Origin of the sequence: Paenibacillus sp. ALJ109b (assembly GCF_010747435.1) — a bacterium.
GTDB classification, from domain to species: Bacteria; Bacillota; Bacilli; order Paenibacillales; family Paenibacillaceae; genus Paenibacillus; species Paenibacillus taichungensis.
In genome coordinates this window covers 1-57,671 of the sequence record NZ_JAAIFP010000008.1, presented here as the reverse complement: position 1 = coordinate 57,671, position 57,671 = coordinate 1, and the positions used below count along the sequence as shown (strand labels likewise).

Annotated in this window: 48 protein-coding genes and 1 pseudogene (1 of these 49 running past the window's edge); 17 read left to right on the top strand and 32 right to left on the bottom strand. The window is 48.8% G+C overall.

All coding sequences use genetic code 11. The features are described from left to right. Positions 1 to 177 carry the end of a MalY/PatB family protein gene (locus G3352_RS09990; RefSeq protein ID WP_163756122.1) on the top strand. It extends 1,020 nt beyond the left edge of the window, so 177 of the gene's 1,197 nt are visible here — the last part of the coding sequence; its start codon lies off the left edge, out of view; its stop codon occupies positions 175 to 177. Between the two features lie 235 nt (positions 178 to 412). Here the strand turns inward: G3352_RS09990 and G3352_RS09985 are convergent, their stop codons facing one another. The 10 genes from G3352_RS09985 to G3352_RS09940 form a co-directional block, all read right to left on the bottom strand. Next, positions 413 to 1,015, bottom strand: a complete 603-nt coding sequence (locus G3352_RS09985) for an ABC transporter ATP-binding protein (RefSeq protein WP_163756120.1) — start codon at positions 1,013 to 1,015, stop codon at positions 413 to 415. Further along, the gene (locus tag G3352_RS09980; protein ID WP_163756118.1) at positions 1,005 to 1,961 is read right to left on the bottom strand and encodes an ABC transporter ATP-binding protein; all 957 of its coding nucleotides are present in this window, start codon (positions 1,959 to 1,961) and stop codon (positions 1,005 to 1,007) included. The genes G3352_RS09985 and G3352_RS09980 overlap by 11 nt, the downstream gene beginning before the upstream one ends. A 2-nt stretch (positions 1,962 to 1,963) precedes the next feature. Beyond that, positions 1,964 to 2,761, bottom strand: coding sequence for an ABC transporter permease (locus G3352_RS09975; RefSeq protein WP_163756768.1), 798 nt, complete (start codon positions 2,759 to 2,761; stop codon positions 1,964 to 1,966). A 182-nt stretch (positions 2,762 to 2,943) separates the two neighbouring features. Then, the gene (locus G3352_RS09970; protein WP_163756116.1) at positions 2,944 to 3,939 is read right to left on the bottom strand and encodes an ABC transporter permease; all 996 of its coding nucleotides are present in this window, start codon (positions 3,937 to 3,939) and stop codon (positions 2,944 to 2,946) included. Between the two features lie 41 nt (positions 3,940 to 3,980). Beyond that, positions 3,981 to 5,627: an ABC transporter substrate-binding protein gene (locus G3352_RS09965; RefSeq protein ID WP_163756114.1), complete on the bottom strand. Its 1,647-nt coding sequence runs from the start codon at positions 5,625 to 5,627 to the stop codon at positions 3,981 to 3,983. Positions 5,628 to 5,980: 353 nt separating this feature from the next. Next, positions 5,981 to 6,448 (bottom strand): nickel-responsive transcriptional regulator NikR, encoded by a 468-nt coding sequence (gene nikR / locus G3352_RS09960; RefSeq protein ID WP_163756112.1) that lies wholly within the window; start codon positions 6,446 to 6,448, stop codon positions 5,981 to 5,983. A 108-nt stretch (positions 6,449 to 6,556) separates the two neighbouring features. Continuing rightward, complete coding sequence (locus G3352_RS09955; protein WP_205524804.1) at positions 6,557 to 7,459, bottom strand: hypothetical protein; 903 nt, start codon at positions 7,457 to 7,459, stop codon at positions 6,557 to 6,559. Positions 7,460 to 7,894: 435 nt separating this feature from the next. Then, complete coding sequence (locus G3352_RS09950) at positions 7,895 to 9,922, bottom strand: hypothetical protein (RefSeq protein WP_163756108.1); 2,028 nt, start codon at positions 9,920 to 9,922, stop codon at positions 7,895 to 7,897. Beyond that, positions 9,897 to 10,799 (bottom strand): ABC transporter ATP-binding protein, encoded by a 903-nt coding sequence (locus G3352_RS09945; protein WP_076290252.1) that lies wholly within the window; start codon positions 10,797 to 10,799, stop codon positions 9,897 to 9,899. The genes G3352_RS09950 and G3352_RS09945 overlap by 26 nt, the downstream gene beginning before the upstream one ends. Further along, complete coding sequence (locus G3352_RS09940; protein ID WP_053783970.1) at positions 10,792 to 11,181, bottom strand: GntR family transcriptional regulator; 390 nt, start codon at positions 11,179 to 11,181, stop codon at positions 10,792 to 10,794. The genes G3352_RS09945 and G3352_RS09940 overlap by 8 nt, the downstream gene beginning before the upstream one ends. Positions 11,182 to 11,658: 477 nt before the next feature. On the opposite strand from G3352_RS09940, the gene G3352_RS09935 reads away from it, so the two are divergent. Together G3352_RS09935 and G3352_RS09930 are read left to right on the top strand one after the other, a co-directional pair. Beyond that, the gene (locus G3352_RS09935) at positions 11,659 to 12,528 is read left to right on the top strand and encodes a futalosine hydrolase (RefSeq protein WP_481856277.1); all 870 of its coding nucleotides are present in this window, start codon (positions 11,659 to 11,661) and stop codon (positions 12,526 to 12,528) included. Continuing rightward, positions 12,525 to 13,367, top strand: a complete 843-nt coding sequence (locus tag G3352_RS09930; RefSeq protein ID WP_163756106.1) for a 1,4-dihydroxy-6-naphtoate synthase — start codon at positions 12,525 to 12,527, stop codon at positions 13,365 to 13,367. The genes G3352_RS09935 and G3352_RS09930 overlap by 4 nt, the downstream gene beginning before the upstream one ends. A 299-nt stretch (positions 13,368 to 13,666) precedes the next feature. Here G3352_RS09930 and pcp read toward each other — a convergent pair whose 3' ends face one another. Both pcp and G3352_RS09920 read right to left on the bottom strand, forming a co-directional pair. Continuing rightward, a complete protein-coding gene (pcp, locus tag G3352_RS09925; RefSeq protein WP_205524803.1) occupies positions 13,667 to 14,287 on the bottom strand; it encodes a pyroglutamyl-peptidase I in 621 nt (206 codons plus the stop codon). 21 nt (positions 14,288 to 14,308) lie between these two features. After that, positions 14,309 to 15,310, bottom strand: a complete 1,002-nt coding sequence (locus G3352_RS09920; RefSeq protein WP_163756104.1) for a Gfo/Idh/MocA family protein — start codon at positions 15,308 to 15,310, stop codon at positions 14,309 to 14,311. Positions 15,311 to 15,538: 228 nt separating this feature from the next. On the opposite strand from G3352_RS09920, the gene G3352_RS09915 reads away from it, so the two are divergent. The 6 genes from G3352_RS09915 to G3352_RS09890 all read left to right on the top strand — a co-directional run bounded on the left by G3352_RS09915 (position 15,539) and on the right by G3352_RS09890 (position 22,020). Beyond that, the gene (locus G3352_RS09915) at positions 15,539 to 16,279 is read left to right on the top strand and encodes an ABC transporter ATP-binding protein (RefSeq protein ID WP_079695103.1); all 741 of its coding nucleotides are present in this window, start codon (positions 15,539 to 15,541) and stop codon (positions 16,277 to 16,279) included. A gap of 9 nt (positions 16,280 to 16,288) precedes the next feature. Further along, the gene (locus G3352_RS09910) at positions 16,289 to 17,038 is read left to right on the top strand and encodes an ABC transporter permease (RefSeq protein ID WP_090952944.1); all 750 of its coding nucleotides are present in this window, start codon (positions 16,289 to 16,291) and stop codon (positions 17,036 to 17,038) included. Between the two features lie 33 nt (positions 17,039 to 17,071). Next, positions 17,072 to 18,790: a helix-turn-helix domain-containing protein gene (locus G3352_RS09905; RefSeq protein ID WP_163756102.1), complete on the top strand. Its 1,719-nt coding sequence runs from the start codon at positions 17,072 to 17,074 to the stop codon at positions 18,788 to 18,790. A gap of 202 nt (positions 18,791 to 18,992) precedes the next feature. Further along, a complete protein-coding gene (locus tag G3352_RS09900) occupies positions 18,993 to 19,964 on the top strand; it encodes a FecCD family ABC transporter permease (protein ID WP_205524825.1) in 972 nt (323 codons plus the stop codon). 2 nt (positions 19,965 to 19,966) lie between these two features. After that, a complete protein-coding gene (locus G3352_RS09895) occupies positions 19,967 to 20,983 on the top strand; it encodes a FecCD family ABC transporter permease (RefSeq protein WP_163756100.1) in 1,017 nt (338 codons plus the stop codon). A gap of 89 nt (positions 20,984 to 21,072) precedes the next feature. Continuing rightward, on the top strand, positions 21,073 to 22,020 hold the full coding sequence (locus tag G3352_RS09890; protein ID WP_063568242.1) for an iron-hydroxamate ABC transporter substrate-binding protein: 948 nt from the start codon (positions 21,073 to 21,075) through the stop codon (positions 22,018 to 22,020). Positions 22,021 to 22,178: 158 nt separating this feature from the next. On the opposite strand, the gene G3352_RS09885 is transcribed toward G3352_RS09890, so the two are convergent. The 4 genes and pseudogenes from G3352_RS09885 to G3352_RS09870 all read right to left on the bottom strand — a co-directional run bounded on the left by G3352_RS09885 (position 22,179) and on the right by G3352_RS09870 (position 25,012). Next, entirely contained in the window at positions 22,179 to 22,601 is a 423-nt protein-coding gene (locus tag G3352_RS09885) for a macro domain-containing protein (protein WP_163756098.1), read from the bottom strand. Positions 22,602 to 22,648: 47 nt separating this feature from the next. After that, positions 22,649 to 23,586, bottom strand: a pseudogene (locus G3352_RS09880) (TIGR02452 family protein). Next, positions 23,567 to 24,064, bottom strand: coding sequence for an NADAR family protein (locus G3352_RS09875; protein WP_163756096.1), 498 nt, complete (start codon positions 24,062 to 24,064; stop codon positions 23,567 to 23,569). Before G3352_RS09875 ends, G3352_RS09880 begins: the two are co-directional and overlap by 20 nt. An 18-nt stretch (positions 24,065 to 24,082) precedes the next feature. After that, the gene (locus G3352_RS09870) at positions 24,083 to 25,012 is read right to left on the bottom strand and encodes an NUDIX hydrolase (protein WP_163756094.1); all 930 of its coding nucleotides are present in this window, start codon (positions 25,010 to 25,012) and stop codon (positions 24,083 to 24,085) included. 173 nt (positions 25,013 to 25,185) lie between these two features. On the opposite strand from G3352_RS09870, the gene G3352_RS09865 reads away from it, so the two are divergent. The 4 genes from G3352_RS09865 (at position 25,186) to G3352_RS09850 (ending at position 30,591) form a co-directional block, all read left to right on the top strand. Then, a complete protein-coding gene (locus G3352_RS09865) occupies positions 25,186 to 26,334 on the top strand; it encodes a DUF418 domain-containing protein (protein WP_163756092.1) in 1,149 nt (382 codons plus the stop codon). Between the two features lie 211 nt (positions 26,335 to 26,545). Next, positions 26,546 to 26,980, top strand: a complete 435-nt coding sequence (locus G3352_RS09860) for a MarR family winged helix-turn-helix transcriptional regulator (RefSeq protein WP_163756090.1) — start codon at positions 26,546 to 26,548, stop codon at positions 26,978 to 26,980. Positions 26,981 to 27,050: 70 nt separating this feature from the next. After that, a complete protein-coding gene (locus tag G3352_RS09855) occupies positions 27,051 to 28,772 on the top strand; it encodes an ABC transporter ATP-binding protein (protein WP_163756088.1) in 1,722 nt (573 codons plus the stop codon). Next, on the top strand, positions 28,765 to 30,591 hold the full coding sequence (locus G3352_RS09850; RefSeq protein ID WP_163756086.1) for an ABC transporter ATP-binding protein: 1,827 nt from the start codon (positions 28,765 to 28,767) through the stop codon (positions 30,589 to 30,591). The genes G3352_RS09855 and G3352_RS09850 overlap by 8 nt, the downstream gene beginning before the upstream one ends. Before the next feature lie 101 nt (positions 30,592 to 30,692). On the opposite strand, the gene G3352_RS09845 is transcribed toward G3352_RS09850, so the two are convergent. Beyond that, positions 30,693 to 32,264 carry an ATP-binding protein gene (locus G3352_RS09845; RefSeq protein WP_240343010.1) on the bottom strand — a complete coding sequence of 524 codons (1,572 nt, stop codon included), beginning with the start codon at positions 32,262 to 32,264 and terminating at the stop codon, positions 30,693 to 30,695. 260 nt (positions 32,265 to 32,524) lie between these two features. Here G3352_RS09845 and G3352_RS09840 point away from each other — a divergent pair, with 260 nt between their 5' ends. Next, complete coding sequence (locus G3352_RS09840; RefSeq protein ID WP_163756084.1) at positions 32,525 to 32,860, top strand: hypothetical protein; 336 nt, start codon at positions 32,525 to 32,527, stop codon at positions 32,858 to 32,860. Between the two features lie 254 nt (positions 32,861 to 33,114). On the opposite strand, the gene mglC is transcribed toward G3352_RS09840, so the two are convergent. The 6 genes from mglC to G3352_RS09810 form a co-directional block, all read right to left on the bottom strand. Continuing rightward, positions 33,115 to 34,134 carry a galactose/methyl galactoside ABC transporter permease MglC gene (gene mglC, locus G3352_RS09835; RefSeq protein ID WP_163756082.1) on the bottom strand — a complete coding sequence of 340 codons (1,020 nt, stop codon included), beginning with the start codon at positions 34,132 to 34,134 and terminating at the stop codon, positions 33,115 to 33,117. A gap of 14 nt (positions 34,135 to 34,148) precedes the next feature. After that, complete coding sequence (locus G3352_RS09830) at positions 34,149 to 35,654, bottom strand: sugar ABC transporter ATP-binding protein (RefSeq protein WP_163756080.1); 1,506 nt, start codon at positions 35,652 to 35,654, stop codon at positions 34,149 to 34,151. Between the two features lie 74 nt (positions 35,655 to 35,728). Beyond that, positions 35,729 to 36,790 carry a galactose ABC transporter substrate-binding protein gene (locus tag G3352_RS09825; protein ID WP_163756078.1) on the bottom strand — a complete coding sequence of 354 codons (1,062 nt, stop codon included), beginning with the start codon at positions 36,788 to 36,790 and terminating at the stop codon, positions 35,729 to 35,731. Between the two features lie 121 nt (positions 36,791 to 36,911). After that, positions 36,912 to 38,090, bottom strand: a complete 1,179-nt coding sequence (locus G3352_RS09820) for a sugar ABC transporter substrate-binding protein (RefSeq protein ID WP_163756076.1) — start codon at positions 38,088 to 38,090, stop codon at positions 36,912 to 36,914. Continuing rightward, the gene (locus G3352_RS09815) at positions 38,080 to 39,894 is read right to left on the bottom strand and encodes a cache domain-containing sensor histidine kinase (RefSeq protein ID WP_163756074.1); all 1,815 of its coding nucleotides are present in this window, start codon (positions 39,892 to 39,894) and stop codon (positions 38,080 to 38,082) included. The genes G3352_RS09820 and G3352_RS09815 overlap by 11 nt, the downstream gene beginning before the upstream one ends. Beyond that, entirely contained in the window at positions 39,891 to 41,510 is a 1,620-nt protein-coding gene (locus tag G3352_RS09810; protein WP_163756072.1) for a response regulator, read from the bottom strand. Before G3352_RS09810 ends, G3352_RS09815 begins: the two co-directional genes overlap by 4 nt. A 216-nt stretch (positions 41,511 to 41,726) precedes the next feature. Here G3352_RS09810 and G3352_RS09805 point away from each other — a divergent pair, with 216 nt between their 5' ends. Next, positions 41,727 to 42,248 (top strand): hypothetical protein, encoded by a 522-nt coding sequence (locus G3352_RS09805; protein ID WP_163756070.1) that lies wholly within the window; start codon positions 41,727 to 41,729, stop codon positions 42,246 to 42,248. 63 nt (positions 42,249 to 42,311) lie between these two features. Here G3352_RS09805 and G3352_RS09800 read toward each other — a convergent pair whose 3' ends face one another. Further along, positions 42,312 to 43,238, bottom strand: coding sequence for a tyrosine-type recombinase/integrase (locus G3352_RS09800; protein WP_163756068.1), 927 nt, complete (start codon positions 43,236 to 43,238; stop codon positions 42,312 to 42,314). 170 nt (positions 43,239 to 43,408) lie between these two features. Here G3352_RS09800 and G3352_RS09795 point away from each other — a divergent pair, with 170 nt between their 5' ends. Together G3352_RS09795 and G3352_RS09790 are read left to right on the top strand one after the other, a co-directional pair. Next, entirely contained in the window at positions 43,409 to 43,609 is a 201-nt protein-coding gene (locus tag G3352_RS09795; protein ID WP_062320808.1) for a cold-shock protein, read from the top strand. Positions 43,610 to 43,683: 74 nt separating this feature from the next. Continuing rightward, positions 43,684 to 43,956 carry an HU family DNA-binding protein gene (locus G3352_RS09790; protein ID WP_053783990.1) on the top strand — a complete coding sequence of 91 codons (273 nt, stop codon included), beginning with the start codon at positions 43,684 to 43,686 and terminating at the stop codon, positions 43,954 to 43,956. Positions 43,957 to 44,227: 271 nt separating this feature from the next. Here G3352_RS09790 and G3352_RS09785 read toward each other — a convergent pair whose 3' ends face one another. From G3352_RS09785 to G3352_RS09750, 8 genes are all read right to left on the bottom strand, one after another. Beyond that, positions 44,228 to 45,028: an ABC transporter ATP-binding protein gene (locus tag G3352_RS09785; RefSeq protein WP_163756066.1), complete on the bottom strand. Its 801-nt coding sequence runs from the start codon at positions 45,026 to 45,028 to the stop codon at positions 44,228 to 44,230. A gap of 60 nt (positions 45,029 to 45,088) precedes the next feature. Beyond that, entirely contained in the window at positions 45,089 to 46,231 is a 1,143-nt protein-coding gene (locus tag G3352_RS09780) for an ABC transporter ATP-binding protein (protein ID WP_163756063.1), read from the bottom strand. A 4-nt stretch (positions 46,232 to 46,235) separates the two neighbouring features. Further along, a complete protein-coding gene (locus G3352_RS09775) occupies positions 46,236 to 47,072 on the bottom strand; it encodes an ABC transporter permease (protein ID WP_063567844.1) in 837 nt (278 codons plus the stop codon). Between the two features lies 1 nt (position 47,073). Continuing rightward, positions 47,074 to 48,084, bottom strand: a complete 1,011-nt coding sequence (locus G3352_RS09770; protein ID WP_063567843.1) for an ABC transporter permease — start codon at positions 48,082 to 48,084, stop codon at positions 47,074 to 47,076. An 89-nt stretch (positions 48,085 to 48,173) separates the two neighbouring features. Next, complete coding sequence (locus G3352_RS09765; RefSeq protein WP_163756061.1) at positions 48,174 to 49,985, bottom strand: ABC transporter substrate-binding protein; 1,812 nt, start codon at positions 49,983 to 49,985, stop codon at positions 48,174 to 48,176. A gap of 231 nt (positions 49,986 to 50,216) precedes the next feature. Further along, complete coding sequence (locus G3352_RS09760; RefSeq protein WP_163756059.1) at positions 50,217 to 50,861, bottom strand: Vat family streptogramin A O-acetyltransferase; 645 nt, start codon at positions 50,859 to 50,861, stop codon at positions 50,217 to 50,219. A gap of 106 nt (positions 50,862 to 50,967) precedes the next feature. Then, positions 50,968 to 52,950: a CotH kinase family protein gene (locus G3352_RS09755; protein WP_163756057.1), complete on the bottom strand. Its 1,983-nt coding sequence runs from the start codon at positions 52,948 to 52,950 to the stop codon at positions 50,968 to 50,970. A 342-nt stretch (positions 52,951 to 53,292) separates the two neighbouring features. Further along, on the bottom strand, positions 53,293 to 57,618 hold the full coding sequence (locus tag G3352_RS09750; protein WP_163756056.1) for an alpha/beta hydrolase fold domain-containing protein: 4,326 nt from the start codon (positions 57,616 to 57,618) through the stop codon (positions 53,293 to 53,295). Positions 57,619 to 57,671 lie beyond the last annotated feature (53 nt).

The following is a 57,671-nucleotide window of genomic DNA, read 5'->3' as shown; positions in this document are numbered from 1 at the left end:
CATGCGCAGCTGTGTACGATGCTACTCAAGGAAGCAGGACTCGCCTTCAATGATGGAAGTATCTTCGGAGCAGAAGGCACAGGATTCATGCGCATAAATTTGGCCTGCCCACGTTCAACAGTGGAAGAAGCCATGCGCAGATTGTCTGTGCTAATGGGCAGGCTGTCGACCAAGTAAATTGAAATACGTTAAAGTAAATTAAAGACGCTAACGAATCGGGCATAAGGTGTCTACAATTCGTTCCAACAACGAAACTAGAATTTCATCTAATAACTCGCGATCGTTTCATTAAAGCGCTGAGTTCGGTAAAATTGCAAAAGGGGCTGTCCCTGTAGTCAAATCCATGATTAATGTTCATGATGGACTACTCGGACGCCCCTTTTATATTGTAAAACGGTTTATACGCCATAAGCTATGAAGTTGGCATCTGCACAATCCGATCGCATAACCTGTCCAGCAACTCCCGATCATGGCTGATGATCAACAGTCCCAGGTTGCGCTGACGCCCGATATTCATCACGGTATGCCAGATCTGTGCCTGTGTGATCGCATCCAGCATGGTGGTCATCTCATCAGCGATCACGTAACGAGTTGCTGTGCCGAGTGCACGTGCAACGCAGAATCGTTGCAATTCTCCGCCTGACAACTCACCGGGCCTTCGATCCAGCCAATTCGTCTGGATACCCAAGTCACTGAGCAGCTCCTGATCCTCGATCATGGCTTCCTTCAAGACACGGCGCATTCGCCAGCGAGGATTCACCGCTTTCTCCGGATGCTGGAATACAAGCTGAACCGGACAGGCTCCGGTTAGCGGAAGCGACTTCCCATCCAGCAGCACTTGACCTGCCATCGGTTCCATATAACCTGCAAGGATTCGTCCAAGACTTGTTTTGCCACAGCCACTGGGACCCCACAAACCAACGACTTCTCCCTGCTGTACTTCCATACTTATATTCTGAAATACCCAAGCGTCTTTACCATAACGATACCCTGCATTTCTAACCTCAAGTGGCATGAATGCACCTCACTTCCCCACCACGAACTTTGCGCAGCTCAGGACGTTCGTTCGTGCAAGCCATGGTCGCTCCAATGCAGCGTGGTGCAAATGAGCATCCTTCTACCTGCTGCCGACCTGCTGTTGGCTGGGTACCAGACAGAGGTTGAAATTCATTTTGTGGCAACGCATTCCAGAGCGCCTTCGTGTATGGATGTCTTAATCTTTCGCCCTTTCCCGTAAAATCACAAACCTGTGCCGTCTCCACATTAGAGCCTGCGTAAAATACGGATATGCGGTCTGCTGCCGTCAAAGCAGTCGTAATATCATGGGTAATCCAAAGGATGCCGACGCCTTCATTGGCCAGTTGTCGAAAATGCTTCATCGTTTCAGCCAGCACTTCGGGATGAATGCCAGGTGTGGGCTCATCTGCAATAATGAGTTTCGGATCACCAGAGGTGGCCGTTGCCATCAACACCCGCCGAGCCATACCACCTGACAGCTCAAACGGATATTTGCCCGACGTGCCCTGAGGCAATCCATAACGTCCCGTCAGTTCCTGATCTGCCTTTTGCATCGTGGATCGGAGCGTCGATCGGTGCTTACGCCCTGTCTTATGGCTTACAGGTTGAACCTGCCTGCCCACCTTCAACAACGGATCCAAATAACTCACCGATTGGGGAATGTACACCATTTTATCTCCACGCAGATGAAGCTGCCGGTCCATGGTCAAGGGTTCGCCTGCATAGCTAATCCGGCCTTCTATCGTCGCATTGGCAGGAAGAATGCCCATGATCGCCTGCGCCAGCACACTTTTGCCTGATCCACTTGCCCCTACGACGGCGACAATCTCCCCTTCATTAACAGACAGATTCAGATCCTGAATAACCTGGATTTTCTCGTGCCCAAACCATCCCCGAGCACGCCGGAACGAAACCGATACTTCCTCCACTTCAAGAAGTGCCATGTTTACATCACCTCCCTTGAACTGCCGGTTCCCGTTAATATCTTCAGACTACCGCCCAACACATCAAACGCACGAACGACCAACAACAATGCGAGACCTGGGAAAAATGCCAACCACCACATCCCTGCGGATAAATATCTCATCGACTCTGATAAAATAATACCGATCGCTGGCTGCTGCGGCGACAGCCCCAGCCCCAGAAACGTAATCGCTGCCTCATGCAGAATGGCATGAGGGAAGATCAGCAGCACTCCCACGAATAGCTGCGGGATCAGATGAGGCAGCATGTGCTGCACCGCAATACGAATTCGCGAATGACCCAATCTGCGTGAGATGTGAATATACTCTGCTGATCTCAGCTGAATCATCTCTGCCCTTACAATCCGGGCCAGATTCGGCCAATGGGTCAGGGCAATGGCTAACGTCACCCCAGGCAACCCTCCACCGAACACAAAGGCCAGCATTACCAGCGACACCAAGTGGGGAACACTCAGGAAGAGGTCAATGATCCATGAAATAACCCGGTCCGCAGCTTTCCCTGAAGCAGCAGCAAGACCCAGCAAAAGTGCAATAAGTCCGCCGCCGCAAGCCGCGAGTAACCCCACCTGAATGCTCGTTGTCAATCCTTTCAATGTGCGCAAGAACATATCTCGTCCTAGCCAATCCGTACCGAAAGGATGTGCCCAGGCTGGAGCCAGATTCCTATCCATTAATGAGGTCAGCGTCGATTCTCCGGGAAGCAGTCTGCCTGTCAGCCACACGGTGGCAATCCAGATCACACCCAGGCCACCCCAGATCATCGCCCATTTGCGCGGATTACGGAAACGAGGATTACCGCCACCTGAATAACCTTTCCCACCATGAGTACGTGGATGTACTGGCTTCCAATTTCTCTTGTTCCCCGCTTCACTTTTGGGAGAGTTAACTTTCAGATGCTGTGCAGTCTGAGCCGCAGGCCGGGAGGGACGTTCCAATGTCTGTTTCATCCTATAGCCTCCTCCTTCATGCGTGGATCAATGATACGGTACAGAATATCGGCCAGCATATTGCCTGTAAACACAAATATCGCACTGCACAGCACAAGTCCCAGCAGCAGCGGCACATCACCGCGTAATCCAGCCTGGACTGTTGCTTGCCCCAATCCGGGATAGGAAAACACTTGCTCCGCGAGCACAGCTCCACCGAACAATTCACTAAATGAAGCAAATTGCAGCGTCAAAGCTGGCAGTACTACATGCCTGAACCCATGACGACGAAACAGTTGAACACCTCGCTCACCTCGTGCCCTCGCAAAAAGAATATAATCGGAGTCCAGCACATCCACGAGCTTCTGCCGAGTATGTAAGGCAATAGCGGCTACGCCCGTCAGACTCAACGTCAGCGCTGGCAGAATCATGTGCATGGCCCGATCTCCCCATGTCACTTGATCTGCTGCCATGCCCGCAGGTACACCAAGTCCAATTGGCAGCCAGCCAAGCCATACACCGAATACCATGAGCAGTAACAGCGCGATCCAGAATACCGGCGTGGAAGCCAGTGTGTAACAGTACCAACAGATCAGACGATCCAGCTGTGAATCCTTTTTCATGGCAGCAGCGACGCCCAGACCGAATCCAATCAGACCGGATAACACCCATGCTACCGCCATAAGAGCGACAGAATTCATGAATCGTTCCTGGATGATGTCCGCAACCGGCTGTCTATAGATCATCGATGTTCCCAGATCGCCCTGGACTAGTGCCTGACCCCAAGTAAGCAGCCGTTCTACGGGTGAATCATTGAGTCCCCAGCGTTCCTCAATAAGACTACGTTGTTCTGCGCTCACCCTGATCATATCTCCACCAATGTAAGCCTCCACCGGGTCCACTGGAGAGAACTGCATTAATATAAAAGACACCACGCTAACTCCTGCCAGCAAAGATAACAGCCGCAGCATTTTAAATCCGACAAATCTGGCCCATCCCATCCTGTCCTCCATCCAATCTCTCCCCAATTCAGGCTAAAGCTACCTCAGCGTTTCTATTTCAATTCTTCCTCCCAGGACCATTCTTCCAGGTTGGATGTCACAGGCCACCCATGACCATGTGGATGGATCTGCTGTTCACCAATATTCAAACCATTCTTCACCAGATACAGATGATCAATGTTCACCAGCCATGCCCATGGCGCATCGCCTTGGTAACTGAATCCTGTCGATCCATCCCACTCCGCTTTCTGCCAGAAGGGCAGTGCTTCTTCTTCCGTTGTCGCTTGGAGAGCTTGTTGCATCCAGTTGTCCACAGTTGGGTTGCTGTACAATCCAGTGTTGTAGTAACCTTCCCCTTTATGGGTACTACTGTAGAGGTTATATGTCTCAAGCGGATCATGACTGCCCCACCCGAATAATACGGCATTAGTATAGGCCAGCTTTTTCGTCTCTTCCCGGCTCTTTCCCTCTACATTGACCTTGATCCCTGCCTGGGCCACCATATCCGCAGCAGCCAGTGCCAGAGATTGTCGCGTTAGATCCCCTGCAAAATAAATCAGATTGAACTCGGCCTTTATGCCGTTCTTTTCTACAATTCCATCACCATCTGTATCCACCCAGCCGCCATCAGCCAGAATCTGCCTCGCTTCATCGGGATTCGCATCTGCAAATACAGAATCCGGATTGCTCCACGGCAGGTCGTCGCTGACCGAGTAGGCTGGACGACCTTGCCCCTCCAGTACCCCCTCCACCAATGCAGTGCGATCAATTGCGACATTTACCGCTTTACGAATGGAGATGTCGGATGTAACATCATTGCCTGCGGGCAGGCCGTCACCAGACTTCGCGTCTGCGGGTTGCAACGGGAACATGATGCCCCGGTTATCGACTGTTTTCACTGATTCCAGCTTCATGCCGCTTACCTGCTGCTTGCTGAATGCCGCTGGGATAGCTGCGATATCGACTGTTCCGGCTTGCGCCGCCGCAAATGCCGCATCCTCATCCAGATAGAGGAACGTCAGTTTATGGAATGTGGACTTTTTTCCGTAATATTGTTCGTTAGCCTCGACGATCGCCTGCTGACCCTTATCCCACTGCACCAACTGGTATGGACCAGACCCAACCGGATGCTCGGCGTAATCAGGACCATAGGCGTGCTCAGGCACAATACCGAGTGTAGTCAGCAGACTGATAAACGTGGACTGCGGCGACTTTAATGTAAAGACGACAGTTGTTGTATCCGGTGCTTCCACATCAGCCATATTGGTCAGATCAATAACCGAACCACTCTTGGCAGCCGTTTCAAACGTAAATCTGACATCTTCGGCCGTCAGTGGCTCACCGTCGGAGAACTTTACATCATCCCGGAGTGTGACGGTCCAAGTCAGCCCATCTTCACTGACGGAATGCTCTGTCGCCAGATCATTAACCAGTTGAAGCTTGGCATCCCTTTTCAGCAAAGTGCTCTGAAAGAGCGGCGAACCGTACTGTCCCCATCCCGTAGTGGGATCAAATCCGCCTTCCGGTTCCGTGCCAACGGCCAGCACCAATTCGTCTTTGGGAAGAGAAGCCGCCGCCTGCTTTACTCCCTCTTTTGTTGAGGATGTCCCCTGTGTACATCCCGACAGCCCCACTGTGCATATCAGTAAAATGCCTACCCCCGCTCTAACTGATCGTTTCCCCCATGAAAATCCACGCATTTACGTTGTTCCCCCTTTAACTTTTACTTCCCAACCCAATTCCGTGTTACTTTTTTTGAAAATTGTAGCACAAAATAGTTCATCCGTGTCAACAAACTTAACTTCAAAATCCATTTATTTTCATTTACAGGGAATTTAAATAAGATTAATAGAGGTATCGATAGAAGATAAACTGTTTGAAGTTAGGTATTATAACAAAACAAAAGAACAACAGATTATCGGTATTGGACCAATCATCTGTTGTTCTAAATACGTGCTATGGACGAAGTCGGCTAAAGCCAATGAATCGATTATTGAATTTTTAAAAGTTAATTCGTTGAGGAATCAGGATGATGGTGATGACTTTGTTAATTTTAGCTGTGATCATGATTGTGAGGACTGTGGTGGCTTGCCCTTTTGTTGAGCTCATCCACATACGTTACGGACAGCTCTGCATACAGTACTCCTTTTTGAACCTGGATCTGCTGATGCAGATGACGCAATCGTCCTAGGTTGCCCCGTACCGCAATGACCTCCAGACACTGATCATGGTTCAGGTGCACATGCATATTGGAGATGATGTCATGGTGCGCCTCGTGCTGCAGCTCCATTAATCGAATAGGAAGATCACTGATATGGTGGTCATACACCATCACAATGGTTCCAGCTACATCCTGCTCGGAATGCAATGCAGAGGGCTCCAGCAATGTTTTACGGACCAAATCACGAAAAGCTTCCGAACGGTTCTTGTATCCCTGCTCTTCAATATAGCTATCAAACTGTTCGATCAGAGGCGTGGGAAATGCCACACCGAACCGGGTCAAATCTTCTTTGTCTGCCATTCATATCCTCCTGCCGCCTCATTTGCTTCGAGTGTACCACAGTCCTGTCTTCTCATCGACTATACTGTTGTTTCTCGGTAGTGGCAAAAAGGATAATGTAGCTCGCATTTATTTAGGTCTCTTGGTCAGTTCCTGTCTGACTTTGGCATAGGTAACACTTACCTTCTGTTCCAGTGTATAGATATGTTGTTTGGAGCCTGCCCATTTCTCCGCTGCTGCGGATAAGGAGTTCAACGAGCTTAATACGCGTGATGACTGGCCTAGTTTTGCACTCTGTTTGAATTGCTGCAACGCGTTTGAATATCGCTCTTTCGATAGGCTCGCCTGTTTTTTGCCCGTTTGAATCTGCTTCTTCACGGGATCAGCTCCAGCCAGTAAGGTACGCAACCGTTTCACTTCTGTGCTCTTTCGTTTGCGGGCTTCGGCAAGCTCCTTTTTTTTGAGACGAATGTCTTGTCGGGCAAGCTGAACAACTGGTTTCAACGTATCCGCTTGGGTGCGAATAGCCGCACTCCATTCTTTGTTTTTGATCGCTTTGGCGGCGTCGAGCTGCCTATTCACTGAACTGTACAAAGCAAACAAAGACTCATACCGTGCCTCGGTTTGTTTTACCTTTTCGATTAAACCAGCGATCTTTGCATCATCGATTTGCCTTATACTCACACGTAATTGTTCCAGCTCCTTGGTATTGGCGGCATGAATGGTTTTTGTCTTTTGTTCCCAAGCTTGTTCCTGCGTCGTCCAGCTCCCAACGTTCTCGTACGCTCGTTGCAGGGACAACTTGGTCTGCGAATCAGCCTTGCTCAGCACGGTTTCCCACGCCTTCTGGGCTGTTACGCCAAGCTCAGGGCCCGCCGCTTCAGCAGCGGAGGAATAATACATCACACTCATACTGAAGATGATGAGGAGTCCCAGGCTCATACGGGTCCAAACGTTAGCGCGAAGGTTAGGGCGCGCCCCGTATCGGTTGCTCAGGTTGCTCATGAAACTAGGATTCTTCATACTCCTCATAAGGGATTGGTTCATGATTTGTTTCTTGTCATCATTTCCCTCATTTAAGCGGCTTTGCCTGGCTTGCACTGAACATGAACAAAGACCCACCTGATGATTTTCCTTCCCCTCCAAAATTCCAGTTTGCATTCTCTTCTGCTCCCTTCAATGTGAATTGATAGTTAGAACCTGCTGGAGTGTCTGTGCGGTGATTCGATTACGATCCCTGATATACAAACTAGCAAAAAACAAAAAAAGCACCCGCAAGTCAGGCGTATTGCCTGCTCTTACGGGTGCTTCCCTCATAAGCCGTTCCATATGGGATTCGCCGAAATGGTCATCATGTCGAATCGAATCATTACCTTTTTCTAATATATTCCATACTTGTATTCTGGTCAAGTCCGATCGTCAAGCAACATGTTATAACGGGAGAACCCTTCCCGCATAAAGATAACCTTACTGTCCGACCAGGATGGCTTTCATCTCTTCCGTCAGGTCCTCTTCCGTCAGTATCATATAGATGTTCTCCCCGCGGGTGACATTCAATTTGATCTGATAGAGCGTATCTCTCTCTGTTTGATAACCGGACCTTTGACGTTGAAGCAATTCGTTGATAATTTTTTTATTTTTGGTAGCGATCTGTTTGTTGCCACTTAAATTCCCGTCCACATATTCTGACAGAGGGTACACCATCTGAGGATTTCCGGGACTGTTGATCTCCTGCTTTACAAATTGTGCGGAAGCCACCTCATCTACTGGAAATTCCAGTTGCTCGTATAATTTGTTCTCTTTGAGCCAGTGCAGTACCCTGGCATAGCTTGGTTTGATCTCAAAGTTCCACATCTCCTTGGGTTGAGAAGGGTCATTCGATGAGGAATCCTGATTCATTTCAGCTGATGCAAAAGACTGCCACGGAGAACGTTGTTCCTCGTAAGTCTGGTCCATAATGTCCTGTTTCAGCAATTCCTTGAATTCACGAACTTGATTCGGATTGCTAATATATACTTTTCGGTATGAACTAACCGTTGAGCGAATGCCAATACTTAGCGCGTCCTCATCCAGCTTATACGTATCAAATGTAAATTTTTTGTAAGCCTGAGACTGCTTCAGCGCCATCAATTCCTGACGAAATTCAGGTTCGGGAATGTAATATTTGCGTTTCATCACCTTGCCGTTATCCAGCTTGTAATTAATAAACACATACTCGTCATTACGCATACCAGGATTGATGGGATCATCCAGCAAAGACAGATCAGAATCCACGATCTTCTGATGAAGAGCAATAACGGCTTTCATATATTCAGAATCACTTGAATAGAAAGGATCGTCATCCATTTTCGATGAGACACCGTTAGTATAAGTGTATCTCTCTCCACCAAGCTTGATACTGTTAACCTTCTTCAACTCAGGCACTCTTGCAGCATATCCATTCCAACTGGCAACAGGCACGTACAGAATCAATCCGGCTACGATACCATATAAAGCCATCTTGGGCAGCAACTTGCTACTCCAAATCAACCACGTCTTGCGAATAATCATCTCGGCAACAATATAACCGACAATTCCACCGAGGATATATCCGAAGATTCCCCACCCCGATGATCCTCTTGGAGCAATAATGGTGAAGTAGGCTCCACTAATTAAAACCAGCGTAAACATTAAACCAAATCGGAATATGGGTTTAACAAGCGTAAACGTCACCGCTTGGGTAGCAGATTCCACTTGTCTCTTCGCATAGAATACGTAAGACAACGGGATGAATAGCAGTGTCAATATCGAATAAATAATGAGTTCCCAACCGATCACAGGAGCTCCACTAATCGAAGCCATGCGAAGAACTAAAGATATTTTTTCTGCATTTCGCCCAACCTCATCGTACGGATATCCAAGCAGGTAATGTTGAAGATGCAAGGAAAAAATGAACCATACAACAACAGGCAACAATAGAAGCGCATACACGGTGAGTCCCTGCAACACGGACTGTCCAATGCACATACCAACCACCACGGTCAGCATGAACATAAACAACGAGTAGATGCTCATACTGAGGCCCCACATCCAGATTGAACTACCTTCGAATATAAATGCGGGCTGATCCAGTGCTGCCCATACCCAGCCTGTAATGGCAGTCGTTATCCAGATCGGAAGCAGGATCATCATAAATCCTGTCAACAAATTAACGGTTAACAGATGCTTTCGGCGCAGCGGCAAACTGTGGAACAGATCTGAAGGTGCACCGGATTGCACATACCGAAACAGAAAAATGCCCGCAGCTACCGGGAACGTAATGGCAAACAGAATTTGCACTTCTCCATTCGCCTGAAACAAACTCGTAATCTTCTGTGGTATATCCCGATACTCTGTACCGATATGGAGCGGTAGCGAAAACAACAACGTGATCAGGTACAAGATGCCGATCCATCCATGCTGCCTGAAATTTTGGAACAGGATGCCCCGGTTACAGAACAATCGGTTGAATATCATATCCTGCATCCTCCATTTCATAGATAAATATTTCTTCCAACGTCAGCGGCAGCACATCCAGCAGATAGGGATCAAATGCACGGAATCGTTCCGTCACAACCTCGCGATTGCCTTTCACAATAAACAGGGATACACTTCCGCGCTTCTCTTCATGTAAAATATTCACCTGTTCGTCCATAGCCTTGGCATGATCAGGATGACGGAAAGCGACCTGAATTTTATGTGTATCAGCCTTCAGATCATCCAGATCTTTCTCTACGATAATCCGGCCCTTGTGCATGATGGCAACATGGTCGCATAGGTCTTCAATCTCGCGCAAATTGTGAGACGAGATCAGAATCGTCACCTGACGCTCCGCTGCTTCCTGGAACAGCAGATTTTTGATCTGCTGCCGCATGACCGGATCAAGCCCATCAATTGGCTCATCCATGAGCAGCACTTCAGGCATGCAGCTAAGTCCAAGCCATACGGCTGCCTGACGGCGCATGCCTTTGGACATGCGATGCAGTTTACGTTTCACGTCCAGTTTAAATACACTGCCGAGCTGTACAAAACGCTCCTCATTCCAGCGCGGATAAACTGAACGATAGAAGGCAGCCATCTGATGAATGGACGATTGCGGAAAAAAGTATGGCGCATCCGCCATAAAAATGGTACGTCCCTTGAGGTCCATATTTTCATATATTTCTTGTCCATCAATGCGAACCGTGCCGCTATCCTGACGATAGATGCCTGCCAGTATTTTGAGCAGCGACGTTTTGCCTGCCCCGTTGGAACCGAGCAAACCGTAGATCGACCCCTTATGTACTTGCATCGTGACGCCATCAACGGCTTTTTCCTGTTCAAATGCCTTAATGACCTGATTCAGCTCAATCATGAGGCTCCCCCTTCTCTATACGGGCCATCGCTTCCTCAAATAAAAGCGTCATATCGGCTTTGCTCAAACCGGAATATGAAGCTTCCGCAATCAGCTTCACCAGAGCGGCTCTGATTTCATCTCTCATGGCTGCATTTGGATGTTCCACGGACGATGATACGAAGCTCCCTTTTCCCTGCAATGAATAGATATAACCTTCACGTTCAAGTTCCCGGTACGCCTTCTGAATCGTATTCGGATTAACCGTGAGCTGCCCGGACAGTGTGCGAACGGAAGGCAACTGCTCATCGGGTTGGAGAACACCGTACACGATCATTTCTTTGATTTTGTCTACTAGTTGCTCATAGATCGCCTTACGGCTGCGTACATCCAATTCGAACATCCCGCACCTCCTCTCTATAAAAGTTGTAATACCCTATTGATGAACGATGACTGTATTTTGAAGTGTATGTATCCAACACTAAGGTGTATTAACTGTACTACTATTATTAATACAGTTAATACAGATTGTCAACCATTTACTTTGACTTCTTATATGATTCGCGTTAGGTTTATATATATGATTAAAGTGACATATAGGTAGTTAATAGTAGTTCTCTATTCTGTATAAAAGACGTAATTTCGGGGTTCAGTCTGGTTCGAGCTGGTTGTTACTGTTCGTTAAATCGCTCATCCCGCTAAATACGTTCAAAGCTTGTTCTGATCTTTCCCCTTCCGTTATGATGGAGAAGAACGTTGTGCTCGTTCACTGGTTCACGTGCTCGCTTCGCTCGTTGTCAGTACAGTTGTCACTCCGTCTGGCCTATGCGTACATATTTTATAGATGGCTTTATAAAAACCTCATGAGGGAGAATTCGGGATGAATGAACAGAAAAAGAATGATTCTATAGATCGTAATCGCCCAGAAACTTCAAGCGTGTCAAATAGCTTTGAAACAAACGCTACATCAGCAGCGACAAAGCGTGTATTAATCGTAACCGCTGTTGATGCGGAAAAAGAGGCTGTACTGCGCGGCCTGGGTGACCAAGCTGCTCACTTTGATGTAATTGCTGCGGGCGTAGGCCCTGCCTCGGCCGCAGCAGGAACCGCTGCCGCGCTGGCCTTTGCCTCAGCAGCTGCTGGCGCAAATACGCCGGCACAGGGCTCCGCTGCGCCAAGCGAACCCGATGCGGCACAAGCATCTGCCGCATCCTCAAGGCAGGGGCCCCTTGCCGGAACCGGACTGACCCCAGCGTACACGCTGGTGGTTAGTGCTGGCATCGGCGGCGGGTTCCCCGGCCGGGCGGACGTCGGCTCCCTCGTGGTGGCCGACGCCATGGTTGCCGCCGATCTGGGCTCGCAGACGCCAGACGGCTTCCTCAGCGTGGACGAGCTCGGTTTCGGCTCGTCCCGTGTGGCGGCGGACGCGGTGCTTGCCGCACGCCTGCGCCATGAGCTGCAGCGGGCAGGGCTCGCTGTCAGCGGTGGCACGGCGGTCACCGTATCCACGGCGACCGGAACTGCCGAGACGGCCGCGGAGCTGCTGCGCCGCGTGCCGGATGCGGCCGCCGAAGGCATGGAAGGCTTCGGCGTAGCAACTGCAGCCCAGCAGTTCGGCGTGCCAGCACTCGAACTGCGGGCTATATCCAACGCGGTCGGTCCACGCGACCGCGACGCCTGGCGCATCAAGGACGCCCTGGATGCGCTTCAGGCTGCAAGTTCCATTTTACGGGAGGTACTTACATCATGAAAATTGCATTTTCCCCTTGTCCTAACGATACATTTATCTTTCACGCCTGGGTGCATGGACTGATTCCTGGTGCACCTGAGCTTGATGTCCGTTATGCGGATATCGATATTACCAACGGCCTTGCGGCAAATCCGGATGGACCAGATACACCTGAAGTTATGAAAATATCCTATGCAGCACTGCCTTATGTGCTGAATGATTATGCGCTCTTGCCTGCGGGCGGCGCACTTGGCAGAGGATGTGGTCCGCTGGTTCTGACCGCTAACGGTACAACCGATCCAGCCTATCTCTCGGGACGCCGAGTTGCCGTGCCGAGCGAACGTTCAACAGCCTACCTGTTATTCCGTCTCTGGGCAGCACAAAATGTTCCCGGCGGTGTAGGCGAGATTGTCGTTATGCCATTCGATCAGATTATGCCTGCTGTCCGGGACGGCAAGATCGATGCCGGCTTGGTTATCCATGAGGCACGCTTCACGTACCAGAATTATGATCTCAAACTTATGACCGATCTCGGTAACTGGTGGGAAAGCGACACTGGCCTGCCAATCCCGCTGGGTGCAATCATCGCCCGGCGCAACCTGGATGCTCACGCTCTTGCAGGTTGGGCACGTGCCTCAGTGGAATACGCTTGGGCGCATCCGGATGAGTCCAAAGCATACGTCATGGAACATGCACAAGAGATGGACCCAGATGTAACTGCACAGCATATTGGCTTGTACGTTAACGAGTTCAGCGCCAACCTGGGCGATGACGGTTACGGAGCAATTACAGCGCTGCTTGGACGTGCGATGAAAGAAGGTCTTGTTCCCAAGTTCGATCTGGATTTGTTGCGGATCTAATTTGTCAGGCATCAATTCAGACAAATCAATGAGACTAGGCTGTGTCCAATTTCGTTTTTCTATTTTCTATTGGGGATAAATCTCAGCGAAAAGACAGAAAAACAGAATGAACGGTGAAATAACGTTTCTGTGATTCATTAGATTCCAGCACCTGTGGAATTCCGCATATTAACGTAACTCTAGTTCGTTAGATAATACGAAGGGCTGTCCTATAAAGTCATATTCATGACAGTAGGACAGCCCTTATTAATTTATTCAACAACACACCGAACCTATACAAAATGTTGATCCAAACACCATTATTCCGCTGCTACCGTGCGAATCATAACCCGAAGAGCATCCAGCATCATGGGAATGGGCAGTGACGGCACCGAAGGCTGAAGCACAGCCATCTCTGTTGAAGCCGGAAAATGTACAAATCCGGCACGAATCGGAAGCTGCTTCAACCGAATATGATCCAGCACCCGGTACATCGTATTGTTGCAAATATACGTGCCTGCCGTATTGGACACCGCAGCCGGGATGCCTGCTGCCCCCATGTTATTCACCATCGCACGAATGGGCAATGTGGAGAACAGACCGTCTGGGCTGCCTTCCACGATGAGCTCGTCCACGGGAAGCTGGCCTTGGTTGTCCGCATAGGAGCCAGGAGGAATGTCTTTGACGTTAACAGCAATCCGTTCAGGTGTAATGGCTGTCCTGCCTTTGGCCAAACCACAGGCGATGACGACATCCGGTTGATAGGATTCCATCTCTGCGATCAGCAGATCCGCACATTCATCGAAGTGCACAGGCAGCAGCACTGTTTTCAGCTCCGCTCCCTCTATCACTTCCTGCGCAAGTGCCTCCATCAGCTCTCCCGTTGGATTCACTGCATCCCCGCCAAAAGGTTCAAATCCGGAGATCAGAATTTTCACCATCGCTTTTCCACTCCTGTCTATTTACTCGGATTTGTAACGCAGGCCCCACTGCCCACGAATCGTGTCCATCAACTTCATGATTTCCAGGGATTCGTCCAGTTGGATCGTTCTGCTCTCCGTACGTCCTTCCAGAATGCAGCGCCCTGCTTCCTCCGCTTCAAACGCATATCCAATACACGTCCGGTCATCGGTAAATGTCTCCGGTTCGTCCAGACCGTTCACGTGCAGATAAGCTTCTTTGCCTGCCAGGAAAAGTGGTAAACGAATGTACCCTTCCGTGCCATATATGACCGCTTCGTTACTCAAGTTAAGACGAATGGCCCCATTCAGCGATGCAGAACGTCCTTCGGAATAAGACAACAGTACGGAGAACTGTTCGTCCACACCCGTCTGTCCAATGTTCGCCGTACTCCACACATGCTGAGGCTGCTCGCCAAAAATCATGGACGCGAAGGAGATCGGATATACCCCAGCATCAAGCAGAGCACCTCCACCCAGATCCGGATTGAGCAATCTGCCTTCCGGCTCCCAACCTACACGAAAGCCAAAGTCTGCTTTGACCAAACGTACCTCGCCGATTCTTCCTTCCGCAATCCATGCTCTCGCTTGGGTAATTGGTGGCAGAAAGCGTGTCCACATGCCTTCCATAAGAAAAAGATTGCGCTCACGAGCCTTCTCCACCAGTTGCTCCAGCTGACGGGCATTCATCGTAAACGGTTTCTCACAGAGTACTGCTTTGCCCGCTTCCAAACAAGCAAGCACATTTTCCTTATGTAGCGGATGCGGTGTTGCCACATAAATAATATCCACTTCAGGGTCCTGAAGCATCTCTTCATATGAACCGTAAGCGCGTGCAAAACCATATTCAGCTGCAAACTTCTCTGCGCTTCCGGATGTTCGTGAACCCACCGCCGCTTTTACAGCGTTTCCGGCATGCTCCAGATCTCGGGCGAACTGGGATGCAATCCATCCTGTACCCATAATGCCCCAATTCACCTTATCCCGTCCAACAACTTTCGTCATCGTAAAGCCTCCCCTGATATCAACATATTTTAAAAAGATCACGATCTCGATTAGGCCAACACGGAGTCTTCTTTATTTTACCAAAAAGAAGCGCTTGCGTCAGACCCGTTTCATCTCTTACATTCCATGCTCTAAGTTCAATGATCTAATTGAGATTCACTCTCATTTCAATTTTTTCGTATTTTTGCTAAGATGATTGCAGATCACGGATGAAAGGACGACCCGACTTTGTCCACACTTTTAACCATTGATAAACTAGTAAAACGTATCGGTTTAACCGAGCAGCGTATTTTATTTGAACATGTGAACGCAGAAGTGGATCAGGGAGAACGTATTGCCATACTCGGTGCATCCGGCCAAGGGAAGAGCACATTGCTCCGCATTCTCGCCCTGCTGGATATTCCTGATGAAGGAGACCTGATCTGGAAAGGAATTTCTTATCGGGATTCGGACCCTCGTATCTGGCGTACACGCATGACTTACGTCGCACAGCAGGCTGTCATGCTGGCAGGCAGTGTGGAAGATAACCTGAAAACAGTGCATCTGCTTCACAGGCAGCCATACGATCAGGACCTCGCCCGCCGCCTGCTTGCAGGGATGGGATTGGAGAATCTTGATATTCATAAGCGGGCCATCGACCTCTCCGGTGGGGAGAAACAGCGCATAGCCCTAATCCGTTCCATGATGCTGCGTCCTGAGGTCCTGCTGCTGGATGAAGTGACTGCTTCCCTGGATCGGACCAACGCACGCCTGGTGGAAGAGCAATTGACCCGCTGGAGCCAGCAGGAAGGTACTTCGCTCGTCTGGGTTACCCATGATCAGGAACAGGCACAATCATTCAGTACAACCACCTGGTTTATGGGCAATCAGACACTGCTGGAACGCCAGCCGACAGCTCATTTTTTTGACAATCCGGCCACTGACTTGGCCAGACAATTCATTATGCACCCTGCCCCTGCGGCAGAATAAGGAGAAATCATGTCACTCATCGCTTTGAGTTTTACCATTATATTTGTGATGGTCACTATGCTCATCTCTGTCTGGCAGAAGCTTGATCTGGAAAAGGATATTGCTATAGGCACCGTTCGTTCCGCTGTACAGCTGTTGCTTGTCGGATATGTACTTCAATTTATATTTAACTCGGACCACCCCGTTCTTATCATTGCCATTGTCGGATTCATGATAATAGTAGCCTCCATTAATGCTGGCAAACGCGGCAAAGGACTTCGCTGGATTTCCTTGTATATTGCGGCTGCCATTACAGTTACGGAGCTGCTCATGATGGGACTGTTGTTGGGACTTGGGATTGTAGAGCCTACTCCCCAATACATTATTCCATTGAGTGGGATGACCATCGGTAATGCCATGGTAGTGTCCGGGCTGTTCCTGAATCAGATGAAACGCGAGGTCGAGTCCTCCAAAGGAGAGATTGAATCCCTGCTTGCTCTGGGCGCAACGCCAAGACGTGCTTTTCAGGACGTATTGAAACGTTCTGTAAAATCCAGTATGATCCCCACGATCGATGGCATGAAAACGGTAGGACTTGTACAGCTTCCTGGCATGATGACAGGCATGATTATTGCGGGTGCTGATCCGGTTGAGGCCGTGCGTTACCAGATTCTGATCGTGTTTGCTTTTACAAGCTCAGCCGCCATTACCAGCATCCTTCTCAGCCTGATGACATACCGACAATGGTTCACATCGGATATGCGGCTGCGTTCGCTATGACATATCAACCTCGTCAGGAAAAGAGGTCACACCATGTTAACCCATCCAAGCACTAATAATAATCGGAATGCCACCCACATGTTGACCCAACCAGATCAGCCAAAACGCACTGATGAATCCATGACACGAACGGAAATGGATGCTTTTCTGAACGATGCGCTGCTCGAACTTCGTCAGGCAGAGCTGGTTACTGTGAATACGCATTGGCAATGGAGTCAAACTAAGCTTCCTCACCATACCTTTGTTTACATGCACAAATTCACGGGCAAGCTGGTAGCGAATGGCATCGAATCCCTTGTCACTCGTAAATCCGCCTTCTTGTCTACACCGGGAAACTCTCTTGAGCTTTTCTCTGATGCGGGCCATGAGATTGAATTGTATATCATTCATTTCGATCTGTTTCGGGTTGCTGAGAAAACGGAAGAACGGCGAATATATGAGCGAGAGCTTGGTTCACCTGTAACAGGGTGGATTCAAGGCCCTTACTATGGGATACAGCGAATTGCCGCACAATTAACAACTGAAGCTTCACAGACCAGCCTGAAAGTGCAGCTGCTTCTGACCGATCTGCTTCATACGCTCTGGCCGCAGGAAGGTCAGGTGCATGCGGAAGGACAGGACGAGCCTGAGCATTGGCTCAGATCAACCTTACAGTACATGCGGGAAAACTATATGAACGAAATCAAGCTGGAGAAGCTGGCCGAACTGGCAGGTATGCATCCGTCGTATTATTCACAGCTGTTTAAGAGCCGGATGCAGAAAAATCCTATCGAATATATCACTCATTTACGAATGAATCGGGCCAAGGAATTGCTCATGACTTCAGATCTGCGTATTCGTGATGTAGCCCGCCAGGTAGGCTATCGGGATGAATTCTATTTCAGCCGCCGGTTCAGGAACCATGCCGGTTATGCGCCTACTTCCTATGCCAAGCAGGTACATCGAAATATCGTCTCACTCTCCTATCCATACACCGATCACCTGATGACACTTGGCATCACACCATGTGCAGCGCAGATCCAAGGCCATCTGCCCCATGTTCCCAAATCGTTGACATTGCCATTCCATGCCTATGAGCCGTGGGAACAGGGACGCCAAGCATTCCTTGACGTGAATCCCGATTTGATTCTGACCAAGGACAACGCAGCCGCTAAAGCGATGGAACATATCGGAGATGTCGCTCCAATCATCACCGTCCCTTGGAATCAGACAGACATGTTTGGTCATTTGCAGAAAATAGCCTCTATCGTGGATCGTACTCAAGCGGCTAAGGAGTGGCTGGATCGGCATGAGCGTAAGGCGGAGCGGGCTCGCAAAAAGATCAGGGAGACAGCGGGTCAAGTCACCGTCGCGATCTGTACCTTAACTGCAAAAGGACCGCGTATGTACAGCAATCGCAACTTCGGTCATGTATTTTACCGCAGCCTGCATCTGTCACCTCCAGATCGAATTCAGAAGGAACTAACGGGCAAACCTGCCGGTGTGGGATTCAATTGGATGTCTTTCACGCCTGGAGAATGGGACGGCCTCGAAGCGGATGTGCTGCTGATTGCGGTTACGTCCATGCACGAACGTACTACTCTGTTGCAGCAGATTACTGTTGATCCGTTGTGGAAAAACTATCCTGCGGTAAAAGCTGGACGTGTGCATGTCATAGACTGGAATTCATGGGTGGTATATGCTCCGTATTCCATCAACATCCAGCTCGATGAAGCGCTCTCTATGTTGACGAACAAACCAGCATTTCTGTAATCTAAAAAATGTCCATCTCTAGAATCTTAATTTATGCCATGTACGGGCCTGAATTAAGATTTTATAATGTTCACTAATTGATAATGATAATCAATAACAACAGCAAAGCGTTGTTGGTACCAAAGGAGTGACCCGCATTCAACATCCGGGACTATCACAACGTCCGTCCAAATCAAGAAAATCCGCAGTGACGGTTGGCCTGATGTTTTTGGCGGCCATTGCCACATTGCTGCTTAGTATGTTTGTCGCCATTTCTCTTGGTGCCAAGGGGCTGACACTGGAGACCGTATGGACTGCCATATTTCAGTACAACCCGGCTTTGACGCCGCATCAGATTATTCACGAGCTACGGTTGCCACGTGTCATTGCTGCTGCTGTCATTGGCGCAGCCTTTGCTGTGGCCGGAGCGCTCATGCAGGGAATCACACGTAATCCGCTGGCAGATACCGGCATTCTGGGGATCAATGCAGGCGCTACCTTTGTCGTGGCGCTCAGCTTTGCCTTCTGGCCGGGATTGCCTTACGGATGGATTATGTTCCTGTCATTTGCAGGGGCTGTGCTTGGCACGCTGCTCATTTTCCTGCTGGGAATGGCGGCCCCTGGAGGACTGACATCCATCAGGCTTACCGTTGCGGGTGCCGTTATTGCAGCCATGCTGAGTTCGCTCAGCACTGGTGTCGCCATATATTTTGACTTGAGCCAGGATTTGGCCTTCTGGTATGCGGGTGGTTTCGGGGGAATTGAATGGCGGCATCTGAAGCTGATTCTGCCTGTTCTGCTCGTTACTCTCGTGCTTACTTTGCCTATGGCCCGTCGGATATCTCTCATGTCGCTAGGAGAAGAAGTTGCGATTAATCTCGGAATCAATCTCCGTTGGACCAGGCTGTTTGCCTTGACGGCGGTTGTTGTGCTGGCTGGCGTATCCGTTTCTGCTGTAGGCTCGATCGGCTTTGTTGGGCTGGTCATTCCACATATTTCTCGCAAATTGGTTGGCGTGGATTATCGACTCATCATTCCGATGTCCTCCCTGCTCGGGGCTGTCTTGCTGGTGCTCGCCGATCTGGGATCACGTATTGTGAACCCGCCTCAGGAACTGGCAGTAGGCATTATGGTCGCTTTTGTCGGTGTACCCTTCTTCCTCTATCTGGCCCGTAAAGAAAGGAGGGCCCTATAGCGATGAACACCAATACACCTTCACGAGGCAAACGTTCCATAGCGGTCAGCGTTACGCTGCTCTGCATCGCCTGTGCCGTTATCGTTATCAGCCTCAACTCGGGAACAATTCGTCTGTCCCCAATAGCCGTGCTTCACACCCTGCTTGGCTATGGTACGCCGGATGATCAGATTGTATTGTTCGACTATCGACTGCCACGCATTCTGGTCACTGTACTCGCCGGAGCGGGACTCGGTGCGGCTGGTGCAGCACTGCAAGGCATTACACGCAATCCATTGGCCGATCCGGGCATCCTCGGCTTGCATGCAGGAGCAGCTTTTGGATTGATGGTATTCGTAAGTTTCTCCCATTCCATGAATGGCTCAGTTGCCTTGCTGATTCCGTTGTTTGCTTTTGCAGGCAGCGTCGTTGCGGCGTTGATTATCATGCTGCTATCCTATGACCGACATAACGGAGTATCCCCCATTAAACTTATTCTGGTCGGCATTGCCGTAGCAGCCGGTTTCCATGCCCTGACGCTCTATCTGTCCCTGCGTTTGGATGAAGACACCTATTCCTTCGCCGCCCGCTGGCTGGCAGGTAGCGTCTGGGGCAGAGACTGGGTTCATGTTCAAGCGCTGCTTCCATGGATTGTGCTGTGCATCTCGTACATATGGAGCCGATCCAAAACGCTGGATGCCTTCAATCTGGGAGATGCTGCCGCGACCAGTATTGGTACACCCGTCAGATCCCAACGTGTTATTTTGCTATTGTGCACGGTAGCATTATCTGCCGTCAGTGTGTCCATGGCTGGCGGGATCGGATTCATTGGTCTGGCGGCGCCGCATCTGGCCCGCAGACTGGTTGGCCCAATGCATCGCCATCTGATCCCAGCCGCAGGACTCATCGGCATGGTGATCCTGGTTGCCGCCGATACGGTTGGGCGAACGATCTTTCAGCCCAATTCCATTCCGGCAGGTGTTGTGGTCGCGGCGATAGGCGCACCTTACTTTTTATACCTGTTGGTACGAACCAAGTAATGGCTTTATCGGAACAATCCGAATAATTCACCGGTACACCCAACATAAAAACGACATCCATGAGATGTTCAAGGAGATTGAGATTACCCATGTTAAAGAAAAACCTTATGCTCTTCATGAGCATCTGTCTGGTGCTTGTACTCGCAGCCTGCGGGAACGCCAATAATTCATCCTCTGCGTCGGAAGGTTCTACTACGGACACTTCGAACGCTACACAGGATACCAATTCCGCTTCCGGGGATCAACGCATCGCATCCATGTCGATCCATCTGACCAATGACCTGCTGTCCCTCGGCATTACACCGGTTGGTTCGGTGATCGGCGGGGAAGCCAAAGCCTTCCTGTCCCATGTTGCTGACCGTCTTCAAAATACAACACCGCTCGGTCCCGTTAAGGACCCGGACATGGAAGCCTTGCTTGCCCTGAAACCAGATGTCATCTATCTGGACGAAGAATTTTCCGGTGATGATATTGCCAAATTCGAGAAAATTGCTCCTGTACACGTCTTCAATCTGGATGATGGCACTTGGCGCGACCACCTGAAAGACATTGGTAAACTGGTCAACCGCGAGAAAGAAGCAGAGCAATACATTCAGGATTATGCAACTGAAACGGAAGAAGTGAAATCCCTGATTCACGATACAATCGGTGACGGCACCGTAATGGCTATCCGTGTTACCGCCAAAGAATTGCGTGTATTCAGTACACGCCGTCCAATGGGCCCGATTTTGTATGAAGATCTGGGGTTAACTCCAGCTAAAGGCATTGAGGAATTCGATTCGTCCAAACCCTATCAAGTTGTTTCACGTGAAATACTGCCGGACTTTGATGCAGATGCGATCTTTGTTGTTGTGAACTCGGATGATGAAGCTCAGAACATGTTCAAAGAGCTGCAAAACAATCCGATCTGGCAAGGACTGAAGGCTGTCAAAGCAGGTCATGTCTACCCGATCGGTGCTCAACCTTGGCTGGACTATTCTTCGATCGGCAATAAAATGGCCATGGATGAAGCCAAAGAAATGTTTTCTAAGAAATAAAATGATCCTTACGCACAACATTTAAAAAACACCAAAAAACCTCTCTTTGTAGATAGGAACAGAGTCAGCTAACATGCTCTCTTCATCCACTCAAAGCAGAGGTTTTTTTGTATCCAACCTGGTATGCCTGTAGGTAAAAGTCCGTCGGCATGGCCTGATCACAAGGTACAAACGACGATTTCAACTTCCGTTTCCGCAAAAGCATCCTGAATAATGCCCCTCACCTTATCCCACTTCAACCTGTCCAGCCCGCAGCCGATTTGCGGCATCGCCAGTTTGTTGAGCCCATCTCTAACGCATATGTCACGCATGGATTCAACGGCTCGGGTAAACGATGGATAGGTCGGTTTGTTCGAAAACTTGGCCTTGGTGACCAAATTCAGAGTACGTCCTACCGGATAACATTGTCCGATCTCAAGTGGCTCCTGCTGCGCCTGCTCCTGGAGAACTTCCAATCCAAATCGCTGGCGAAACTGTACAGCAATTCCTGCACCCATCCGGGCATCTGCGGAAATACAGTGTGCAAGCGTGTAGGTATCATCCATGGCGAATAAATCCTGCTGTATTTCGCGAAACTCCATATTTGTCCTCTTCCCCCTTACACCTTTTACTTTTCCAACTTCTCAATTCACTTTCCCGCCAAATGATCCTCAAACGCCTTGAGCGTTTTCTGTCCTGCTGACCGGTCCAATACGGCAAATACGATTCGTTCAAAGGAATGCCTGAAGTTCTCTTCCACCAATACATCATGGAAATACTTCGCTACGTCCGCCGGATCATTCCTGAATACTCCGCAGCCATATGCACCTAGTACAATGGTTCGATGTCCATGCAGCGCGGCCACGTCCAGAATATAGCGAATGCGCCCTTTCATGACGGACTCAATCTGCTGATCATCGGCATCTTCCCGTTCTCTCACCACTCCCGCATTTACAGCAGGCGCTGTAATGAATGACGTCAGATAGTATTTGTCGAGCAGCCGATCCTCGTCATCACGGATCACCGGAACAGCAGGCGAATAGATCATGTAATCCGAGTACAGACAAGATCGCTGCTTGCGATTATAATCATACATTTCGTTCATTTGGGCGACACATGGGTACAGTCCCGTAGCCCGGGCCAAGCTTTCCTCCTGTGCCTGGCTGCCTCCAAGGAAGCCGCCACGGGGTTTTTCGCCGATGCAAAGTTCAGGCAAACGACATCTTTCCTTCCTTCATCCACAGAAAGACGTGAAGCGGCTGCGAGCGTGGTCTCGCTCGTAACCTCGATGCGAACGGCTGAAGCTTCGGCGGAAGGTTGCAGCTGAACCATTTCTTTACTTCGTTTTTCTCGAAGAGCGATAAGCTCCGTCGGACGATATAAGACCGAATCTCGGATCGCTCGCTGTAAATCCATACCGATCTGAACCCTGCGATCATACCCGTTCACGTATTCTCCTTCTTCCAGAATAGCCAACGTCTGATTGGCGATTTGGGATCGTTTGGACCGTGGATTTGTGCTATTGAAGCCTGTTGTTTTACTGTGATTGTTGTTCTGAATATTGTTCCTATATTGTTGATCGTTCATCTTCATCACTTCCTATATTTTCTCTAAGGCGGGTGAGGATCTCACCCAGCCAGTTGGTTCCCCGCCACGTTTTTCTATTACGGATGCGCGGGTCTTCTTCTGCCAATCCAACACCCCAAATGCGGTCATCCGGGCTTGCCTCCACAAGGGTCGTTCCGCGGGTGGCGAGCAGCGTGGTCAGCAGTTGTTCGTTTTGGGTGAATTTGGCTTCGTTGCCCTCATAGACAATACGTTTGCACTCCGCTTCCCATACAGTCTGGTCAAATCCTGTGACCTGTCTGCCCAGCTTTTTTTGTACAGATGCGGAGCTTGCTTTCAGGATCTTATCTGCAATAATCTGATCGCCGAACAGCAGTGCTTTCTGATGCATCATGTATTGCTCTGCACTCGTGTAGTGAACGCCACTCACGGTAAAATCCGCCGGGTGCCACTGTGAGAACGGAGACGCTGTACGCCAGAAAAATGTAAACTTCTCCATCGATATTCCCTCCTAACTTTATGGGGCCAATCTTTCTGGGTTCAGTCTGTATAAACGGGATGGGCGATGTCCAGCATTCCCTGTATACTCCCCCGTTTCGATGACCCAATCGGCGATTTTGCGCCGGAAGGCGGCAGCCAGCAGTTTTTTGCCACTGATGGTCTCGTATACTTTCTGAAGAGCAGTTAGCGTGAATGTCTCCGGCATCAAATTGAAAGCAATATCCGTATACTCCACCTTCGCCCGCAGACGTTCCAGCGCGTAGTAAATGATCTTCGCATGATCAAAAGCAATTCGTTGAACCTCATTCACGGTAATATTGCTGCTGCGCACTCTGCCTTCCAACGTTTCCTTCGTCTCAATGACAGCCGACAATTCCTCTGTTCCATTGGTCAAAATCAATTGCACCCTGCGCTCCGTCACACGTCCACGCTCATGGATATGGCGTTTCTCCTCCAGAAGCCGCTGCTCCATTCGGAACCAGTCTGCTTCGCTGGCATCGTCGCCAGCCTGAAGTTGCAGTTCGCTGCTGTCGACCAGCGCCATGTAGGAACAGCTGATTACACGCGTACGCGGATCACGATGCACATCTCCCCAGGTATACAGCTGCTCCAGGTAAATATCATCCAGTCCGGTTTCGGTGAACAGTTCCCGCCTAGCGGCATCTTCCAACGATTCCTGCATGGAGACAAACCCACCCGGAAGAGCCCACTGACCCATATAGGGATGACCACCACGACGGATCAGCAGCAACTGGAGCTCAGGTTCTGCAAGCTTACGATAGTTCTCCTGCGTTTCACTTCGTATTGTAAATACCAACATATCCACCGTAACGGAGGGACGTTCGTAATCGCCCGCGTCATAGTTTTCAAGAAACTGTTGTTCACTTATATTCACGTGATTCTGATGATCTAATGGATTTTGATCAGAATTACCTGCATGTGTCATTTCGAAAGACCCCATTCTGTTATTAACATTTTGTTATTAACAATTAGATAATAACAATCTAACATATCTTTTTGCCCTCGGTCAATATTTCCAATTAGGAATAAATTTGTTGTTTTTTTTAATACAAATGTGTTATTTTATTTTAAAACACTTGTGTTAGAAAAGGTGGGACAATGAAACGAATCGCATTATTGGATATTCTCAGAGGTTTTGCCATTATCGGAACATTGGGGACGAACATCTGGCTGTTTGCAAACTTAGGTGATCTGAACAAAATGTTTAGTAATCCGCTTGAGCCGTGGTGGAGTTCAGGGGACCAACTGCTGCAAACGATGATGCTGCTGCTGGTCAATGGCAAATTTCTCGGACTGCTCACGCTACTCTTCGGGGCTGGCATGGAGATGAAGCGGCAAAAAGCCCAGCGTGAAGGCTATACTTGGCCTGGTGTCTACATCTGGACATGCGTACTTTTGCTGATTGATGGTCTGCTGCATTACACGCTGGTCATGGAATACGATGTTCTGATGAGTTATGCCATTACAGGCATGATCGTCTCCTTCATCATTAATCGCTCCCGTCGTTTCATTCTGATCATGATGGGTATCACAGGTGGCGTGCATCTGATTGGGATTACCGGAATTACGGCATTATTGGCGATGGAATCAGGTTCAGCCTTCAATGGCATGGACACGATCACCGGTCTATACGCCTCGGGAACGTGGTGGGAGCAAGTGATGTTCCGCCTTAGCAACTTCGGTTTCTTCCGCACGGAATCCATTGCCATCATTCCACTCAATGTGTTCCTCTTCCTGCTGGGAGCGCTGCTTATGCGGGCCCAAATATTCTCAGATCATGATTCCGGGCGCCTCAAACGTCGTAACTTAATGATTGTGGGACTTGCCGCAGGCATTCCTCTTAACCTACTTCTACTGGTTCCTGGTGGTATTATGGACCTATTCGTCCGTTATATTAGCGCTCCCGTGCTTACTCTTGGTTACTTGGGACTGATTGCTTATATGATGAACAAAAATATATTCCCTCGCCTCTTTAACCGTTTTGGCGAAATCGGCAAGATGGCTCTGAGCTGCTATATTTTGCAGAATATAATCGCCTCCGCCCTCTTCTATGGATGGGGTCTTGGACTCGGTGGACAGCTTTCCTCCCTGTTCATTTTGCTAATGTGGGCCAGCATCTGTGTAGTGTTAATGATCTTCTCCCACTTCTGGCTGCGCAGATTTCGTCAAGGTCCGGTCGAGTGGGTATGGCGTAAGTTGTCCATCTCACCTGCAGCTAAAGACACTTCACGTTCCACCCCCATGTAACCTTTGTTTCATATGTAAAATGCTCAAAAAAAGGATAGGTTTGCGGATTAATGCTCCGTTGCCCTATCCTTTTAATTTGATTTTGATGTTAAAAATATGGAAGTCACCAATCATCCTTGTAATCAAAAATAAAATAACAACTTCACTTGACGATATGTCAAATGAAACTTATCATTTAGTTAGTCGACTAATCAAAAGGATGGAAGCGCTTATGAAATCAGCTCGAAATGAACGGTTAATGGGCCAATTATCAGAACTCGTCAAGCTACAGCGTTACAAGGTTCATGAGAAGCTCGTCAACCACCCTGAGTTATATCCTGGACAACCGCCGCTGCTGTTCCAGCTTGAACGGGAAGATGGTCAGACTCAGAAACAACTGGCTGAACAGCTTCGCCGCGCCCCTGCAACGGTAACGGTAATGCTGAAACGTATGGAAAGCTCGGGGTTTATACGGCGTGAAGCTGACCCGAAGGATCTGCGTAGTCTGCGTGTCTATCTGACCGATCAGGGCCGTGCTGCGCTTAAGGAACTGAGAGAAGTATTCCAGGAGCTTGATCGCCAAGCCCAGAAAGATTTTACACCTGAAGAATCGCAACTCATGGCAGCGCTCGCCCAGCGCATGGTTCAGAATCTGCGAGACTATTAATTGAGATTCATCTATCTTCATCAATATTTGCAACATGATTATTTCATATCGAATGAGGTGATTTTTCCCATTGTGGACGTTAAAACGATTTCTTACCCCGTATAAGTCAGCGGCCATTCTTGCTCCGCTGCTCATGGTCCTTGAGGTTGCCATGGACCTGCTTCAACCCAAGCTGATGTCCAGCATTGTGGATGATGGTGTTCTTGCAGGGAACCTGTCCCACATCGTGACTACAGGTTTATTTATGCTTCTTTTTGCGTTAATCGGATGGGTTGGCGGTGCAGGCTGTACGCTGTTTTCAAGCAAAGCTGCCGTTGGATATGGCACTGATCTGCGCCAGGAATTGTTTGATCATATCCAGAAGTTCTCATTCCGTAATCTGGATACCTTCCAGGAGGGCTCGCTTATCACTCGCCTGACGAGTGATATCACCCAGATGCAGACCTTTGTACAGATGCTTCTGCGTATGTTTATCCGTTCGCCGATGCTGATTATCGGCAGTATTATTATGGCGTTTACGATCAGTGTCAAACTGGCGCTCATTCTCATTTTGTCCGTGCCGATTCTGTTTATCATCTTATATATCCTGATATCCGCTTCCTATCCGCTGTTCGCCAGCGTTCAGAACAAACTCGACAAGGTGAACGCGGTTCTTCAAGAGAATCTGGCCGGCATTCGTGTCGTCAAAGCTTTTGCACGTGCGCGTCAGGAGAAGAAACGTTTCCAACAAGCCAATGAAGATTATACCCATACGGCAGTGAAAGCCTGGCGCATCGTATCTCTGAATGCACCGGTATTAAGCCTGATGCTGAATGCAACCATTGTAGCGGTGCTGTGGTTTGGGGGCTTTCAGGTAGTAGGAGGCGATATTGCCGCCGGAGATTTGATTGCTTTTATCAACTACGTAACGGTTGTACTCTCGTCGCTCACTTCAATCGGCATGATGATGATGAGCTTCTCCCGCGCCAAAGTATCTGCAACACGCATCAACGAGGTGCTTCACACCCAGCCTGATATTCAATCGGGAGATGATATGTCTCGTAAAGGAGCAGGTCAGGTGGAATTCAAGGATGTCTATTTCCGCTATGATGGAGAACATACCCTCTCTGGAATTACACTGACGGCTCGGCCGGGAGAAAAGGTAGCTCTGCTCGGCTCTACAGGATCAGGCAAAACATCACTTGTACAGCTGATCCCCCGCTTGTATGATGCCTCACAGGGTGAAGTGCTCGTGAATGGAGTGAACGTGCGTAACTGGGATCTCCAGGATCTTCGCAGCCGTGTGTCCATCGTATTACAGGAATCCATCCTGTTTAGTGGCAGCATCCGGGATAACATCTGCTTCGGCAGACCTGATGCAACGGAGGCTGAACTACGTGCCGCAGCTCAAGCGGCGGCGGCTGATGATTTTATTATGAATCTGAAAGATGGATATAACACGGAGTTGGGCCAGCGTGGGGTCAATCTCTCAGGTGGGCAGAAACAGCGGATTTCTATTGCCCGTGCCCTGCTCATGCAACCGGAGGTTCTGATTCTGGACGACAGCACCAGTGCCGTTGATCTGCGTACCGAAGCAAGCATTCAGAAGGCGCTGCATTCACTAATGAAAAATAGTACGACCTTCTTGATTGCACAACGGATCTCTTCTGTAAAAGATGCAGACTGTATTTACGTGCTTGATGAAGGAGAGATCGTGGCAAGTGGTACACATGAACATCTCATGGCCCATTCGCCACATTACCAATCCATCTATTATTCGCAGCAACGGAAGGAGGATGTTCAATTTGGCTAAAAACGCTTCTTCCTCCAACCATCAGACCGTTGTCCCACCGATGATCGGAAGACCCGGGCCACCCGGCCGAGGTCCGGTTCCCAAAGTAAGAGCCAAGAACGCCCGGCACGCCATCATTCGAGTGTGGTCATACATGGGACGTCATCGTAAAGGGGTTATCACCGCTCTGGTACTGACGGCTCTTGGAACGTTACTTAATCTGGCAGGACCTTATCTGCTCGGCCGTGCGGTTAATGAACATATCGTTCCCAAAATTACGGACGGTCTGTTGAAAGACTGCATGTTATTGCTGACCGTATACGTTCTCGGCTCGTTCATGATGTGGGCTCAATCCTATGTCATGATCGGTGTCTCTCAACTGACTGTGAAGGATTTGCGCCATGCTCTATTTTCACGGCTGCAGCAGCTGCCGATCAGCTTTTTTGACAAAAATCAGAGCGGAGATCTGATGAGCCGGGCTACCAATGATATCGATAACGTGTCCACGACACTGAATCAAAGTGTAACTCAACTGATGTCCAGCGCCATCTTGCTGGTTGGCTCCCTGTCGATTATGTTAGCCCTGGATGTCCGTCTGACACTGCTCAGTCTGATCACGGTTCCCCTGATTACGATCGCCACTCGGCTGATCGCTTCTAGAACACGAAAACATTTTACCGCCCAGCAAAAGTTGCTTGGTGAGCTTAATGGCTACGCCCAGGAAACCATTGCCGGACAAAAGGTGGTTGCAGCCTATAACCGCCAGGAGCAGGCACAAAAACATTTTCAGAATTTGAACGAAAAGCTTCGCACTTCCAGTACCCAAGCTCAAAGCGTATCAGGTCTGGTCGGGCCAACGATGAACGTTATGAACAATATCGGCTTTGCCATACTGGCAGCCGTAGGTGGATGGATGGCTTATCATGATCTGACGTCCATCGGGCTGATTGTAAGTTTCCTTGCTTACTCCCGCCAGATTGAGCGGCCCATCAATGATTTGGCGAACCAGTACAATCTGATTCAGGCAGCTATAGCAGGTGCCGAGCGCGTATTCCACATTATTGATACACCAAGTGAATACGTGGAAGAACAGAAGAAACAACTGCAGCAGATTCAGGGTAAAGTTGTATTTGAAGATGTATCCTTTGGGTATAACTCCGAGAGGGAGATCTTGAAAAAGGTCAGCTTCACCGCCAAGCCAGGCGAGATGATTGCACTTGTCGGCCCGACTGGGGCGGGTAAAACAACGATCATCAACCTACTGCCTCGTTTTTACGAGATTACGGGTGGACGAATTACCATTGATGGCTGTGACATCTCCGAACTGGAGAAAGATCAGCTAAGGCGCGAACTTGGCATTGTGTTACAGGATGCCTATCTGTTCTCCGGTACCATTCGGGACAATATTGCCTACGGCAAACCGGATGCAACGGACGAACAGATCCAGCAAGCGGCGAAGTTGGCAAATGCCCACTCCTTCATCCGCAAATTATCGCAGGCTTATGATACCCCGATCATTTCTGGTGGCAGCAATCTGAGTCAGGGACAGCGACAACTATTAACCATCGCTCGTGCTATTCTCGCTGACCCTGCAATTCTTATTCTGGATGAAGCGACCAGTAGCATCGACACACGCACCGAAATGCAGATTCAGGAAGCGATGCGCACCTTGATGAAGGATCGCACCAGCTTCGTCATTGCCCACAGGCTGAGTACGATTCGTGAAGCCGATCAGATCCTGGTTATTGATGACGGCAAGATCGCCGAACGAGGTAGCCATGATGAGTTGATGCAACAGCAAGGTTTCTATTATCAGTTGCATCAGGGACAGCTTACCTGATTGGGTTCGTGTTCATTGATGATTAAAACACAGAAACACAACAAAAACGCCGCAAAACGGTTCTTCTGGAACCCAAATGCGGCGTTTATTTATTATTAGAATTATGCCCCCATAGGTAAATAAAGGGTGAATGTTGAGCCAATCCCTATTTCACTACGAACGGTAATTCTCCCATGATGATCCTGGACGATTTTCTGACAGAGTGCCAGCCCAAGTCCAGTACCTTCTTCCTTGGTCGTATAAAACGGATTAAAGATCGTAGCCAGAGAATTCTCCGGGATACCGCTGCCCGTATCGGTAATCGAGATAAGCGCTTTATCTCCATCATGTAACAGATCAATATGCACTTCACCCGGGTCTTCCATTGCTTCAAAAGCATTGCGGATCAGGTTAATCAGGACCTGCACGATCTTGTCCCGATCCATGTTGACCACAACTGGTTCAACAGTCATTTCAAGTGTAATCCGATGCCCTCGCGATGCTGCATCCGATTCGGTTAAAGACATGACTCGTTCAAGACAATGGGCCACTCGTTCGGGCTTCATGTGATTGGCCTGTGGTTTGGAAAACTGTAAAAACTCGGCCGTCAGATCCGTTACCCGTGCTACCTCACCCATAATGACCTCATACCACGGTGCTATATTAAATGCCTGTCCTCGTGATAACTGCAAGAATCCTCGAATGGCAGTGAGAGGATTACGGATTTCATGAGCCATGCCAGCCGCAAGCTCACCTACAGCCCGTAGTCTTTCCGAGCGGAAAACCTCTTCTTCATTTTTCAACCATTTGCTGCGCTGCTGCTGAAAAAAACTGTCCTCCGCTACCGTAATAAAGTGCTGCAACGTCTCGGACATTCCCGGATATAGGGAAATGCTGTAGTTTACTTGTAAGCCCCTTAACTCCCCGGACAGCAGTGACACCATGCGTTCTTCGATATTTTGTATTTCAGGCAAAACGACAGCATACCGATCTCCCGCATACCGAGATACGCCATATGCATCTGCAAACTGTTTCGAAACACTCTCGCCTGTCGCTTTGATTACATGACTCCAGTTGTCTTCGACCTCTTGATCAAACCCATTGAAATTCTGAATGTTCATGATAATCAGCAAAAATGATCGTTGATCGTCCGCCGTTTCCTTCAGTACGTTCATATACCCCTCGTAGTTTAGCAATCCGGTGAGCGGATCATGGAGGGTTAGAAAATGATTTTTCTCCCGAAGTTTGCGCTTCTCTGCTTCGCTGTTAATCAAGGTATGATACAAAAAGATAATGACAATGGCAGTTAACATGTCAAACATGGACACCAGCAAATTATATGTATCTATCGTTACATACGAAAGCCTAATCACGGTATATTCAAACACAAGCAACATCGAAATGGGTAACATCTGCGTGACACGCTGTTTATCCTTAATCAGCGACATGATGAGCAGGTAATATAACATATTGCACCAGTTAAGTTCACTGAAATAATGGAATATGCCAAGAAAAATCCAATGGGTGTTGCGCAGTACAGGATACTGTTTTTCCCCGTATATACTTGCTACAAATAACACACCAGCACATATCATTAACGTGAGATGGGGAGTAAGCCCTAGAAAATAAGAGGACAGGATAACAAGCAGACATCCGAGCGGGAAAACAACCATTTTCATCGTGTAACTCAGCAAACAGCCTCGCCCCCTTTGACAATACTCACATCTAAGATCCTATTCACATGTATTATATCGATAATGATTAGCTGATGTTGTCGATTATTGGAGGTTCGTCAAATTCACATGAATGTATAAATTTATAATTAAAATAGGACAAACGGTTTATAGGAAAGTGCATATTATGAAATAATGATCCAATCACAATGGTCATTACTGTGTTACAATACATTTAATGGGTTTATTTAGGATGTCACCTTGGACATGGAGGGATTAACATGATACAACAAAGAAAACCTTTGGGCATCGGGACACTTTCTTTGCTGGTACTTATTCTGGGATTTGCTTTTAATTATGGTTGGGGAGCAGAGAATTTCAGGTTTGGTTATTATCTGTTTGAGCTACTGAAATTGCCGATTTTTAGTAACGGTGACCAGGGACTCCACCTTCCCTTTGTGGCGACGGCAATCTTCTGGATACCTGCTGTAATTATCGCTAGCAAGTATCGGTCTCACTATGGTACAAGGGTGGCCTTTAACGTAGCTGGATTTATGCTGCTCCTCTGCATCGTTGGTCCTGTGGTTGATATTGTGGACAGGTTTGTAAATTCATAAAATAAAGAAGCCAGCACTCTTGTCATTCCAGAGTGCTGGCTTCTTTATTTTACCTTTCTAAATAAGCTGAATTTGAGTTTATACCATAACGGAGAGTGCAGAACCAATCTGAAGAAGCAGTAGCGTTCTCCTTTATCACCGGATTTTTTCCAACCTTATAGGGAATCAAGAAAATCTGGGGATAAGAGAGATCGAAAGATGGTACTGCAATCGGAGTGACAGGTGTAACCTTTCAAAATCAACTTATATACCTTCTATTTTTTCGCCATATACTTGCGGATATCAAATGCCACCGCAGCCACAATAATCAACCCTTTAATAATTAGCTGCCAGTAAGGACTTACACCGATAAAGGTCAGTCCATAGTTGATGACTCCAAAGATCAGCACCCCTGCCATAACACCGGGAACCGTACCAATTCCACCCGCTGTGGAGACGCCCCCCACGACACAGGCCGCAATAGCATCCAACTCATACATGTTACCGTAATTGTTCGTTGCTCCGCCCGTACGTGCGGCTTCCAGCACACCGCCCAGTCCATACAGGGCACCTGCAATGGCATACAACGCAATCAGGTTGCGTGCCACATGAATGCCGGACACATGCGCAGCCTGAATGTTACCACCGATGGCATACATATTCTTCCCAAGGCGGGTCTTGTTGAAGACGACCCAGCAGATCAATGCCACCCCAATAGCAATCAATACAATATACGGAATGGAATAACCACCGCCAAGATCAATGTAACCGGAACCAATAACGGTAAAATCGGGTCTCAGTCCACCAATGGGTTGTGACTGATTGGGCTCTGTATCAAAATAAATCGAGTTCAAACCATATACCGCAACCATCGTACCCAGTGTCGCGATAAAGGGCGGAACATGTAATTTGGCTACAATAATGCCGTTGACGAGTCCCACTGCCAGGCCTGCGATGATCCCGATAGCGATTGGCAATCCTACCCAATACTGTGGCAGATCAGGAAAGAATCGATTGGCATATTCGTCGATTTGCAGCATGGATGCGGATACAACAGCCGTTAGCCCAACGACCCGTCCTGCCGACAAATCGACCCCGCCCGTTACCAGGATAAACGCCGCCCCCAGCGCAATGATAGCCCGTGTGGAGGACTGTTGTAATATATCCCGAAGTGTAGAGAAAGCAAGAAAGTGCGGATCGGCAATGGCAATGCCAATGACGAGCAGGATCAGCACAATAAAGATCGCGCGCTGCGCCACATACTGCTTCACCTGATTGATAACCTGTGTATTCATATGTTCCCTCCTGACTAAGCCATCCGCTGCTGTGCGGCCAGCCTCATGATATCCTGCTCTGTTGCCTCGGCACCGTCCACGATTCCGGTGAGCCGCCCTTCGCTCATGACCATAATTCGATCCGACATGCCCAGCAGTTCGGGCATCTCCGAGCTGATCATAATAATGCTTTTGCCCTGGCGGGCCAGTTCCGTAATAATGGTGTAGATTTCAAATTTGGCACCCACATCAATCCCACGTGTCGGTTCATCGAGCAGTAGAATTTCAGGGTCAGTCAACAACCATCTGGCCAGAAGTACCTTCTGTTGATTACCACCAGAAAGGTTTCGAATCAGCGTGTTAACTGAAGGCGTTTTAGTTCTAAACTTCTGAGTTTGCTCGCGTGCCTCATCTCGGCCTTTCTTCTCATCCAGCAGACCAATCCGATTCCGGTAACGTCCGAGACTCGCAATAATCGTATTTTCATACACAGACAACACTGGAAAAATTCCTGTGACTCTTCGCTCCTCGGTAAGCAGGGCAATGTTATGACGCTTTGCTGCGGCAGGTGACTTGATCTTCACCTTGCGTCCATGAATGGAGATCGTCCCTGAAGCAAGTCCGCGCAAGCCGAACAATGACTCGATCAATTCCGTCCGCTGTGCCCCAACAAGGCCGCCGATGCCAAGCACTTCGCCTTTCCTCAATTCAAACGTCACATCACGGAACGAATTCGGCTGGCTTGAGGTTAAGCCTTCTGCCTTCAAAATCACTTCTCCAGGTACGTTCGTCCGTTCCGGGAACCGTTCATCCAGATCACGTCCAACCATGCGGGTAATGATCAGATCGGTCGTTAAATCGGCAGCATCCCAGGTACCGACCACAAAACCATCCCGCATAATCGTGACCTCATCCGAGATCGTCAGAATTTCCTCCATCTTGTGCGAAATGTAGATAATAGACACCCCGCGACTGCGCAGCTGATTAATAATGGCGAAGAGCTGGTCCACTTCCTTGCCCGTGAGCGAGGATGTTGGCTCATCCATCACGATGACTTTAGATTGAAAAGAGACCGCTTTGGCGATTTCCATCGACTGTATTTTGGAAACGGATAAAGTCCCCGCCTGAGCCTTCGGATCAATGTCCAGATTCAAGTCCTTGAACAGAGCCAGTGTATCGGCATACATTCGTTTCTCATCCACCAACAACCCCCTCATTGGAAAGCGTCCCAGCCAGATGTTTTCCATCACCGGACGATGTGGCACCGGGTTCAGCTCCTGATGAATCATCGATATGCCATGCTGAAGCGCCGCTTTCGAACTCGGAATGTCCACCTCATTGCCGTCCATCCGAATCGTCCCTTCATCCGGGCGGTACATACCGAATAGGCATTTCATCAGCGTGGATTTGCCCGCTCCGTTCTCTCCCATCAGCGCATGAACCGTACCCGGCTTTACCTTCAATGTGACCTGACTTAGTGCCTGCACACCCGGAAATGCTTTGGATATTCCGTCCATCTCCAGCAGGTAAGGTGATTCCATCTTTCATCCTCCCCTTCCTTAAACCCGGCAAAAAAAGGACGCCATCTCATGACGGACGTCCCTGTTTGCTGCTGTTATTGGGCGTCGGCAATGTTGTCTTTCGTAATTTTTTTGTAGGCAATCCAAACATATTTGCCGTCCGTAATGTCATAACCCGTATTTTCCTTCGTTGGTGTCTCACCTTTCGCGAGTACGGAAGCGAGTGCAACCGTTGCTGCGCCTTGGTTCTTGGCATCATTCAACACCGTGCCCAGCATCGTACCGTCCTGTAGGGCCTGAATGGCCGGAGCAGTTGCATCCACGCCCACAACAGGCATCGTTTTGCCGTCTTTGAAGTATCCGGCTGCTTTCAACGCTTCAATGGCTCCAAGTGCCATGTCATCATTGTTAGCCAATACTGCTTCAATTTTGTCTCCGTGGGAGGCAAGGAACGCCTGCATTTTCTCCTGGCCTTTGACCCGATCCCACATCGCCGTGTCTTCCGCCAGCGCTTCCACTTCAATTCCGGCATCCTGAATTGCCTGTACAGAATATTTAGTCCGCAGCTCAGCATCCTGGTGGCCAGGCTCGCCTTTCAGCATGACGTATTGCAGTTTGCCGTCCCCGTTTTTATCTGCTTCCGGGTGGGCCTTCCAGTAGTCCACAATGAGCTGACCGGAGATCGTGCCGGACTCTTCCGCCTTGGCTCCAACGTAATACACTTTATCCCACTTGTTCATGTCTTCGGCAACCGGCTCACGGTTCAGAAAGACAACTGGAATGCTGGCCGCTTTGGCTTTGTCAATAATGACTCCTGCTGCAGTCCGGTCAACCGGATTCACGGCCATTGCGTTGTATTTCTTGGATACAAACAGATCGACTTTCTCATTCTGGGTTGGCTGTGCGTTCTGGCTATCCACGATATCGAGTGTGGCTTTGCCTTCCGCTGCTGCGGTCATTGCATTCCGTACACCCGTCATGAACGTGTCATCGAACTTATAGATCGCCACGCCAATCTTCGGCGTTTCCGTTCCTGCGGCCGTCTGACCTCCTGTATCTGTTCCTGTACTTCCACCTGCGTTGTCTCCGCCACTGCTGCACCCCGCCGCCGCAACCATACACGCTGTAAGCAACAATGTCATCCACGTTTTCTTCATATCCTAATGACCTCCCCCAAGTTCATTCGGCTTTACCGATGTCTTTATTATGAAAGGGTTTACAATAAATTCGAATACAATATCTTCCTCTGTTTTATCGAAATCTTCCTCAATTGAACCTTTACTGTACAAAAGGAAACAACAGCTTCTGATTATCCATCCAGAACATATTGTCCGTACTGACCAGCTTCGTTTCCAGTGTTACCCTGGCTTGCACCTGTTGATCGTTCAACCGTGCAACGGCCTGATTGACACCAAGATAACCCGCGCTGAATCCGTTTTGCACAATCAAGTGCTGAATTCTGCCTTCCTGTAACTGCTCTAACTGCTGCTGTTCACTGCCAAATCCCACAATCTTCACCTTGTTCCCATTGTTCTCGGACGTACGTCGATTGAGTTCATCCGCTGCCCCCAGAGAAGCAGGTTCCTGAAGGGCAATCAATCCATCCAGCTGCTGCTGGTCAAGCAGTTGCTTCGACGCTTGCCAGCAGGCATCCCGGGTGCTGCATACGGATTGGGCCTGCACATGAATGTCCGGGTATTGAGCCAGTGACTCCTCTACCCCTAGCTCCCGGTTCATCAGAACAGGATTTTCAGGATCAGGGCCAAGCAAGGCTATACGTCCTCGTCCTCCCAGAAGCACAGCCATGGCCTGACCCGCCTGCCGTCCAGCCTCAACATTATCTATCGAGATAACACTTGTTATGCCTTTTACGGGAAACTCGTCATTCAACAAAATGACGGGAGTAATCACTCCGTTGGCATCTTTAGTCTGTGCCCTCTGAATGGTGTCGCTGAGTGTCTTCTCACTCAAGGGATCGATCAACAGGGCCGATGCTCCCTGCTCCAGTGCCAGTGATACCGCATCCACCTGGGCTTGTTCACGCTCGCTCAGTGGATAAGTCCCATTTTGCAAATGCTCTTGCTTGACCTTTCCCTGTCCTGCTGTGAAGTCAGGGTTGGATGGCGCGTAAGTTAACCCCTCCGAGGGAAAAGCCTCCACCGTAATAAGCTCCGCTCCCGCTTCTTTGGCAGCCGCTTCGGCCCCAAGACGTATCGCTTCTGCGAGTTCTCCGGTTCCCGCTGGCGTAATCAGTGCAATACGCGGCGGCGATCCCGCCGGATCAGCATTCGACATACCGCACGCTACACATAACAACAGGCAACAAATAGCTACTGTCATGGCCATATAACGAAGGAGAAGAACTCTCATCCGTATGACTTCCACGCGAGGGCAGATGTTTATTTTCATAACAGGATGCCCCATCCAGTTCGTTCTATTGATCTTATTAGCTTTCATGAGCATCGTCCTCCTCTCGTTCCGATTGGATCGGAATCCGAATCCAGACGGTTGTGCCTTCTTCCAGCTCACTCTCGAATTTAAGACCGTAAGCTTCACCATAATAAAGCTGAATCCGATCATGCACATTGCGTACAGCTACACCTGATCCTGCACCACTTTTCACGATAGGACTATCCATTAGAAGTTTCGACATCTGCTCTTCTGTCATGCCGACCCCATTATCCGTAACACGAAATACCAGCTTGTCGTCCTCCCGGTACACACGAATCTCAATACATCCCTCGTCCATATGATATTCAATGCCATGCACGATCGCATTTTCAATGAGTGGCTGAAGCAGCAGCTTAAGTGTCAGGTTGTCCAGCGTATCTTCATCCGCCTTCATGCTAAAATTGAATTTGCGCTTGAACCGCATTTGCTGAATCGTCAGGTAATGGTGGGCGTGCTCCAGTTCTTCCCTGACCGTAATAATCGTTTTGCCTTGACTGAGACTGATGCGAAACAATCGGGATAACGAAGTGATCATCGTAATGACTTCCTCATTCCGGCTCATGCCCACCATACGCACGACTGAATTCAACGTGTTGTATAGGAAATGTGGATTGATCTGAGCCTGCAAAGCTTCCAGTTCGAGCCGACGCTTCTGTTCCTGTTCATGAATGATTTCATTCATCAAGGTCCGGATTTTATAGACCATCAGGTTAAAACGACGGGATAAACGTTCCACTTCCAGTGGCCCTTCGATAGGAAGCTCCACGTTAAAATCCCCTCGCTCCACGGCCTTCATCTTTCGTTCCATCCGCCGGATCGGACGTGTCAGACTGGAAGAGAGGAATAGCGAGACAAGGATGACCAGTACCAGCACAACCAGCAGTACTCGAATCAAATATCCATTGACCTCCTGGCGGGATGTCATGATCTCATCCAAATAGGCCACACCTACGATTTTCCATCCGATATTGGCGACAGACTTGACCGCATTCAACCTTTTCTGCCCATCCGCCTCATCTTCATAGCTGCCGGTTGCAACCAGTGCCTGTTCAATATTTTCACTTTTGAGCCCCATGTACATTAATTGCTGCTGCGGATGGTAGACGATATTGCCCGCACTTTCGTCGATAATGTAGACGTATCCCCGCTGCCCCAGACTGACCCGGCGGCTCAGTTCGTCCATTTGTTTGAAGTTGATATCCACCAGCAGAATGACCTGCCGATCCTGACCATTTTGGCGTACAGTAATGCCTTTGCTCATGGAAACGACCCATTTGTATGGGCCTGTGTACATGTTCTGAATATGAGGCAGCGAGAAACTAAGGTGATCCGGCACTCGGAGTGCAGATTGAAACCACCCTTGCTGTGTTACATGGGCACTCGGTTTTAATTCAGCTGAAGGTCTATTCTTGAGCAGATGCCCTGTTGAATCCAACAAAGTAATGGAGATGATATCTTCGCGGCTGCTGAGCAACGTGTCGAGCTGTTTATCTACCTGATCCCCTTCCCACGTACCGTCCCGCAGCATATGTTCTTCGATGGCTCGATACAGATGCGACATGCTGCGAACATAATCCTCCAGATTGTAACTGACCTGATCCACGATCTGTCTCGTCGTCAGCTCCGCACTTCGCTCCGCGGCCTGCGTGAATTTGTCATGCAGCAGCATCGCCATGATGGTCAGCACCAATACAATGAAGACAGAGAAGGACCATGTAATAATAAAGCGGATACTGCTGACTCTTGATGAACGCAGCCTGGACCGAAGCTTGAGCCAAAGGGATCTTATCCATCCGGCAAACGTTCTCATTGACTTGTGCCTTCACTAGCTGTTAGTGCAGTCTGTTTGCGATATTCTTTGGGCGAGACGCCGATATGTTTTTTGAAGCAAAAACTGAAATAATTCGGTTCCGCGAAGCCTACCTGACCAGCAATCTCAAACGACTTCATCTCCGTGGATCGAAGCAACTCCTTGGCCGCCTCCATCCGGATCTGCATCAGATATTGCAGAAAGGTAAGCTGTACTTCTTTTTTGAAAATGCCACAAAAATAACCCGAGCTGATATGCAGATGCCCACATACTTTCTGAATGGACAGATCCGGATCGGCGTAGTGTTCTTTGGTAAACGACAATGCCTGTTCCACAATATCCTTGTATACATGCTGCCTTCCGCTGGCAATGCGATGTTGCACGAGCAGACAAACCTCGCGCACCTTACCTTGTGCCTCAGACAACCCAGGCAAACGGAACAAATCGGTATACAACTGGAACCCTGCCCCAAAAATGTCCTCCATGGCCTCACCCGATGCCTGAGCTGCCTTCCAAACGTTTGTTAAAACTTCAATCAGATACAGTTGAATGTCACTTCGCCCATGCTCAACCGTAATTTCCCGGAAAATGATCTCTAGCGCGTCCTCCAGCTCCGCCTGCGTACCCGCTTTCAGACAACGTGTCAGCGTTTGCTGTTTCAACTCGTCAAAACGTAATTTGCCCGCCGTCTGCCGCTCCACATCTGCAATATAGATAAGTGGATCAGTCCCCGGTACAAGCCGATAATCCAGTGCCAGTAGTGCATCCTCATAGGCATGCTTCACACCTGCCAGTGTATTCACGATCGAGCCCGATCCAACAGTGGCAGGGATACGCAGATAGTGATTGATGCTGCGCATTACATTTTCCAGCGCCTGCTGCTGTCGTTTCTCTCCATCTTCTCCACCCCACCGATCTACATAGAGCAGCACAATCGTCTCCTGATGCATAAAAGCATGTCCTGCCCCATGTTCCGTCCATACCTCTGCGGCAATGTTTAGCGCAGCAAACTGCTTTAGCTCCGTATCCGCGGATTGTTCTCCGTCCATATGCAGAGTTAATACGGATACACCATAACGTTCACCGTGCAGATCCAGTCCACATTGCTTTGCTTTGCCATGGATATATTCCGGCGATTTTTGCCGATGCAGCAAAGTGGCCATCAGGTCCGCCTGTAACAAGGGCAGGCTTGTATAATAATGGTCGCGCAGCTGCTGTACATCCTCTCGTTCGGCCACTTCAGCCGCCATCTGCGCACGCAATCTTGTAAGCAGTTCTGTCAGATGTCCCGCCGAGAAAGGCTTCAATAAATATTCATCCACACTCAGCGAGACTGCTTGCCGGGCGTAGTCGAATTCATCATATCCGGTCAAAATCACCACTTTCACAAGCGGATTGCGTTCCCGCAACCTTTTGGCAAGTTCAAGTCCATCCATAAATGGCATGCTGATATCCGTTACCACAATATCCGGCTCCACTCGTTCTGCCATCTCCAGTGCTTCACGTCCATTCTCCGCCAGACCAACTATGCGCAGATCGAGTGCTTCCCAATCTACCTCTACGACCAACCCTTCGCGTACATCCTCTTCATCATCCACCAGCAATACCCGGTACACGTCAGATTCCTCCTTTATTTAAGGGGCCATAAGCCCAAGCAATAATGTATATGTCGATATGATCCAAGGTTGCCATCATAATATACAATATAAATTTAATTATGTAATCGCTTACTTTTAAGATGATAAGATTGATATAATGTGTTCTCACAAACAAACATATGGTAAATTATTGAAAGTGGTTAACTATGAAATAGGATAGGAGTCTATTAACTGATGAATTACTTGAAATCCGGAATGATAACGACCGGTATTGCCGCAATATTAATTTGCAGTGGTGCAATCACGGAGGCGATTCGAACCGATCGATCTGAAGCATCCACCGAGTCTTCACGCTGGGAGAACCAGCCTCAAGAACTTCAGGAGAAGTTAACAAAATCATGGAGCAGAGGAATAGACGCAATACGTAACACTTTGAATGGGAATAGTGAGAAGGAGAATATAACTGAGTGGAAACTGTTTTACAGCTTGGAGGATTCATTAAACACCATTCCCCATCAAGAGCACTCTTCCTTCATCACTGCCTTTTATAGTAACGAACGAAGAACCATGCTGGAAACCGGGGATATCATGCCTGCCTTGCTTTTACATCCTGATCATACAAAGGCAATACTTTATTGGGAAAAGCATGATGGAAACTATGCCATTATTACATTAGAATCGCAAATCAATGCAAACAACAAACCTGAATGGGATGTAAGTCATTCTTGGATAACCAAACAGCCCTCATCCACTTAAAGTGGGTCAGGGCATTGATCTTATATCCATTCGTAATCCCTTATAAAGAGTTCTGCATATACTTTAATCCGGTTCCGTTTCTCCATCCTCTTCTGCTGATAAAGATAGATTGGCATTTAAACCCTTCACATAAATCATCGTGGTATCCGGATTGATATGTCCCATCATTTCTGCCAATTGATGTAGTGGTGTATGCTCGGCCATAGCGTATCCGAACCGATGACGCAGATCATGGGAACTTAGCCCTTCCAGACCGGCTGTAGTCATCACCTTTTTGATCAAATGGCGCAGCGCCCTCTCTGTTAAGCGATTACTGGTTTTCTCGGAAGGAAACAGGTAAGGACTATCCGTTGCGAGGCCAGTCATGTATATCTTCAACAAAGCAATACATGTCATGTTCAGCGGAATTTTCCGTTGACCGTTTCGTTTATCGGCCCGCACGGTAAGTTGCCCGCTTCGTTTGCCCAATTCAATATCATCGGGAGCGAGATTGCATATCTCCATCGTTCGCATACCGGTATGATACATGAGCGTAAGGATGGTCTGATCCCGAAGCGAGTTGCCGTCCTCGACCGCAGATATGAATGATCGTTCTTCCTCGGTTGTCATTCGGCGGGGGCTAACCTTGTCTTCCTGAATGAATTTCAAAGGTTTGGAAGGATCACTGTTGATCCTGGATTCCGATGCAGTCCACTTGAAAAAACGCTTCAATGTAATCAGTCTGCGATTAATGGTAGACGGCTTCAATTGCATTACCTTTTGTGAATCTTCCCGGTAACGGACCAAAGTCGATGTATGCACTTCTTCGATATGAAATGAAATCTCTTCACCCCGAGAATCATTCCCTTTATACCATTCGGTAAAATGCTTCAAATCACTCGCATATTCCTTCAAGGTTTTGGGAGTCAATTCTCCCTGGATCGTAAGCATATGTATGAATTCCTGAACAACCATTTCCCCTTGTACCGAAGTACCAGATACCTTATCCATTAGAAAAAACCTCCAAATCTTGACTTATATTAGCGGACATGGTATTATCATATTAATCGATACATTAGCGGACATCAAGTCTGTGGGTTGAATATACCTGATTAGCGTTGATTTCTAAAATTAGCCTTTTCAAAATGGTCGTTTAAAAACTTATTTTTTGGAGGAACTACATGCAAACAGGTACAGTGAAATGGTTTAACGCGGACAAAGGATTTGGCTTTATCGAAACTGAAGAAGGAACAGACGTATTCGTTCATTTCAGTGCAATTCAAGGCGACGGTTTCAAAACATTGGATGAAGGACAACGCGTCCAATTCGAAGTAACTCAAGGTAACCGTGGTCCACAGGCTGAGAACGTTACTAAAGTTTAATTATATTAAAGCTGCCTTGTACAAGGCAGCTTTTTGTTTTATTTCATCCAATAACGAAAAGCGAGGTATGACAAATGGATAAAGAACAATTGATCACAGAAGTAGCCAAAAACGGCGGATTCTCCAAAAAGAACGCTGAAAAGGCCGTAACGGTTGTACTGGATTCGATTTTGGAAGCATTAAAAGAAGGCAAAGAGGTTCAACTGGTTGGATTCGGCAAATTCGAAGTGCGTAATCGTGAAGCACGTATGGGTAAAAGCCGTCGAACTGGTAAGGAAATTCAACTTCCAGCAGGTAAAGTTCCCGTATTCACTGCAGGATTAACCATGAAAGAAGCTTTAAACTAAACAGCAACAACAAGATTGGAAAAGAGGTTTTTATTCAAACACACAACGAACATTTTGATGTAAATGTCGTGTTTTCTACGGTTGATGATATCATTAACTTTTATTCCGGCAAGCAGACAAACCAGAATAACGCGGAAGATCACACCCATTCAACACCCCCATCAACAGAGTCTGCACAGACGCCACAACCACCCACTCGCTAAAACGAACCTTTCATCTTGGACAATAAGAAGCCCTGTTCCGCTCAAAACGGTCCAGGGCTTGATTTGTGTCAATCGAGCACCCAGGGAGAATGAATTTTGGGTACGTCATTAATTAATTGTTTGGTATAAGGATGCTCCGCATGGTGTATAACTTCCTCTGCTCTCCCTGCCTCCACCATTCGTCCATGCTCCATAATACAGATCGTGTCGCTCACATAATAAGCCAGACCCACGTCGTGCGTAATAAACACAATGGTCATGCGGTTCTCGTCGCGCAGCTTCAGCAGCATATCCAGAATCGTTGAACGCGAGCACGCGTCCACCATGGACGTCGGTTCATCGGCGATCAACACCTTAGGATGCAGCATGAAAATGCGGGCAATCATGAGCCGTTGCATCTGTCCACCGGACAGTTCAAACGGATATTTGTTGTATAACTCTTCGAACTTCAGGTTGACGAAGGAACAGGCTTCCTTCATTTTGGCATATTCCTCGTCCTTGTTCAGCTTCAATCCTTGAAGTTTGATACAGTCCACCAGCAGCTTTTCCACCCGGTGAAATACGTTGAACGAAGAGAACGGGTCCTGGAAAATGGCCTGGATATCCTTCCAATAGGCTTTACGCTCACGGTACCGCTTCAGTTGTCTGGGCTTGCCATCGTACTCGATCGCTCCACCCGTTTCCTTGAGCAAACCCATGATCATTTTCGCGAGTGTCGTCTTGCCACTGCCGCTCTCTCCGACAATGGAGATAATCTCCCCTTCATGAAAATCAAAGCTCACATCGTCCACCGCTGCCTTTTTGCGATTGCCTGTACCGTACACCTTGGTCAGATGGCGGCCGCTGATCAGCACCTTGCCTATCGCCATACTACCTCACTCCTTTCGGGGAGCCTTGATCCGAGCCCATTACGCCCAGAGAGAATCATTTCATTGGTCTGCAGTATCATCTGTGGCAGTTCGAACATCCTTGATTTCATCTTTATTTAAGCCGTTTCCCTTCTGGTTTTGTTCCTTCTCCTGAGATGCTTCGTTTATGCTCTCCTGCTCTAAGTGACCGTCCCGCTCCTTCTCCTGCTCCCTGATCTGCTCCAGCATCTCCGGTGTCAGAAGACAGCGATATATGCGCCCATCGACATGAATGTTCTCGATTTTGCCCTGGCGGCACTCGTCGGTCACCAGTGTACAGCGCTCTGCAAAGCGGCAGCCTTCCGGCACATTCTTCAGATTTGGTGGTGCACCAGGAATCGCAGCCAGTTTGTGCTCCTTCATGCCCTCTTCCGGTACAATGATGGAACCCATCAGCTTGCGAGTGTACGGATGCAGCGGATTGAAAATCATCTGCTCTGCCGTGCCTCGTTCCACAATCTCCCCGGCATACATCACCATAATTTCATCCGTGACATGGTACAGCAGCGGCAGCTCATGTGTGATGAACACCAGTGATTTGATTACCTTGCGTTTCAACAAATCCTTCAACAGACGAATGACTGCCTTCTGGGAGGTTACATCCAGTGCCGAAGTAGGTTCATCCGCAATAAGCACGTTGGGATTCAGAATCGTTGAGATAGCGATAACCGTTCGCTGCTTCATGCCGCCGGATAATTCATTTGGATACATATCCAGCACATCCGGCGACAGATTCAGTGATTGGAAGCGCTCCGTAGCCATCTTCCGTACATCCGACCGTTTCATCTCCGGACGATGCTCCTTCATGATATCTTCAATAAACCTGATAATACGCAGCGTTGGGTTCAGTGCATTCATGGCGGCCTGCGGAATATAAGCAATTTCTTTGCCCAGAATGCGCGAACGAAGCTGCTCTTTGTTCAGCTGCATAATATCGGTACCATTGATGCGGATCGAACCACTGCCATAATGAAGCGGCGGGAAATAAAAGCCCATCAGGCTGAGCGCCAGCGTCGATTTGCCACAGCCCGATTCACCTGCAATGCCCAGCGTCTGCCCCTCTTTCAGTCCGAACTCCACCCCGTCGACGGCAAAGACGTTCTCCTTGAGCCGGGTACGGTAATAGGTTTTCAGACCGCTGACCTGAAGTATAGGTTGGTTCATGGTCTTAGCTCCTTATTTTCGGATTGAAAATTTCGTCCATGCCCGTATTCATCAGATAAAGCGAGAAGGTAATGACGGCAATCGCCAGCGCTGCAGGGATGAAAGCCCACCACGCCCCTGCTACTGGCGCTTCAAACACGAGTGCCCAGTTCATCAGAATACCGAGCGAGATCGTATTGTACGGCCCCAGTCCCAGCATGGAGATGGATGCTTCGGACAGAATGCCCGATGCCGTCTGGAGCACAAAAGCCATCACCACATAAGACGCGATATACGGCAAAATCTCATGGATAATGATACGCGGCGTACTGTGTCCCGAAATTTTCGCAATATGAACATGATCCCGGCTGCGCAGAGAGGTCGTCTGGGCTCGCACAGCCCGGGCCGTCCAAGGCCAGCTGGTTATACCGATGATGATCGCCGTCACCAGGGAACTGCGTGAATCAATGCTGACGGAGATCAAGATCAGAATAATAAAAGAAGGAATAACAATGAAAATGTTGGTGATCGCCGTCAGAAAGTTATCCAGCATTCCCCCGATATATCCCGACACCAGGCCCATAACCAGACCGATAACGGTTGCAAACACACCTGCAATCAGCCCCACACGTACGGATGTCTGGATGCCATACATCAATTCAAGGAAGATGTCCCGTCCAAAATTATCCGATCCTAATAGCAAACCATCGCCAGGTGGCTGGAACGCCATCGCAATCATCTCGAGTGGATCACTGCGATTAATGAGTGGATAGATCGTAACCAAGAGCAGCATGCCGACAAAAGTCACCGCACCGATCATGAATTTGGGTGACTTCAGCAAAATAGAGATCGAATGCTTCATATCACTGTTCCTCCATTTGAGCGGCCTTGATGCGCGGGTCAATGAAACCGTAGATGACATCAATAGTGAAATTCGCAAGCAATACAGCAATGGCAATCAGCAGCGTACACCCCGAGATTAATGGGTAATCCAGTTGCCTTATGGCCGTGAACAACCATGTGCCGATGCCCGGATAACTGAAGACAATCTCACAGATGAGTGATCCGCCGACCATCGTACCGATGGAGAGCGCAAGTCCCGTAATTTGCGGCAGCATGGCGTTGCGGAACACATAACGCGCAATTCGGCCGTCGCGAATACCCAGCAGTTTGCTGTATAACACATAGTCTGAATTCAGCTCATAGATGGACATCTCCCGCATGCCAATGGCCTGACCACCAATGGTCACAAGCACGATGGAGAGGAACGGCAAGGTATGGTGGCGAACCACGGACATGATAAAGTCGAAGCTCAGCTGCGGCACCATCTGGAAGTCATATCCGCCTGATAAAGGGAACCATTTCAGTGATAACGCAAAGACATACAGCATAATAATAGCCAGAGTAAAAAAAGGAATGGAATTGATAAACAATGCTACCGGAAACAGCACTTTATCAAAAACACCCTTCCGGTACGCTGCAATCGCACCGAGCAAATTGCCAATGATCCAGCCGACCAGGATGGCCGGAAGTTGAAGCCCCACCGTCCAAGGGACGGCGGAGGCCAGAATGTCCGTCACAGGCTTCGGATACAGTCCAAAGGACGTGCCCAGATTGCCAGTGAACAGATTTTTCAAATAGATGCCGAATTGGGTCCATAGTGGCTGATCAATGCCGAATTCAACCGTAAATGTCTCATACACCCGCTTGATGGAATCCGAGTCGGTCATCCCTGACGTCATTTTGGAAGCGATCATGCTCACCGGGTTACCTTCAATCAGTCTTGGCAAAATAAAATTCAGTCCGATGGCGATGACCAGGGTCAGGCCGTACCAGAATACTTTTTTGGCGACATATCTGGAATAGGCATTCATAAGATTTAGCACCCCCGAGTTTAGCGGATAAGGGCCTTATGTCTGAAGTGACGGTTCACTTCATCGTGTCCTGATTCAATATGAGTTCCTTAATTGTGGATCTGATACAATGCCTTAATACCCGCACCGTCCATCGAGATTTGCGGCGGAATGTTGGTTCCATCTCCTTCGGACGGGAAACCTTTCCAGACCGATTCGTTTACGGTGTCAAAGACCCATGGTCTGTACATCAGCGGAATGGAAGGGATATCTTTCAGCCAGATCGTATTCAGTTCGGTATACAGTGACTTCAGCTTCGCCTCGTCAGACACAGATGGAATCTCTTCAATAATGGCGTCTGCGCGGTCATTCTGGTAACGTCCCCAGTTCCAGAATGCCATCTCACCCATTGGGGCAACCCCTTTGGAGTACATGATCGTCATCGCACGGTTCCATGGTTGGCTTGGGCTGACTCCTCCTGCAGGTGTGTTCATGATGATATCGAATTTGCCGGTTTGCAGATCATTGGTCCATACCGGGGATTCCGGGAATTTGGTGCGAATTTCAATCCCTATGGCCTTGGCGCTCTGCGCTACGATCTCCAGGGCAGCGTTCCAGTCAGACCAGCCGTAAGGACATTCAACCTCGAAAGGTCCAAGGCGAGTGCCGTTAAGGACACGGATGCCGTCTTTGCCTTTGGTTGCTCCAATCTTGTCGAGCAGGGCGTTGGCTCCTTCAATATCCATCGTCCACTGCAATGACTTGATGGCATCTTGGTCAATATATTTGGACTCGGCGTCCGAGTTCAAGGTCAGGGAAGGCTGCATTGGTGCGGAATAACCGCTCATGGCCAGCTCCGAGATTTTTTCATAGTTGATACTCATGGCTATTGCACGGCGAACGTCAGCATTATCGAGTCCGGCTTTGGACAGATTGAAGAAAATACTTGGCATGGAACCGGGCAGATAATACGGCGCATCCTTCAGATACGTTTTGACAGCAGCCCCTCCTTCCCACATCTTCCACACTTGAGGGATAAACTGCTGGGAGACGTCCACTTGCCCACTCTTGAACGCCAGATCTCCTGCGGCATTATCCTTGTAGATTACATGGGTGATGTACTTCGGTGCAGGCAGCTTGCCGAACAATTTCTGTCCCCAGTAGTTGTCGTCACGTACAATCGTAATTTTCTGGTCGTTGTAAAAGTGAAGCTTATAGGCTCCGGTTCCCACCGGATTATCATTAACCTCTTTGCGAATCGCGGTCAGATCATTATTGTTCTTCTTCTCGATCTCTTCCCAGATATGCTTCGGCAGCATCGGGATCAGTTCAATGCTGTCCAGTACAGTCAGCTTGTTGGGGTTATCAGGATTCAGTTTAATTTCCACGGCCTGCGCTCCATCCGCTTTCACTTCACTGATGTAGGTCCAGAAGCTGCTCCAGTTGATATCGTATTTTTTGCCCAATTCATAGGTGTACACAACATCATCTGCTGTAAAAGCCGTTCCATCGCTCCACTTCGCATCCGCATTCAACTCAATGCGCAGCGTGGTTTCATCCGTCCATTCATACGAATTGCCCAAGAGAGGTTCAAGGCCACCGTCCAGCTGGTTCACCATAAACAGTGTCTCGTACACCAGTTCCCTGGAGTTGCCGTAATTCACTGGGAATGCGGGATTTCCGCTCAACAGATTGAAGTTGGTTGGTGGCCCCCATTGCAATCCATTGATATACAATGTCTCATTACGTGGAGTCTCCTTGTTGGTCTGTGGTGCAGGTTCGTTCTGGGTTGTCGTGGTCGGTGTATCCACCGTCCCTTGTGGTTCGCTTACTGATGGTGGCTGAACACTTTGGCATCCGGCAAACAATGTGACCGACATGAACAGAGCGACGAGCGGTGTGGCAGCTCTTTTAAATCGCATTCTGAACCCCTCCGTGAATTCATATTGATGTTATTGGAAGCGCTTACTTAAAGTTATTCTATGACTTATCTCACACCAAACATTCCATCTCTTTTCTCAATTTTGAGACATTGTTTATAGGGACATACCAAACATGTGATTATGGAAATATAAAATCCAAAATGAAAAAGCCGGCTCCGTAAGGAACCAGCGATAGCCTCGTTTTTTGCACATCAATTCACGTACACCAACCTACCTGCTCTTCAGAAGCTCACGTAATGTCTGCCGATCGTATGTAGAGACCAGTCGTTCCAAATGAGTGTCCAACCACGCCTCATCTTGATCCCACCATTTCAGTTCCAGCAATAAAGCAATGATCTCTTCGTCGAAGCGCTTTTTGATTGGCTTGGCCGGGTTGCCACCCACAATGGTGTAAGGCTCGATGTCCTTGGTGACTGTCGCATTGGAAGCGACGATGGCACCGTCTCCAATCGTGACACCCGGCATGATGGTTACATTTTGTCCAATCCAGACGTCATTGCCCAATACTGTGTCTCCCTTAAAAGGCAGCTGATCCAGCGTAGGGGTCACTCTCTCCCAACCACCACCAAAAATATTGAAGGGATAAGTCGTCATGCCCTCCATCCGATGATTGGCACCATTCATAATGAATGTCACACCTTCGGCAATTGCACAGAATTTACCGATCACCAGACGATCGCCCAGGAAATCATAATGATGCTGAATGCGGTCATAAAATTGCTCGGGTGGACGACTGTTGTCACTATAATACGTATAATCACCGATCAACACATTAGAGCGCGGCGGCAAATTCTGAATGTAACAAACGGTACGAATATTATCATTAGGGAAGAGTTTCGTTTTATCGGGAGCCATATGTGTTCCCTCCTTTTCCTCATTGTACCAAAAAGGGATTCGATCTGACCATCGAATCCCTTTTCTCATTCTCAATAGAACAACGTTACTCTACCGGAGAAATTTCTTATTTAGATGTAAGTGTTACTTGTGCAGCCGTTTGATCCCAATCTACGGTCAGTCCCAGTCCTTCAGAGATGAAGCGTACCGGCACAAGGGTGCGACTGTTTTTGATAATCGCTGGTGCATCAATTTCGAGCGTTTCACCATTCACCGTTGCCGTGCTGCTTCCGATCTGGAGCACAAGCGTCTGCTCATTCAGAACAGCTGTTACAGTTTTCGCTGTTTTGTCCCACGTTACTTCTGCACCCAAAGCTTCAAGGATGGCGTTCACGGGTACCATAACCCGGCCACTTTGTTCTAGCGGATCCTGATCCGGGAACGTAATCGCTTTGCCATCAAGGGATACAGTAATTGCTTTGTCTGTTGTTCCTGTTCCGTTATCCGTTCCTGTATCGTCTGAAGTCTCTGGCAGAGGTGTTACTTCGCGTCCAAGCTGCTCTTGCAGATTGGCAAGTCGGTTCAGGGCAAACGTCGTCAGCGATCCAGCTGCCATGGAGCCCATGCCTCCACCTCCGCCAAAGTTACCGCCCGGACGTGTCTGAGTATTGCCTGTGCTGTCTGTTGTTCCTGTTCCCGTTGTGCCATCCGGCGGTGTTGTACCATCGGGAGGTGTCATGCCTTCAAAACCTTCCGGAGGCGTCATACCTTCCATGCCCTCTGGTGGTGTCATGCCTTCGAATCCTTCTGGTGGTGTACCACCCATGCCACCCATGCCACCTGTTGCATCAGCGTTGGCAGAGTATGCAATGTTGGATTCAAACTGCTCAGTTGTGTAGAATTTCGTTGGATCTGCTTCTACATATGGACGAATGATATCAGCCAGACCTGTGATACGGTCCTGAATGCCTTCCATATAATCCGTCAACTCATTGACGTAGCTCAAGTATTTTTCCTTATACTCAGGCACGGCCAGCAGGTTGTTGATCATCGGTACATTTTCCATGCTAATGCCCAGTACTGGCTCGTCCACAGATACATTCGTTGCGTTGGTGTTGGTCGTCGTTGATCCTGCTGTTCCACGTCCGCCTCCACCGGAGTATCCATTAAAGGACATGTTAAAGTCCCAAGGTACAACGGTGAATTTGCCATCTGCGTCGCCGTAGAGCATGTAGTTATGCCCTTTGTCGCCGCTATAGCTGTCATAGTTACCAAAGACCATGTTGCCCGCGATATATTTCAGTGCCGAATCCACGTCCAGCACACTCTCGATATCGCCTTTTTCACCCTCAGGCATGTCATTCAGCGTTTTGATGAAGTTTTTGAGTTTGGTTTTATTCTCGTCCGTACCCAAATCTTCTGTGATGGTGCTGTAGTCACTGCCTTCTGAATATTGCAGGTAACTCTTCTCATCCGTATCGTAGAGGACACCGTCCTCATAATCTTCACCATAATTGCGTTCCAGGTAGCTGTCATCTACTGCTTCGACCCCGGTATAGAAACCAACCAGTTCGCCGTTGATATACAGGTTAACGTAGTTCGTCATCGGTACATCCATTCCAATGCTGCGCAGCGCTTCATAATGAAGAACTTCACGCATGTACGATGGATCGGCGTAGTTGTTGTTCAGGACCATTTTATCCAGACCCAGAAGGGTTTGTGTTTTGTCGTATTTATCGAACTTCAGTCTGAAGCTGTAACGGTCCGAATCTTGCATCGAGGCTACGGATTTCAAAGTCAGATTACCCTTGGTGGAGAAACCAACGTTATCCAGCTTGTTACCGTCCACTTCCACACTTACCTTCTTATAATCCTTATCCAGCGGGCTTTCGAGCATGCTCTTCCAGTCTGCATCATCAATCGTAACATTCACATCAATGACGTTGTCCGTTTGGAACAACGATTCATAGGCTTGCGTGACGCCTGTGCTGGTGGTTGTATCCTCTGCGGCAAACGCAGCGTTCGGGCTTCCTACCAAAACAAAAGAAGATGATGTTACCATCGTCACGGACAAGGCCGTTACTGCAACTTTACGTAGTAAACTATTCAAATGATGAATCCTCCTTCTTGGTTTCTGTTAAGCAACTTAGGCTTATGAAACCATGGTAGAGGACAAACCTTTAATGAATCTTAAATCAATGATTCACAACAAAAAGTAGCCCATCAGGCTACATAAGTTGAACTATAAATGTTACACCTTATCACTCCGATTGCAGTACCATTTTCCGATCGCTCTTATCCCCAGATTTTCATCATTCCCTTTGTCCAAGGGAAAAATTTGGTGATAAAGGCGCACGCTACGCTTCTTCATATTGGTTCTGCACTCTCCGTTTAAGTGTAAAATTGAGCTTTAACTTATATAGTCGCCTGCTAGGCTACTTGTTCTGATCCTTTACTGCTCGGTAACGGTAACACCTGCTGCTTTGTAGTAGTCCTCATTCACGTTGTTTAGAATGTTGGCCTTTAGTAGAATGCCTACTCCGGCAAAGAGTCCGATTCCATTCGCGTTACCTTCGATTCGGTTATTTTCAATCAACACATTCTCGGGATTCCCTTCGCCAATATTGCCAGCCCCAGCATCGCCTTTGTCGCGTTCAAGCCGAACGCCCCAGTAACCGCTAGCGGTATTGTTACGGATCACATTGCCGCGTATTACTGTGCCCGGTCCGTTCAGCACTTTGATTCCTGCTGCATCGGCAATCGTGGTTGTATTCTCGATGAGATTATTCTCGATTAATGTATCCGGGGTGCCCATGGTTACCGAAATGCCGATTTGGCTGTTCGTGATCGTGTTGTCATGAATGTAGTTTCCTTTACCCGACTTGCTGTGGTTGCTGGGTGCTGAACCCCCTGTATTGCCAAGTCCGATCCCTGCGCCTGTCAGTACATCCGTAATGACATTGCCGGAGATTTCATTCAAATACTCCAGTTCACCATGAAGATCAATAGCATCCAGCTTTGTTCCGTTAAATGTATTGCCACGCAGCACATTGTTATGGGCGACAAACTGGATCAACGCTCCATGTCTGAGATAAGGTCCCTCAAACGTACTATCCTCCACCACATTCCATATCGTATCATTGTCAAAGCCAAGCCGATCGGTCTTGGCCGTTCCCTGAATGGAAATTCCGTAGCCTGAACCCCCAGGGCCCAGATCTGTTGCATTACGGAATGTTGCATGCTTCACAACGACATCTCGGCTGTGTTCGATGCGGATAGCCATTCGTTTGAATTTCTCCACAATTACGCTGTCGATCGTAATGTCATACGATGGTGCCTCACCATAGTTGGCGATGTGGATCATGCTATCTGGCCCCCCTGCGGAGGGATTGTTGGATTTGTGATCGGTCGTGTAGCTGCCAGACCAGGATGATGTTATGGTCATGTTGGATACAAGAATGCTGTGCTGAGCCGATGCTTTCAGGACGGCGCTGCCCATCACCTGATCAAGGGATGTCTTGAGCACGGTTCCTCCACTGCTCTCTCCTCTCAGGTTCACCCCGGATTTGAGCATCAGGTTAGTGGTTCCATCCGGCCCGGACAACAAATTGTACACTCCATTAGGCAAAAACACTTCATCACCAACGTTAGCCTCATCAATGGCGGCCTGTATTGCAGGTCGATCATCACTCGTATTATCAGCCAGATCTGCTCCGTAATTCCGTACATCAATCGTACGTCCAGTTACAGCATGAGGAGAATGGATAGTATGCGGTGTTCCATCTGTCTCCGTCAGACCTGGGGCGATAAAAGGCACCGTTCCCTCCGGTGGTTGAGGCTCAATGTATGGAATCAGGGCAACAGGCGTTCCTCCCCCTGCATAAGGGGCATACAGATGTACATCGGTCAGACTTGTATAAATACTGGAATCAGAATTGCCATGCCCGGTGATCCGTACATAACGTGCAGAAGTGTCCGGGATATCAAATGCCTGCATTTCTGTTGTATCCCCACTGCTTTCGCCATTGAATACCTGGGTCCAATGATTTCCGTCAACAGACGTTTCTACCTCAAAGAAGGTCTTCCTGACATCCCCTTTGTAAAAACCAATCCCAACATAGCCCACTTGCTGAGCCTGACCCAGATCAAACGTGATCCATTGCCCCTCTCCGGCAACAGACCAGCGTGTATAACTGTTATTGTCGATGGTATTGGTCGCCAGGTTGCCGTCGCTACCGCTTGCCGAGACGGAAGCAACAGGCAAGGACGATACCGGAACGGCAAGGGTGATCATATCAGTTGATAAAGCACTGCTGACGTTGCCGGCTTCATCAATCGCCCTCACTTGAAACGTGTACGATGTTCCGGCTGCAAGTCCGCTGTCATGAAATGACTGCTTACCTTGTTCTGCCAGCATAACTCCATCCCGATAAATCCGGTAGGCAGATACAGCCGTATCATCGCTGGCCGCTGGCCATCTCAGTTCCGCAAAATCCGTTCCCCAGTTGCGAATCTCAAGTATAGCTCCCTGTTCCCATTCTGGTGACTGCGTGTCACTGCCTTCTTCGATTAAAGCAATGACCGATAACTGTGGACGCGGATTGCTCGTTCCGTTGGCTTCCTTGGTGTATACGTTCACGGAAACACCTGTTGATCCCGCATCTGCGAGCAAAAATGCAACCTGCCCCGCATCTGGACGACTCTTCACATAATCGGTTACATCAACTTCATAGACGGCCGGGCTTCCATTACGATCTGCCGTGACCTGGAATTTGCCAAGCAGCGAACTTTCGCTGAGACTTTGGACCGGAGCATTCGACCAGGTTAACGATGATTCGCTCCAGTCTGTTTCATTCATACTGTAAAGAGACAACTCTGTATCGATATTCGATGTGCCTTTTTTGGCGGCAATCCGCAGTCGATACTGATCTCCTTCCGGCTCATTTCCGGACATATCAAATTTGAAGTACACATATTTCTTGGTCGACGAAGTGGAGGAGATGCTTAGTAATCCGGTGCTGGAGCCCGTGGCCTGATTGAAATTCAGATCAGGCTTGCTGCTGTCAATCGCCGCATCGTCGCTCGGCAGCTTACTGGCGATGACCTTCTCAATCAACGGTTTTTCTTCTTCCTCTTCTTCGGCTCCAGGCGAAGTGTGTTCGGGATTGCTTTTGAAAATAATGGACTCCGTAACGATCCGGTTCTTCACATGTTCATCAAGGAAGGCCCATGCCTCCGCATTAGCAACCTCGGAAGCTGTCCCTGTAAATCCATGCCCCTGACCGGGTACGACTTTCATATCCACAATCGGGACACCCGCAGATTGAAGCTGTCCCGCGAAAGTAACACTGTCGGTATAGGGAATGGTGGCATCAGCATCACCGTGCCGAATCCAAAACGGTGGATCATCCGGTGAAGCATACGTGCCCGGCATGGCAAGTCTGGCCTGCTCCGGAACATCGAACGCACGATGCCCGCCAAGCAGAGCCGTGACCGAGCTATAGTTATTGGCAAATGTCGTCGTAAAGTCAGCTGGTCCGTACCAGTCGGCAACGGCCTGCACTTTGTCGGAATACTCAGGCCATCCGCCAGAACCTTCAAGATCAGGTACACCTACCGTCACCCCTGTATCGAGCACTACGGTGTCACCAGCGACCATGTCTCCTGTTGTGCCGAGTAATGCAGCCAGATGGCCGCCCGCTGATGATCCCCAGACGCCGATACGACTCGGGTCCAGATTGTACTGGGCTGCATAGGCCCGCAAATATCGGATAGCGAGCTTTACATCCTGAATCTGGGCAGGGAAAGGCGCCTCAGGCGTCAGCCGGTAGTCCAGAGATACACCGATATAACCTCGTTTGAGTACATAATTGCATATGGAGTTCAATGCCTGCTTCCGGTCCCCGTGATTCCATCCACCTCCATGGATATAGACCATGACCGGCATCGGTTCAGCTGCCGCTGTCTCGGGAACAGCAATGGATGAATAGATTGCTCGCCCACCAGCCGTGCCAATCTCCACATCCTCGTATAAAGTCACTCCTTGTGGTGGCGTAAATTCAGTATTCTCCTCCCCAGGCGGCACTGGGGATGGGGCAGGCGTTATACCGGGAATAGCCTGACCGTAAATGGCAACATTGTCGATATACATGTTGGCCTGCATGACATCTCCTGTCCGAAATCGAATTTTCACTGTGCTGTTATTGTTCGCTTCCGAACCCAGCGTCCAGCTTTTTAGCGTATTTCCTTCCTTGTTCTTCACGTCAGGAGTGCCTGGGGGAAGTTCAAATGTCTCCAGCGTTGCCCAGGAAATGCCTCCGTCCTTCGACCATTCGATAATAATGCTTCCAATGATATAGGATGAGGCGCGTGTGTAGTAGCTCAACCGGATATTTCCGTATCCAGTCAGATCAAGTGGCAGCGCAAGTGCATCTGTTCCGTCAATCTTGATCATGTTGGGCAGCGAGGGGGCGGTTGTGGAAGACGATGTTTTGGCCTTACTTCCACCTCCTCCTTCCTGCAACCAGGGAGCTCTCAATGCAATTCCGCCTGTAGAGCCAAAATTGTCCGGATCATCAAAGTTTTCCGCGTAAATCTCCAGCTCTGGTCCCTCCGGATCTGGGATATTTTCTTCCTGCGTAGTATTTAAAATAGAATGAGGGACAGCGTCTTCCATCGCCCGGACTTCATGCACGGGAACGGTAATACCGCTAATGAGTATGACAGACATGGCAACAAGTACAACCCGCTTCTTCCACGTTTTGAACACGTCATTCACTTGTATCCCCTCCGTATTAAGCTGACTTGCCACTCCGATGACAGAACAACCTT

What these genes read in the sequence shown, in the direction of transcription:
- G3352_RS09950 (WP_163756108.1), bottom strand. Translation starts at nt 9,922, where the DNA reads ATGATATTCAACCGATTGTTCTGTAACCGGGGCATCCTGTTCCAAAAT.
- G3352_RS09800 (WP_163756068.1), bottom strand. Translation starts at nt 43,238, where the DNA reads ATGGATAAGGTATCTGGTACTTCGGTACAAGGGGAAATGGTTGTTCAG.
- G3352_RS09920 (WP_163756104.1), bottom strand. Translation starts at nt 15,310, where the DNA reads ATGACGAAAGTTGTTGGACGGGATAAGGTGAATTGGGGCATTATGGGT.
- G3352_RS09785 (WP_163756066.1), bottom strand. Translation starts at nt 45,028, where the DNA reads ATGGCGATAGGCAAGGTGCTGATCAGCGGCCGCCATCTGACCAAGGTG.
- G3352_RS09825 (WP_163756078.1), bottom strand. Translation starts at nt 36,790, where the DNA reads ATGAAGAAAACGTGGATGACATTGTTGCTTACAGCGTGTATGGTTGCG.
- G3352_RS09940 (WP_053783970.1), bottom strand. Translation starts at nt 11,181, where the DNA reads ATGTTCGAATTGGATGTACGCAGCCGTAAGGCGATCTATGAGCAACTA.
- G3352_RS09820 (WP_163756076.1), bottom strand. Translation starts at nt 38,090, where the DNA reads ATGAAAGCTAATAAGATCAATAGAACGAACTGGATGGGGCATCCTGTT.
- G3352_RS09780 (WP_163756063.1), bottom strand. Translation starts at nt 46,231, where the DNA reads ATGAACCAACCTATACTTCAGGTCAGCGGTCTGAAAACCTATTACCGT.
- G3352_RS09830 (WP_163756080.1), bottom strand. Translation starts at nt 35,654, where the DNA reads ATGGAATCACCTTACCTGCTGGAGATGGACGGAATATCCAAAGCATTT.
- G3352_RS09930 (WP_163756106.1), top strand. Translation starts at nt 12,525, where the DNA reads ATGAAAATTGCATTTTCCCCTTGTCCTAACGATACATTTATCTTTCAC.
- G3352_RS09910 (WP_090952944.1), top strand. Translation starts at nt 16,289, where the DNA reads ATGTCACTCATCGCTTTGAGTTTTACCATTATATTTGTGATGGTCACT.
- G3352_RS09760 (WP_163756059.1), bottom strand. Translation starts at nt 50,861, where the DNA reads ATGGCTCCCGATAAAACGAAACTCTTCCCTAATGATAATATTCGTACC.
- G3352_RS09840 (WP_163756084.1), top strand. Translation starts at nt 32,525, where the DNA reads ATGATACAACAAAGAAAACCTTTGGGCATCGGGACACTTTCTTTGCTG.
- G3352_RS09875 (WP_163756096.1), bottom strand. Translation starts at nt 24,064, where the DNA reads ATGGAGAAGTTTACATTTTTCTGGCGTACAGCGTCTCCGTTCTCACAG.
- G3352_RS09870 (WP_163756094.1), bottom strand. Translation starts at nt 25,012, where the DNA reads ATGACACATGCAGGTAATTCTGATCAAAATCCATTAGATCATCAGAAT.
- G3352_RS09795 (WP_062320808.1), top strand. Translation starts at nt 43,409, where the DNA reads ATGCAAACAGGTACAGTGAAATGGTTTAACGCGGACAAAGGATTTGGC.
- G3352_RS09900 (WP_205524825.1), top strand. Translation starts at nt 18,993, where the DNA reads ATGTTTTTGGCGGCCATTGCCACATTGCTGCTTAGTATGTTTGTCGCC.
- G3352_RS09905 (WP_163756102.1), top strand. Translation starts at nt 17,072, where the DNA reads ATGTTAACCCATCCAAGCACTAATAATAATCGGAATGCCACCCACATG.
- G3352_RS09775 (WP_063567844.1), bottom strand. Translation starts at nt 47,072, where the DNA reads ATGAAGCATTCGATCTCTATTTTGCTGAAGTCACCCAAATTCATGATC.
- G3352_RS09980 (WP_163756118.1), bottom strand. Translation starts at nt 1,961, where the DNA reads ATGGCACTTCTTGAAGTGGAGGAAGTATCGGTTTCGTTCCGGCGTGCT.
- G3352_RS09805 (WP_163756070.1), top strand. Translation starts at nt 41,727, where the DNA reads ATGAATTACTTGAAATCCGGAATGATAACGACCGGTATTGCCGCAATA.
- G3352_RS09985 (WP_163756120.1), bottom strand. Translation starts at nt 1,015, where the DNA reads ATGCCACTTGAGGTTAGAAATGCAGGGTATCGTTATGGTAAAGACGCT.
- pcp (WP_205524803.1), bottom strand. Translation starts at nt 14,287, where the DNA reads ATGGTGAAAATTCTGATCTCCGGATTTGAACCTTTTGGCGGGGATGCA.
- mglC (WP_163756082.1), bottom strand. Translation starts at nt 34,134, where the DNA reads ATGAATACACAGGTTATCAATCAGGTGAAGCAGTATGTGGCGCAGCGC.
- G3352_RS09815 (WP_163756074.1), bottom strand. Translation starts at nt 39,894, where the DNA reads ATGAGAACGTTTGCCGGATGGATAAGATCCCTTTGGCTCAAGCTTCGG.
- nikR (WP_163756112.1), bottom strand. Translation starts at nt 6,448, where the DNA reads ATGGCAGACAAAGAAGATTTGACCCGGTTCGGTGTGGCATTTCCCACG.
- G3352_RS09790 (WP_053783990.1), top strand. Translation starts at nt 43,684, where the DNA reads ATGGATAAAGAACAATTGATCACAGAAGTAGCCAAAAACGGCGGATTC.
- G3352_RS09965 (WP_163756114.1), bottom strand. Translation starts at nt 5,627, where the DNA reads ATGCGTGGATTTTCATGGGGGAAACGATCAGTTAGAGCGGGGGTAGGC.
- G3352_RS09935 (WP_481856277.1), top strand. Translation starts at nt 11,659, where the DNA reads ATGAATGAACAGAAAAAGAATGATTCTATAGATCGTAATCGCCCAGAA.
- G3352_RS09945 (WP_076290252.1), bottom strand. Translation starts at nt 10,799, where the DNA reads ATGATTGAGCTGAATCAGGTCATTAAGGCATTTGAACAGGAAAAAGCC.
- G3352_RS09860 (WP_163756090.1), top strand. Translation starts at nt 26,546, where the DNA reads ATGAAATCAGCTCGAAATGAACGGTTAATGGGCCAATTATCAGAACTC.
- G3352_RS09770 (WP_063567843.1), bottom strand. Translation starts at nt 48,084, where the DNA reads ATGAATGCCTATTCCAGATATGTCGCCAAAAAAGTATTCTGGTACGGC.
- G3352_RS09890 (WP_063568242.1), top strand. Translation starts at nt 21,073, where the DNA reads ATGTTAAAGAAAAACCTTATGCTCTTCATGAGCATCTGTCTGGTGCTT.
- G3352_RS09765 (WP_163756061.1), bottom strand. Translation starts at nt 49,985, where the DNA reads ATGCGATTTAAAAGAGCTGCCACACCGCTCGTCGCTCTGTTCATGTCG.
- G3352_RS09975 (WP_163756768.1), bottom strand. Translation starts at nt 2,761, where the DNA reads ATGATCTGGGGTGGCCTGGGTGTGATCTGGATTGCCACCGTGTGGCTG.
- G3352_RS09865 (WP_163756092.1), top strand. Translation starts at nt 25,186, where the DNA reads ATGAAACGAATCGCATTATTGGATATTCTCAGAGGTTTTGCCATTATC.
- G3352_RS09885 (WP_163756098.1), bottom strand. Translation starts at nt 22,601, where the DNA reads ATGGAGTTTCGCGAAATACAGCAGGATTTATTCGCCATGGATGATACC.
- G3352_RS09955 (WP_205524804.1), bottom strand. Translation starts at nt 7,459, where the DNA reads ATGAGGAGTATGAAGAATCCTAGTTTCATGAGCAACCTGAGCAACCGA.
- G3352_RS09970 (WP_163756116.1), bottom strand. Translation starts at nt 3,939, where the DNA reads ATGGAGGACAGGATGGGATGGGCCAGATTTGTCGGATTTAAAATGCTG.
- G3352_RS09895 (WP_163756100.1), top strand. Translation starts at nt 19,967, where the DNA reads ATGAACACCAATACACCTTCACGAGGCAAACGTTCCATAGCGGTCAGC.